The 44,210-nt window shown below is 34.0% G+C and carries 48 protein-coding genes, 2 tRNA genes and 1 riboswitch; of the genes, 15 read left to right on the forward strand and 35 right to left on the reverse strand.

The features are described from left to right. A partial coding sequence (locus tag ACKOWY_RS00995) for a glycosyltransferase family 2 protein (RefSeq protein WP_408939575.1) occupies positions 1-826 on the reverse strand: 826 nt, incomplete at its 3' end. A 5-nt stretch (positions 827-831) separates the two neighbouring features. Next, positions 832-1,278 carry a type I restriction enzyme HsdR N-terminal domain-containing protein gene (locus ACKOWY_RS01000; protein WP_408939576.1) on the reverse strand — a complete coding sequence of 149 codons (447 nt, stop codon included), beginning with the start codon at positions 1,276-1,278 and terminating at the stop codon, positions 832-834. A gap of 35 nt (positions 1,279-1,313) precedes the next feature. Between ACKOWY_RS01000 and holA the strand changes: the two genes are divergently transcribed. Genes holA through ettA form a run of 3 tightly spaced genes read left to right on the forward strand, consistent with a single transcriptional unit; the run spans position 1,314 to position 4,267 of the window. Next, positions 1,314-2,318, forward strand: a complete 1,005-nt coding sequence (gene holA, locus ACKOWY_RS01005) for a DNA polymerase III subunit delta (RefSeq protein ID WP_408939577.1) — start codon at positions 1,314-1,316, stop codon at positions 2,316-2,318. Between the two features lie 59 nt (positions 2,319-2,377). Continuing rightward, positions 2,378-2,560 carry a CAL67264 family membrane protein gene (locus tag ACKOWY_RS01010; protein ID WP_408939578.1) on the forward strand — a complete coding sequence of 61 codons (183 nt, stop codon included), beginning with the start codon at positions 2,378-2,380 and terminating at the stop codon, positions 2,558-2,560. 18 nt (positions 2,561-2,578) lie between these two features. After that, the gene (gene ettA / locus ACKOWY_RS01015; RefSeq protein WP_408939579.1) at positions 2,579-4,267 is read left to right on the forward strand and encodes an energy-dependent translational throttle protein EttA; all 1,689 of its coding nucleotides are present in this window, start codon (positions 2,579-2,581) and stop codon (positions 4,265-4,267) included. A gap of 22 nt (positions 4,268-4,289) precedes the next feature. Here the strand turns inward: ettA and ACKOWY_RS01020 are convergent, their stop codons facing one another. From ACKOWY_RS01020 to rmuC, 9 genes are all read right to left on the reverse strand, one after another. After that, entirely contained in the window at positions 4,290-5,537 is a 1,248-nt protein-coding gene (locus tag ACKOWY_RS01020; protein WP_408939580.1) for a DEAD/DEAH box helicase, read from the reverse strand. A gap of 90 nt (positions 5,538-5,627) precedes the next feature. After that, complete coding sequence (locus tag ACKOWY_RS01025) at positions 5,628-6,230, reverse strand: peptidylprolyl isomerase (protein ID WP_408939581.1); 603 nt, start codon at positions 6,228-6,230, stop codon at positions 5,628-5,630. 157 nt (positions 6,231-6,387) lie between these two features. Further along, entirely contained in the window at positions 6,388-6,711 is a 324-nt protein-coding gene (locus ACKOWY_RS01030) for a type II toxin-antitoxin system PemK/MazF family toxin (RefSeq protein ID WP_408939582.1), read from the reverse strand. After that, positions 6,702-6,947, reverse strand: a complete 246-nt coding sequence (locus ACKOWY_RS01035) for an AbrB/MazE/SpoVT family DNA-binding domain-containing protein (protein ID WP_408939583.1) — start codon at positions 6,945-6,947, stop codon at positions 6,702-6,704. The genes ACKOWY_RS01030 and ACKOWY_RS01035 overlap by 10 nt, the downstream gene beginning before the upstream one ends. A 173-nt stretch (positions 6,948-7,120) precedes the next feature. Then, a complete protein-coding gene (locus tag ACKOWY_RS01040; RefSeq protein ID WP_408939584.1) occupies positions 7,121-7,909 on the reverse strand; it encodes a hypothetical protein in 789 nt (262 codons plus the stop codon). 130 nt (positions 7,910-8,039) lie between these two features. Continuing rightward, positions 8,040-9,029 (reverse strand): cation diffusion facilitator family transporter, encoded by a 990-nt coding sequence (locus ACKOWY_RS01045; protein WP_408939585.1) that lies wholly within the window; start codon positions 9,027-9,029, stop codon positions 8,040-8,042. 85 nt (positions 9,030-9,114) lie between these two features. Further along, on the reverse strand, positions 9,115-11,145 hold the full coding sequence (locus ACKOWY_RS01050) for an FG-GAP-like repeat-containing protein (protein ID WP_408939586.1): 2,031 nt from the start codon (positions 11,143-11,145) through the stop codon (positions 9,115-9,117). 23 nt (positions 11,146-11,168) lie between these two features. Further along, on the reverse strand, positions 11,169-12,272 hold the full coding sequence (locus tag ACKOWY_RS01055; RefSeq protein ID WP_408939587.1) for a hypothetical protein: 1,104 nt from the start codon (positions 12,270-12,272) through the stop codon (positions 11,169-11,171). A 120-nt stretch (positions 12,273-12,392) separates the two neighbouring features. Next, a complete protein-coding gene (gene rmuC, locus ACKOWY_RS01060; RefSeq protein ID WP_408939588.1) occupies positions 12,393-13,748 on the reverse strand; it encodes a DNA recombination protein RmuC in 1,356 nt (451 codons plus the stop codon). A gap of 86 nt (positions 13,749-13,834) precedes the next feature. Between rmuC and ACKOWY_RS01065 the strand changes: the two genes are divergently transcribed. Genes ACKOWY_RS01065 through ACKOWY_RS01075 form a run of 3 tightly spaced genes read left to right on the forward strand, consistent with a single transcriptional unit; the run spans position 13,835 to position 16,236 of the window. Beyond that, on the forward strand, positions 13,835-14,407 hold the full coding sequence (locus ACKOWY_RS01065; RefSeq protein ID WP_408939589.1) for a pseudouridine synthase: 573 nt from the start codon (positions 13,835-13,837) through the stop codon (positions 14,405-14,407). A 28-nt stretch (positions 14,408-14,435) separates the two neighbouring features. Further along, the gene (locus ACKOWY_RS01070; protein WP_408939590.1) at positions 14,436-14,885 is read left to right on the forward strand and encodes a tRNA (cytidine(34)-2'-O)-methyltransferase; all 450 of its coding nucleotides are present in this window, start codon (positions 14,436-14,438) and stop codon (positions 14,883-14,885) included. Between the two features lies 1 nt (position 14,886). Beyond that, positions 14,887-16,236 (forward strand): glycosyl hydrolase 53 family protein, encoded by a 1,350-nt coding sequence (locus tag ACKOWY_RS01075; RefSeq protein WP_408939591.1) that lies wholly within the window; start codon positions 14,887-14,889, stop codon positions 16,234-16,236. A gap of 5 nt (positions 16,237-16,241) precedes the next feature. Here ACKOWY_RS01075 and ACKOWY_RS01080 read toward each other — a convergent pair whose 3' ends face one another. The 4 genes from ACKOWY_RS01080 to ACKOWY_RS01095 are packed head-to-tail and all read right to left on the reverse strand — an operon-like array spanning position 16,242 to position 20,099. Further along, complete coding sequence (locus ACKOWY_RS01080; RefSeq protein WP_408939592.1) at positions 16,242-17,027, reverse strand: ABC transporter ATP-binding protein; 786 nt, start codon at positions 17,025-17,027, stop codon at positions 16,242-16,244. 10 nt (positions 17,028-17,037) lie between these two features. After that, a complete protein-coding gene (locus tag ACKOWY_RS01085) occupies positions 17,038-18,063 on the reverse strand; it encodes an iron chelate uptake ABC transporter family permease subunit (protein ID WP_408939593.1) in 1,026 nt (341 codons plus the stop codon). Positions 18,064-18,093: 30 nt separating this feature from the next. Beyond that, positions 18,094-19,230 (reverse strand): ABC transporter substrate-binding protein, encoded by a 1,137-nt coding sequence (locus tag ACKOWY_RS01090; protein WP_408939594.1) that lies wholly within the window; start codon positions 19,228-19,230, stop codon positions 18,094-18,096. Between the two features lie 41 nt (positions 19,231-19,271). Next, complete coding sequence (locus ACKOWY_RS01095) at positions 19,272-20,099, reverse strand: T9SS type A sorting domain-containing protein (protein WP_408939595.1); 828 nt, start codon at positions 20,097-20,099, stop codon at positions 19,272-19,274. 75 nt (positions 20,100-20,174) lie between these two features. Beyond that, positions 20,175-20,406, forward strand: a riboswitch (cobalamin riboswitch). 78 nt (positions 20,407-20,484) lie between these two features. Between ACKOWY_RS01095 and ACKOWY_RS01100 the strand changes: the two genes are divergently transcribed. Continuing rightward, the gene (locus ACKOWY_RS01100) at positions 20,485-22,425 is read left to right on the forward strand and encodes a TonB-dependent receptor plug domain-containing protein (RefSeq protein WP_408939596.1); all 1,941 of its coding nucleotides are present in this window, start codon (positions 20,485-20,487) and stop codon (positions 22,423-22,425) included. 84 nt (positions 22,426-22,509) lie between these two features. After that, positions 22,510-23,028 carry a DUF4252 domain-containing protein gene (locus ACKOWY_RS01105; RefSeq protein ID WP_408939597.1) on the forward strand — a complete coding sequence of 173 codons (519 nt, stop codon included), beginning with the start codon at positions 22,510-22,512 and terminating at the stop codon, positions 23,026-23,028. A gap of 44 nt (positions 23,029-23,072) precedes the next feature. On the opposite strand, the gene ACKOWY_RS01110 is transcribed toward ACKOWY_RS01105, so the two are convergent. Genes ACKOWY_RS01110 through ACKOWY_RS01125 form a run of 4 tightly spaced genes read right to left on the reverse strand, consistent with a single transcriptional unit; the run spans position 23,073 to position 26,756 of the window. After that, on the reverse strand, positions 23,073-23,516 hold the full coding sequence (locus ACKOWY_RS01110) for a sterol desaturase family protein (protein ID WP_408939598.1): 444 nt from the start codon (positions 23,514-23,516) through the stop codon (positions 23,073-23,075). Between the two features lie 11 nt (positions 23,517-23,527). Next, positions 23,528-24,367, reverse strand: a complete 840-nt coding sequence (locus ACKOWY_RS01115) for a phytoene/squalene synthase family protein (protein ID WP_408939599.1) — start codon at positions 24,365-24,367, stop codon at positions 23,528-23,530. A gap of 13 nt (positions 24,368-24,380) precedes the next feature. Next, positions 24,381-25,841, reverse strand: coding sequence for a phytoene desaturase family protein (locus ACKOWY_RS01120; protein WP_408939600.1), 1,461 nt, complete (start codon positions 25,839-25,841; stop codon positions 24,381-24,383). A gap of 18 nt (positions 25,842-25,859) precedes the next feature. Beyond that, the gene (locus ACKOWY_RS01125) at positions 25,860-26,756 is read right to left on the reverse strand and encodes a MerR family transcriptional regulator (RefSeq protein WP_408939601.1); all 897 of its coding nucleotides are present in this window, start codon (positions 26,754-26,756) and stop codon (positions 25,860-25,862) included. A 310-nt stretch (positions 26,757-27,066) separates the two neighbouring features. Here ACKOWY_RS01125 and ACKOWY_RS01130 point away from each other — a divergent pair, with 310 nt between their 5' ends. The 3 genes from ACKOWY_RS01130 to ACKOWY_RS01140 all read left to right on the forward strand — a co-directional run bounded on the left by ACKOWY_RS01130 (position 27,067) and on the right by ACKOWY_RS01140 (position 29,735). Beyond that, complete coding sequence (locus ACKOWY_RS01130; RefSeq protein WP_408939602.1) at positions 27,067-28,215, forward strand: hypothetical protein; 1,149 nt, start codon at positions 27,067-27,069, stop codon at positions 28,213-28,215. 185 nt (positions 28,216-28,400) lie between these two features. Next, complete coding sequence (lepB, locus tag ACKOWY_RS01135) at positions 28,401-29,081, forward strand: signal peptidase I (RefSeq protein WP_408939603.1); 681 nt, start codon at positions 28,401-28,403, stop codon at positions 29,079-29,081. A 198-nt stretch (positions 29,082-29,279) separates the two neighbouring features. Further along, entirely contained in the window at positions 29,280-29,735 is a 456-nt protein-coding gene (locus ACKOWY_RS01140) for a hypothetical protein (RefSeq protein WP_408939604.1), read from the forward strand. 208 nt (positions 29,736-29,943) lie between these two features. Here ACKOWY_RS01140 and ACKOWY_RS01145 read toward each other — a convergent pair. Together ACKOWY_RS01145 and ACKOWY_RS01150 are read right to left on the reverse strand one after the other, a co-directional pair. Further along, positions 29,944-30,026: transfer RNA gene (locus ACKOWY_RS01145), tRNA-Leu, on the reverse strand. Positions 30,027-30,066: 40 nt separating this feature from the next. Beyond that, a tRNA-Lys gene (locus tag ACKOWY_RS01150) sits at positions 30,067-30,139 on the reverse strand. A gap of 128 nt (positions 30,140-30,267) precedes the next feature. On the opposite strand from ACKOWY_RS01150, the gene ACKOWY_RS01155 reads away from it, so the two are divergent. Further along, on the forward strand, positions 30,268-30,789 hold the full coding sequence (locus tag ACKOWY_RS01155) for a shikimate kinase (protein ID WP_408939605.1): 522 nt from the start codon (positions 30,268-30,270) through the stop codon (positions 30,787-30,789). On the opposite strand, the gene ACKOWY_RS01160 is transcribed toward ACKOWY_RS01155, so the two are convergent. Both ACKOWY_RS01160 and ACKOWY_RS01165 read right to left on the reverse strand, forming a co-directional pair. Next, positions 30,781-31,278, reverse strand: a complete 498-nt coding sequence (locus ACKOWY_RS01160) for a phosphoribosyltransferase family protein (RefSeq protein ID WP_408939606.1) — start codon at positions 31,276-31,278, stop codon at positions 30,781-30,783. The two genes, ACKOWY_RS01155 and ACKOWY_RS01160, sit on opposite strands and share 9 nt — an antisense overlap. A gap of 69 nt (positions 31,279-31,347) precedes the next feature. Then, positions 31,348-31,725, reverse strand: coding sequence for an RNA-binding S4 domain-containing protein (locus ACKOWY_RS01165; RefSeq protein WP_408939607.1), 378 nt, complete (start codon positions 31,723-31,725; stop codon positions 31,348-31,350). Between the two features lie 79 nt (positions 31,726-31,804). On the opposite strand from ACKOWY_RS01165, the gene ACKOWY_RS01170 reads away from it, so the two are divergent. Beyond that, complete coding sequence (locus tag ACKOWY_RS01170) at positions 31,805-32,782, forward strand: FKBP-type peptidyl-prolyl cis-trans isomerase (RefSeq protein WP_408939608.1); 978 nt, start codon at positions 31,805-31,807, stop codon at positions 32,780-32,782. Positions 32,783-32,819: 37 nt separating this feature from the next. Here the strand turns inward: ACKOWY_RS01170 and ACKOWY_RS01175 are convergent, their stop codons facing one another. The 6 genes from ACKOWY_RS01175 to ACKOWY_RS01200 all read right to left on the reverse strand — a co-directional run bounded on the left by ACKOWY_RS01175 (position 32,820) and on the right by ACKOWY_RS01200 (position 37,433). Further along, positions 32,820-33,536, reverse strand: coding sequence for a DUF4369 domain-containing protein (locus ACKOWY_RS01175; RefSeq protein WP_408939609.1), 717 nt, complete (start codon positions 33,534-33,536; stop codon positions 32,820-32,822). An 81-nt stretch (positions 33,537-33,617) separates the two neighbouring features. Further along, positions 33,618-35,465 carry a peptidase M61 gene (locus ACKOWY_RS01180; RefSeq protein ID WP_408939610.1) on the reverse strand — a complete coding sequence of 616 codons (1,848 nt, stop codon included), beginning with the start codon at positions 35,463-35,465 and terminating at the stop codon, positions 33,618-33,620. 48 nt (positions 35,466-35,513) lie between these two features. Continuing rightward, entirely contained in the window at positions 35,514-36,443 is a 930-nt protein-coding gene (locus ACKOWY_RS01185) for an alpha/beta hydrolase (protein WP_408939611.1), read from the reverse strand. Between the two features lie 69 nt (positions 36,444-36,512). Beyond that, complete coding sequence (locus tag ACKOWY_RS01190) at positions 36,513-36,794, reverse strand: TIGR03643 family protein (protein ID WP_408939612.1); 282 nt, start codon at positions 36,792-36,794, stop codon at positions 36,513-36,515. Between the two features lie 54 nt (positions 36,795-36,848). Continuing rightward, positions 36,849-37,124 carry a TIGR03643 family protein gene (locus ACKOWY_RS01195; protein ID WP_396146555.1) on the reverse strand — a complete coding sequence of 92 codons (276 nt, stop codon included), beginning with the start codon at positions 37,122-37,124 and terminating at the stop codon, positions 36,849-36,851. Between the two features lie 147 nt (positions 37,125-37,271). Continuing rightward, on the reverse strand, positions 37,272-37,433 hold the full coding sequence (locus ACKOWY_RS01200; protein WP_408939613.1) for a hypothetical protein: 162 nt from the start codon (positions 37,431-37,433) through the stop codon (positions 37,272-37,274). Between the two features lie 200 nt (positions 37,434-37,633). Between ACKOWY_RS01200 and ACKOWY_RS01205 the strand changes: the two genes are divergently transcribed. Further along, positions 37,634-38,059, forward strand: a complete 426-nt coding sequence (locus ACKOWY_RS01205) for a hypothetical protein (protein WP_408939614.1) — start codon at positions 37,634-37,636, stop codon at positions 38,057-38,059. Between the two features lie 27 nt (positions 38,060-38,086). On the opposite strand, the gene ACKOWY_RS01210 is transcribed toward ACKOWY_RS01205, so the two are convergent. Genes ACKOWY_RS01210 through ACKOWY_RS01235 form a run of 6 tightly spaced genes read right to left on the reverse strand, consistent with a single transcriptional unit; the run spans position 38,087 to position 43,193 of the window. Beyond that, positions 38,087-39,184 (reverse strand): peptidylprolyl isomerase, encoded by a 1,098-nt coding sequence (locus tag ACKOWY_RS01210; protein WP_408939615.1) that lies wholly within the window; start codon positions 39,182-39,184, stop codon positions 38,087-38,089. 38 nt (positions 39,185-39,222) lie between these two features. Continuing rightward, a complete protein-coding gene (locus tag ACKOWY_RS01215; protein WP_408939616.1) occupies positions 39,223-40,338 on the reverse strand; it encodes a peptidylprolyl isomerase in 1,116 nt (371 codons plus the stop codon). Beyond that, the gene (gene gldI / locus ACKOWY_RS01220) at positions 40,338-40,901 is read right to left on the reverse strand and encodes a gliding motility-associated peptidyl-prolyl isomerase GldI (protein ID WP_408939617.1); all 564 of its coding nucleotides are present in this window, start codon (positions 40,899-40,901) and stop codon (positions 40,338-40,340) included. Before gldI ends, ACKOWY_RS01215 begins: the two co-directional genes overlap by 1 nt. A gap of 1 nt (position 40,902) precedes the next feature. Beyond that, positions 40,903-41,907 carry a DHH family phosphoesterase gene (locus ACKOWY_RS01225; protein ID WP_408939618.1) on the reverse strand — a complete coding sequence of 335 codons (1,005 nt, stop codon included), beginning with the start codon at positions 41,905-41,907 and terminating at the stop codon, positions 40,903-40,905. Between the two features lie 37 nt (positions 41,908-41,944). Next, the gene (gene crcB, locus ACKOWY_RS01230; RefSeq protein ID WP_408939619.1) at positions 41,945-42,316 is read right to left on the reverse strand and encodes a fluoride efflux transporter CrcB; all 372 of its coding nucleotides are present in this window, start codon (positions 42,314-42,316) and stop codon (positions 41,945-41,947) included. 55 nt (positions 42,317-42,371) lie between these two features. Further along, entirely contained in the window at positions 42,372-43,193 is an 822-nt protein-coding gene (locus ACKOWY_RS01235; protein ID WP_408939620.1) for an endonuclease/exonuclease/phosphatase family protein, read from the reverse strand. Positions 43,194-43,279: 86 nt separating this feature from the next. Here ACKOWY_RS01235 and guaA point away from each other — a divergent pair. Beyond that, on the forward strand, positions 43,280-44,210 hold a 931-nt coding region (gene guaA, locus ACKOWY_RS01240; RefSeq protein ID WP_408939621.1), incomplete at its 3' end, for a glutamine-hydrolyzing GMP synthase.

The raw sequence follows: 44,210 nt of genomic DNA on the forward strand, positions 1-44,210 counted from the left end.
CTTTCAAAATAAATTGAATTCCCGCCAATCCATCCATGACCAACCGAATAAAAATAATTGGAAATAATTGGTGTTTTGGTAAATTTTTCAAGAGCATCAACAAGGAATTTCTAAAATTCAAAAAGGTTTTTTTAGGATTCCCCTGATTTAAAGTTGCCCCTCCTACATGATAAACGACCGATTTGCTCGTGTATTTTGCAGTAAAACCCAAATTATTAGCACGCCAACACAAATCGATTTCTTCTTGGTGTGCAAAGAAATCGGGATCAAAGCCATTTAGTGTTCTGTAAATTTCTTTTCGGATGAAAAAACACGCGCCACTTGCCCAGAAAATTTCGGTTTCATCGTCGTATTGGTGGTGGTCTTTTTCAATCGACTCAAAGATTCTTCCGCGGCAATACGGATAGCCAAAACTATCAATATAACCTCCGGCAGCACCGGCGTATTCAAAGTATTCCTTGTTTTTAAAATCTAAAATTTTGGGTTGGATGATACCAGTAGTTGGTTCGTTTTCAAAAATAGAAAGAATCGGGCTCAGCCAATTTTCGGTAACTTCAATATCCGAATTTACAAGAGCGTAATACGGTTCTTCTACATTTTGTAAAGCCACATTATATCCCATTGCAAACCCAAAATTCCCTTCGTTTTGAATGATTTGAACCGATGGAAATTGTTCTTTAATCACTGCAATCGAATTGTCGGTGGAAGCATTGTCGGCAACATAAATGTTTGCTTCACCTGAATAAGCAACCACCGAAGGCAAAAATTGCTCCAGCAATTTAGCTCCGTTCCAATTTAAAATAACAACTGCAATTTTTTTATCCATTGAATCTATTCTCCAAAATTTGGTAATTCTTCGAGAAAAACATATTTCTCGTTTTCAAAATCTATTTTGCAAAAGTAATGATTTAGTCCGTTGCTTACCATTAAGTATTTGGCATTTAAAACTAAATTATAACGGGCAATCTGATCAAATGTTTGCTGCGATATTTTTACTTCGGGTGCTTTGCACTCAATCAGCAAAAACAATTCACCGTTGGGTTGGTATACCACAATATCGTAGCGTTTATTTAATTCGTTGACTTTAATTAATTTCTCAACATTAATATATGATTTTGGGTAGTTTTTATCTTGAAGCAAATACTGAACTACATGTTGACGCACCCACTCTTCGGGTGTGAGTAGAATAAATTTTTTACGAATTTCATCGAAGATGGCAATTTTATTTTCACTATTTTTGAAGCGAAACGAATACGATGGAAATTGTAGTTTTTGCATAAAGCAAAAGTAAGAATTTTAGAGAACAGATAAAAATGGATGAAGTTTTAAAAATTATTAACGACCTAAAAGCTGGAACTATCAAGCCCATATATTTTTTAATGGGTGAAGAGCCGTATTACATTGATAAATTAACCGAATATATTGAAAATAACATTTTAAGTGAAGACGAAAAAGGGTTTAATCAAACGGTAATTTACGGTCGGGATGCTACAATTGAAGATATCGTTTCCAATGCAAAGCGCTATCCCATGATGGCCGAGCGCCAGGTGGTGGTGGTTCGTGAAGCCCAAGAGTTGTCTCGAACGATTGATAAATTGGAAAGCTATGCCGAAAACCCACAGCCAACCACCGTTTTAGTCGTGGCTTACAAATACAAAACCCTCGATAAAAGAAAGAAATTAGTCAAGCTAATTGCTAAAAACGGCGTTTTGTTTGAAAGTAAAAAATTATATGAAAATCAGGTGGGTACCTGGATTCAAAGGTTATTGCAAGGCAGAGGGTATTCAATAGAACCCAAAGCCAATGCCATGCTGGTGGAGTTTCTAGGAAATGATTTGAGTCGAATTAGCAATGAATTGGATAAACTTCAAATTATTTTACCGAAAGGCCATACCATCACACCCAAAGACATCGAATACAACATTGGCTTTAGTAAGGATTTTAATGTATTTGAATTGCAAAATGCGATTGGTTCGAAAGACCAATTGAAAGCGTATAAGATTGCGCAGTATTTTGCCGATAATCCCAAAGACAATCCTTTGGTGGTGACGGTTAGTTTGGTATTTGGTTTTTTTGTAAAATTATTAAAATACCACGGATTGAAAGATAAAGATCCCAGAGCGGCTGCTCCTGTGCTTGGAGTCAATCCGTTTTTTATGAAAGATTACGAAGTGGCAATAAAAAATTATCCCATGAAAAAAGTGAGTAGTATTGTGGCTTCGCTTCGTGAGATTGATGTGAAAAGCAAAGGTGTTGGCGCTAATTCTTTATCCAATCATGACTTACTAAAAGAAATGCTGGTTAAAATTTTTAATTAATAGTTGACAGCAAAATTTTAAATTAACGATATTTGTGCACCTTAAATTTATCTTAAACTATGGGAATGAATAAAAACACCGTATTGGGTTGGGCAACTTTCATTATGATTATAATGGGCTTAATTTTAATCGGACTTGGAGTAAATAAATATGCCGATGTGGCAGGATGGGGCTTTGGTGCCGTTGGTGTTGGTTTTTTAGCCAATGCATGGGTATTTAACGCGCTTAAAGGAAGAGTATAATAATAAAAAATCTATAAAATGTCAGATGATAAAAAGGTGATTTTCTCAATGCAAAAATTGAGCAAATCGTACCAAGGAAGTGATAAGCAAGTATTAAAAAACATCTATTTGAGTTTCTTTTATGGAGCCAAAATAGGTATCTTGGGATTGAATGGTTCTGGAAAGTCTTCGTTGTTAAAGATTATTGCAGGAGTGGATAAAAATTACCAAGGTGATGTGGTTTTTCAACCTGGCTATTCGGTTGGGTATTTGGAACAAGAACCGCAATTGGACGAGACCAAAACCGTAATTGAAGTTGTTCGTGAAGGAGTTGCAGAAACGGTTGCAATCTTAGACGAATTCAATAAAATCAACGACATGTTTGGCTTGCCAGAAGTGTATGAAGATGCAGATAAAATGCAAAAACTGATGGACCGTCAAGCGGATTTGCAAGATAAGATTGATGCAACGGGCGCATGGGAATTAGATACCAAACTAGAAATTGCCATGGATGCGCTACGAACTCCAGATGGAGATATGCCAATTAATGTATTGTCTGGTGGGGAGAAGCGAAGAGTAGCCTTATGTAGATTGTTGTTGCAACAACCGGATGTATTGTTACTTGATGAGCCTACCAACCACTTGGATGCGGAAAGCGTACTTTGGTTAGAGCAACATTTATCGCAATATGCAGGAACTGTAATTGCAGTAACCCACGATAGGTATTTCTTGGATAATGTAGCGGGTTGGATTTTAGAATTGGATCGAGGGGAAGGTATTCCTTGGAAAGGAAATTATTCGTCTTGGTTGGATCAAAAATCAAAACGAATGGAGCAGGAAGAAAAAGTTGCTTCCAAAAGAAGAAAAACATTAGAACGCGAGTTGGATTGGGTGCGTCAAGGAGCGAAAGGAAGACAAACCAAACAAAAAGCGCGTTTACAGAATTACGATAAACTTTTAAATGAAGACCAAAAAGAATTAGACGAAAAATTAGAAATCTACATTCCGAATGGACCTCGATTGGGAACCAATGTAATTGAAGCTAAAGGTGTTGCTAAAGCATTTGGCGATAAATTACTGTATGATGATTTGAATTTCACGCTTCCGCAAGCGGGAATCGTTGGAATTATCGGTCCGAATGGTGCCGGAAAATCAACAATCTTCCGAATGATTATGAAAGAGCAGGAGCCAGACGGCGGGGAGTTCAGCATTGGAGAAACGGTGAAAATAGCCTATGTAGATCAATCGCATTCAAACATCGATCCGAATAAATCAATTTGGGAGAACTTTTGCGATGGTCAAGAATTAATCATGATGGGTGGCCGTCAGGTGAATTCGAGAGCGTATTTATCTCGTTTTAATTTTGGCGGAAGCGAACAAAACAAAAAAGTAGCCGCTTTATCGGGTGGGGAACGAAACCGACTTCATTTGGCCATGACCTTAAAAGAAGAAGGAAATGTTCTTTTACTGGATGAGCCTACCAACGATTTAGATATCAATACCCTTAGAGCTTTAGAGGAAGGTTTAGAAAATTTTGCGGGTTGTGCCGTTGTGATTTCGCACGACAGATGGTTCTTGGACCGAATTTGTACGCACATTCTTGCTTTTGAAGGCGATTCTCAAGTGTATTATTTTGAGGGTGGTTTTTCTGAATACGAAGAAAATAAACGCAAGCGTCTTGGGGATGTTAACCCAACGCGTATTAAGTACAAGAAACTTATTCGATAAGTATATAAATAAAAAACGCTGGTTAATACCAGCGTTTTTTATTCTTCTTAGATCCTTCCGATTTTCTCGAATTGGATGCTGCTTTATTCTTGTTTCTTAAATCGGGTTTGGCATCTGGGTTTGGAGGAACATCGGTGAAAGGATACGGATGATCTTTAACCTCTTTCACATTTATTTTGATTAATTTTTCGATGTCTTTCCAGTAGGTTAATTCGTCTTTTCCGCAGAAAGAAATCGCCAATCCGCTGTTTCCTGCTCTACCGGTTCTTCCAATTCGGTGTACATAGGTTTCAGAAATATTCGGAATATCAAAATTAATTACAAAAGGCAAACTCTCAATATCAATACCACGCGCTGCAATATCGGTGGCAACCAAAACTGAAATCTCTTTATTTTTAAACGCATCCAAAACGCGTTGTCTTGCATTTTGCGACTTGTCTCCGTGAATTGCTTCGGCGGTTACATTGTTCTTTTTAAGGGCTTTTACCACATTATCTGCACCGTGTTTCGTTCTGGTAAAAACCAACACATTATCAATTTTATCATTACGAATGATGTGGTACAAAAGTTTGCGTTTGTCTTCTTTTCCTACAAAATACACTTTTTGATTCACCGTTTCGGCTGTGGAAGAAACCGGAGTCACCGAAACATATTTGGGTTTAGTCAAAAAGGAATCGGCCAATTCTCGAATCGCCATGGGCATGGTTGCCGAAAACAATAGCGTTTGACGGTTATCTGGGGTAAGTTTTACAATTTTTTTGACATCGTTAATGAAACCCATGTCCAGCATTTGATCGGCTTCGTCTAAAACCAAGAAATGCAAATGATCCAAATCAATAAAGCCTTGTTTATGAAGGTCTAGTAACCTGCCGGGAGTGGCAATTAAAATGTCTATTCCTTTTTTTAATTGGTCTACTTGCGGCACCTGACTCACCCCGCCAAAAATTACCATCGAACGGATGTTGGTGTATTTCCCGTAGGTGTTGAAACTCTCGTCTATTTGAATGGCAAGTTCGCGAGTGGGTGTAACCACGAGCGTGCGTATGTTTTTTTTCTTAGCGGAAGAACCTACTAAGCGGTGTAAATAGTTGATAATTGGGATTGCAAAAGCGGCTGTTTTACCGGTACCGGTTTGTGCACAGCCCACTAAATCGGTTCCTTCTAAAATAATTGGAATGGCTTGTTGCTGAATGGGAGTGGGGTTGGTGTACCCTTCTTCCGTTAAGGCCTGCTGTATGTTTTTTAATAAATTTAAATCGCTAAATGTCATAATTGGTTCCTTGAACTGTTTCAAGAGACTGCAAAGATAGGTTATATTTTTTAAGCACAAACCAAGCCTTGTAATTGCGAGGAATGGGTGTTAGAGGCTGCTTTTGACTTTCAGCATTGTGATTTTAGTTACTTCTTTGTCTTCGTGCGTTTTTAGGGTTACATAATACCATTTGTTTTCTGGTACGTCAACAGTAAAGATTTCTCCTTTTTTATGAATTTTTATTGCGTTTACAAATTCTGGAACCATTATGTCTTCTGTAAACCAATTCAAATCTGCTTTTACATTCCCATCCATTGTGTATTTTTTCGCCAAATCCGGAAATTTAGTTCCTTTTTTATATTGACTTATTATTTGTGGGCGAAGTTTGTTTATTTCATTCAAGGTAAGTTTGCTACCATCTAAGTATATATTACTAACACGAAGTGCTTTCCCTTTACTAACAGAGATAACTTTAAAAGTATTTCCATTTTCGCTGATAACATTTCCTGCTTTGAGTGTTATAAAATAGGCAGGCACCAAAGTGTCAACTTCTGGTGAAATAGTGAAGACTTCTGGAATTAATTCAGGATTGTCTTCAACAAACTTTTCGGCTTCCTCAATTGTTGTTATTTTGTCAAGTTTATCTTTGATGTTTTGAGAATAAAAGTTTTGAAAAAATAAAATCAAAAAAAGGAGGGTGATTTTTCTCATAAATGTATTTTAAAGTTGCTCATAACGTCCCGCCGCTTCACGCAGTTGCGAACTTCGGAACTTTTTTTGTTATAGATAAAAATTCTTGCGAAGCGAGAATGAGATTTCACTAAAAAATTTGCAATCTAGCAAAACCACGATTAGCGATAGTACTTTATTAATCAACAAATGTTTCTTTAATTACATCTTTAGTCAATTTAATTTCTGTTTTATTTAGTTTACCCAAAACTTTTAAAATTCTATTTTTATCAAAAGTTCTAATTTGATCAATCGCAATCATTCCTTTTTTACTGCTATGATTTACAGGAATTCTTGTCGGATATGCTTTTAAATTTGATGTCATTGGAGCAATAACTATTGTATTTAAGTATTTATTCATCTCATTTGGTGAAACGATTATGCATGGTCTAGTTTTTTTAATTTCACTTCCTAATGTTGGATCAAGATTTACTAAAATTATCGAATATTGTATTAATTCCATTCTTCAAAATTTTCATCATTAAATACGTCATTCATAAGCATTTTATCATCACCTTCTTTATTCATTTTTTCAAATGAAGATTCCCAATTTTTTCTTGGAGATTCAATAGGTTTAAGAATAATTTGTCCCATTTCAAGTATAATTTCTACTTTGTCTTTAATGTTATATTTTTCCAGGATTGTTTTGCTTAAACGCAAACCTTTTGAGTTTCCAATTTTGATTATTGCAGTTTCCATAATTCTATAAATTTGAATGTTATTACAAAGTAAATACAATAATAATTAATATAAAAGTCTTTTAATCGTTTTTTTTTGTAGTAACGCTAACTTTCTGGCGCTTTTCGAGGTTACGAGCTTTCTATATTAGATATAATAAATATATCAGTTTATATATTTGTTTCAAAAAGGTTTTATAGGTTTTGTATATAATTTTTCCACATATCTAATAATTCAGATTCACTTATTTTTAATGCTAAAAGTATTTCTGATTTTTTATTAAATAGTAAAAGTTCTTTTAGTTTTTTTCTACCGTATTTGTAATCAATATACATTACAACAGAACCAGAAAGGCCATATCTTAATTTACCAGTCCAAAAGTTGTCTAAATTTTCTGGAATTTTGTTTTCGGAAATCGCTTTTTTAATTCTTGAAATTTCAGATGAATCACATTGACCTGAAGCATAAGTAGCTAAACCCTCGACAAACCAATCTATGCCTTCAACATTACTAAAGTCAGGACTAATATTTAGCTGGCCATGATATACATGAATTAATTCGTGGGTAATCAGGTTTTGCGTTTTTTGTGATTCCGAATAAATATGTTCACATGACTCTTTATCCCAAAGTATTGGAGAAATCATATCTAATTTTGTAGCAACTCCACTTGCTACCATCCAACATTCAGATTTATAATCTGGCATTTTCCAATCTTTTTGCCATGTACTATCTAAAGAATGACGATTTGGATGGATAACAATATCAAATTTATTTTTATATGATGAAGTAAAAAACAAATTTGTTGATTTTACTCCATTCTTAATTAATTTTTCATATTCCTTTATATTCTTTTTATCTGTATTCTTGTATAAAATATTAAATCCTTGATGTTTTTCAACAATCCAATTATTATCAATCGTTTTCCAACTAATAATAATTAGAAATAAGAAAAGAAATATGAGAAGTATTTTTTTTGATTTCATAATGTAATTTATTTTTGCATTGAAATGTACAGAACATTTTCATGTCTATAAGAATAAATATGTGTGCTGTTAATTTAACTAGATTAGATGAAGCCTAATTATTTTGCTGTTATATTTAGTATTATTTTGTCTAATTCTCAATTTGATGTTTGTTGTTTAACGAGATGTTTTCAATGGTCCATTCAATGGTGTTCACCAACTCGTGTTTGCGCATGGGGCATTCTTTTTTGCTACAAATTTTACAAGAAAAGTCCAAACAACCATCGGTATGAACCATCAGCTCCACGCTATCGCCAAAGTTGTTTTTTACAATTTTTTCCAATTCGTCTACTTCTTTATGTCCTTCGTGAATATTAAAATACCAAGGAATGGTTAGGTGGCAGTCCAGGTGTAAGGTGCCGCCGTATTTTATAAAACGCAAATTGTGCAGGTCAATCCAATTTTCACGTCGTTTTTCTTGGCAATAGCGCACCATTTTTTCAAGCAGTTCATCATCGGCTTCATCCATAATTCCTGCAATAGAAGAGCGTAAAATTTTGTATCCCGAAACGATAATAATGAGAGCAAAAATAAAAGCTACCGCGCTGTCTATCCATTTTAAATGGGTAAAATAAATAAGTACCAGCCCCACAACAATTCCAACAGTAGCATAGGTATCCGATTGCATGTGTTTTCCGGTTGCCACTAAGGCCAACGAATTGTTTTTCTTTCCGTTTTTAATAGAAAAATAACCCACTACATAATTAAGCACTCCGGTTAAACCCACTAAGTAAATCCCGTAATCAAGTTGTTTTAATTCGTGCGGATGTTTTAAGTTGTTGATTGCTTCATAAATAATTACAAATCCCGAAACGACCATTAAAGTGCCCTCAACGGTAGCCGAAAGAAATTCAACTTTTCCGTGTCCGTAGGGGTGGTTTTTGTCTTTGGGTTTAGCCGAAAGATACAAGCTGTACAATCCAATAAATCCGCTAATGACATTGATGGTATACTCTAAAGTATCCGTAAGGATAGCAACCGAGTTGGTGTAGAACCAAGCGGTTAATTTGATTAAAAATAAAATAACGATGACAAACGTTAGTTTCTTTTGAATTTGAAAGTTCTCTTTAGACTTGTACATTTAAGTAAATATTTACTTCAAAAATAAGAATTTCCAATTGAAAAGGATATAAAAAAAGCCCGAATATTTCGGGCTTTTTTTGAGTTTATTCTTTTGTGAATTTTTTACAGTAATCTTTATTGTTAGTGTCTCGTAATAGAACAATATAAGTGCCTTTACTTAAGGTTTCTGTAGGAATTACGTTGGCAATTAGGTTGCTTTCAAAAATTAGTTTACCATTCAAATCAAATATTTTAGCTAATTTGATGTTGATGGAATCACTCGATTTTATGTTCAATACATCTTTTGCTGGAATCGGGAATAATTTGATTTCAGAAGAACTGAAATCTTCTAGTGCCAAGGTCGAACCTTCTACTACTAAAGTCGCATTGTTTATTGTTGGGTTGTTGATTGTGTCTACAATTCCCGAAGGCCATTTTACAATAATCTGAGTGATTGCAGTTTCTGTGCCAATACCAAAATGCGCATTTAAAGTGCTTTGGTGGCTAAAACCGTTTCCGCTTTTTATTTCTCTAATTTGTTTTCCAAATGCGCCATAAATTTCAATTCGAGCACCAATACCATTTCGGTTACTTTGAATTCCTTGTAAATTAATTTTAATCCAATTGTTGGCATTGGGCACATTGTAATACACTTGATTGTTAAATTGAACATCTAAAAAACCGTCATTATTTAAATCGCCAATACCGCCTTCGCTAAACGATAAATCGTAACCGGTGAAAGTTAAATTTCCATTGTTTATATAAAGTTCTTTGCTGTTTTGCCATAAGAAATCCATCCAGCCATCGTTATTAAAATCGGCTGCTTGAAGTTCCCAAGACCCCACTTGAGGATCAATACCCGAAGCACTATATACATCTGTGAAAGTACCGTCTCCGTTATTTCTATATAATTTATTGGTATCAGATATGTTAGATAATAAAATATCCATATCGCCGTCATTATCATAATCTTCTATAGCAGTTGACCATGATTGTGATCCGTCATTTATTCCTGCAGCCGCTCCTGTTTCGGTGAAAGTACCGTTACCGTTGTTTTTGTAAAATAAATTTATTCGTTGAGGGTCACCAACGGCCGCACCACCTCGGCATTTAGCAAGATACATATCAATATCTCCATCATTATCTAAATCAGACCATTGTGATTGGTAATTTCCACCCACTGCCAAAGTTGGCATTAATGAAATATCAAAGTTAAGGTTTCCAAGTCCATCATTTCTATAAGCATGACTTTGAGCAACATCATGGCACGCCCATAAATCTAGGTGACCATCGTTATTGATGTCTACAAAATTTGTTCTTTGTGTAAAAATATTTTGAGGATAGGCGATTTCAGTATAACCCGATCCTGTAGTATTGGCTTTGATAACGGCAACTCTACTTCCGCTTCCAAAAACCAAATCATTGAATCCGTTTTTATCAAAATCACCTGCAGCAATACTCCAGCTTGGAGTTGCAGTTAAATTAGGCAGCGGATATGTTGTAGATGTAAATCCACCCCCGGTTGTGTTTTGAGTTAATACTGTCATTTGATTCGTTTGAACCGTTGCAATATCATCTAAATAATCTCCGTTTAAATCGGCAACACTACAAATTGAAGCGCTAGAAGAAATTGTATACGGAGTGAAAGAAATTGGAGCAATAGCAACAGGAGCCTCTGTTAATTGGAAATCAAATCCTAAAGGCGTAGTTGTGCTCCATCGATTATCCCAAGCTATGTAATAAGTAGTTCCGGCTATTGCAATAAAAGAAACAACGGATAAATAAGAATTTGTATTGCTACCATTATTGCATACTATAATACCCGAGTCATCATCTGAAGCCAAGCAAGTTAAACCCGTACATGTTCCAGAATAAACATTCACGTAGGTGTCTTTACATATGTTTATTGCAAGATCTGCGCTTATTGTGACGGTGTGATTTTGTGTTGGTGTGTAGGAATACCAATTGGCTGTATTTGCAACTGTTGAAGAACAAGGAGTACTGCTATTTATACCGTTTATTTCTGAAATAGTATGAGTCCCAGCGGTTATTGCTTGCGCAGTTTCACAACTGCCTTGGGCCTTTGTTATTTGAATTCCGATATAGAAAACGAATAATAGAATGATTTTTTTCATCAGGTTTGTTTTTTAATTATTTTTTAGTGACAATTTGCGGGAAGCGAATTAATCCAATCTTTCATCAATTGAACTCCTTCTTGATGCACAAGGGTACGGCCAATTATCGGCATCATTTCTGAAGCTTCAGTTGAACTTATTCTGTAAATTAATTCTGAGTGATTTGCATCTCCACCATTAATTACAAATGGATTATTAGGAACGGTAAATAAAGGAGTAAGGCAAACCCCAAAAGTGCTTAAATTGGTGTTGCTGAAATTAAATCGTTGTGGAGTATAATCACAATGTCCGCCAACTCTATGACAATGAGCACAATTAATATCAATGTAAGAACGGGCTCTTAACTCAAGTGACTTACTGGTATCTTTCCAATCAACAGTAGAGTGAATGGATGCTAATGCAGGCACATCATTGCCTAATATACCTAGATTTTTCCATTTTGTGATTTGGTTTTCAGCTCCAGAGGTATAGTTGAATGTAGTGTTTAAGTTTTGAGGTTTAGGTCCAATTGGAATTGTGATTTCCCCCGTTTGATTTGGATTTATTTTATGACAAGTAACGCATTCCGTTTGGGAGGGTACCGCATAATTTACATTTTTAGTGGTACCATCATCATCGATCCATGTAATCGGAATGTGTAATCCGTTATTTGTTGATTCTAATAACGCGTCAGTTTGGTCTTCTTTCCAAACATAGGTATACGCTTGCCAGCCAGTTGATTTTCTAATTAATAATCTCGTTTCAACTCTTTTAGTTGTGTTACTTGGCTGAACATGATCGTAATAAAATGTTTTTATTATGGCAGTTCCAACAGGAAATTCAAACACATTTTCGTCTCCATTATAAGTGGCATGGGTGTTTGAAGGAAGCCAAATAAATCTTTTTTTATGGGCATAATCAGAAAATAAAGAGCTTGCAGGCTCGTAAGGGATTACTCCAGAAGTAGGGTTTTGCGCTTTTATCTCACCTTCAAAAAAATGATAATCAGATAACTTCGGATAAGGAATTGTCGCTAGGTTAACCGAAACTTGGGGTAAATCTATATATTCTACTTGATCCGATTTTGAACAAGAAATCAAAATGATAACTACTAGAGTCGTTATCAATAAAGCGTATTTTTTCTTCATGTAAATTCATTATATTTAATAAATGTAATAAAAAATAGTTAATCAATTTAAAAAAAAAAGTAAACAAAATGCAACTGCATTTAATTCAGATCGTGATGGAAGTAGATTAGAATGCGAATATTATTCTTCTTTTTCGGCTCTTGAAATTATGTTATCGGGAAGTGATTTTTTGGCTTTAGCCCCCATCTTTTTCAGATTCTCAACGCGCGTTATTAAATTCCCCGATCCGTCAATTAATTTATTCATCGCATCCGAATACCCCGATTTGGCATCGTCTAATTTTTTTCCAACGGTAATTAAATCAGTCCATAAACCATGGAATTTATCATACAAAGCTCCCGCCTGACGCGCAATTTCGAGCGCATTTTCTTGTTGCTTTTGGTTGGTCCACATGCTGTCAATGGTTCGTAAAGTAGCCAAAAGCGTAGACGGAGTTACGATTACGATATTTTTCTCGAAAGCTTTGTTGTATAAATTGGTGTCTTCATTTAAGGCAATGGCAAAAGCCGATTCAATAGGAATGAATAACAAAACAAAATCAGGGCTTTCTATTTCGTATAAATCGTGGTAGTTTTTGTTGCTCAATTGTTCCACATGGCGGTTGATGGAAAGGACATGTTCTTTTAAATGTTGCGCTTTCAAATCGTCGTCTTCTTCATTAATGTAACGCTCGTAGGCCGTTAATGTTACTTTGGAATCGACAATCATTTTTTTACCATCCGGTAAGTTAATTACTACATCGGGAAACACTCGATTGCCTTCTTCATTAACAAAGCTGGCTTGCACAAAATATTCGCGGTCTTTCTCCAACCCCGATTTTTCAAGTACGCGTTCTAAGATGAGTTCGCCCCAATTTCCTTGCATTTTGCTATCGCCTTTTAGGGCTTTGGTTAAATTGAGCGTTTCTTTACTCATTTGTTCGTTCATTGCGGTCAAGCCTACAATCTGTTGGCGTAAAGCGGCATGATAATCGATGCTTTCTTTGTGGGTGTCTTCGACTTTTTTCTCAAAAAGCTGAATTTTTTCTTGCAACGGATTCAATAGATTGACTAAATTCTCTTTATTTTGTTCAGTGAATTTGGAAGTTTTTTCTTCTAAAATTTTATTAGCTAAATTTTCAAATTCTTTGGTGAATTTTTCTTGAAGCTGTTCTACTTCCTGTTTTTGTTCTTTGTTGCGTTCCCAAAGATTTTCAAAATCGGTTTCTTTTTTGGTTAACTGAATCGCCAATGCTTCTTTATCGGCACGAATCTTTTCTTTGTCTTCGTTAGTGATTTCTAATTGTTTTTCAAACTGCGTGCGTTCCAATTGAAATTGTTCTTTCAATTGATTGATTTGAGCCAGCAAACCATTTATTTTTTCTTCTAATGCTGCTTTTTCAGATTTGGTGTTGGTATTAAAAAGGAATTTACCTAAAACCAATCCGAGGGCTAATGAAAAAATAAATACTACTAAAAAAGAAATAATTGGAGTCATTTTTTAAATCATATAAGTAGGTAAATATACTAAAAATAGTACTAATTGATTGCAAGATTAATACTATTTTTGTCAAAATTGTTTTCATGTCAAATCACCAACATTTCTTAATTCATAAACCCTACGGATATCTTTCGCAGTTTATTTATGAGTTAAAACGAAAGAAAAAATTGCTTGGTGAATTGTATGATTTTCCACCTGGGACAATGGCTATTGGTCGTTTGGATGAAGATTCGGAAGGGTTGTTATTGCTTACCACCGATGGTATGATGAGTGAAGTGGTTCGGAGTAAAAAAGTGGAAAAAGAATATTATGTTCAAGTGGATGGCATCATCAATCAAGAAGCAATTGAAGCGCTGAAAGAGGGAGTGTTGATTGGTTTTAATGGTAAAAAATACCAAACCAGAAAATGCCAAGCCGCAATTTTAAATTCGATTCCTGAATTTGGTGAACGCGGAAAAAAAATACGTGACGAACGCCATGGTCCAACTTCGTGGCTGACCATTACGCTCACCGAAGGAAAATTTCGTCAGGTTCGAAAAATGACTTCAGCAGTCGGATTTCCTACGTTGCGGTTGGTTCGTGTTCGGGTTGGAGCTATTCATTTAAATAATTTACAAGCCGGAGAAGTCCTAGAAATAAAAAATCTAACAGTATAAAAATCTAAGTTGTCTAAAAATCTAACATATGTTGAATATTGTTTTAGTGGAACCCGAAATCCCCAATAACACCGGAAATATAGGTCGGTTGTGCGTGGGTACTGAGAGTAGATTGCATTTAATTCATCCTTTTGGGTTTGTTATTAATGACAAGAATTTAAAACGATCGGGTTTGGATTATTGGGTGCATTTGGATGTCACCGAATACCAAAATGTAGCCGAATGGATGCATCAAATAAAAGATAAATCGCGTGTGTTTTTAATGAGTTCGCATGCAGAAAAATCGATTTACGAGGCACAATTTCAAGACGGTGATTGGTTGGTTTTTGGAAAAGAAAGCGTAGGTTTGAGTCAAGAGGTTTTGGCGCTTTTTGAGAACCATTTAACAATACCGATGTCTGGTTTGATTCGGAGTTATAATATTGCCAATTCGGTGGCTTTTGTAGTGGGAGAGGCTAAAAGACAAATTGATTTATAAGATGAAAAAGGTAGTTGTGTTATTCTTGATTTTTTCTGCTGGGTTGCAAGCGCAATGCTTTACTATTGGAGCAGATTTATCCTATACAAATTCGGTACTGTCTAATGGTGGCGTGTACCGAGATTCTAATAATAACATCGTAAATCCGTATGCTTTTTTTGCTCAAAAAGGAGCAAATATGATTCGGATGCGTTTGTTTCATACGCCTCAAAATGTGACTAGTTCTTGTGGGAATGCTATTTCTGCAAATGATATTAATGATGTGATTTCCGGATTTACAAGCGCTAAAGCTAACGGAATGAAATTAAATTTAGCAATTCATTATGGTGATTATTTTAACGATCCCAATACCCAAAAAAGGCCTCAGGCGTGGAATGGGTTGAGTGGTGTTGCTCTTCAAAATGCCATTTATAACTATACTTTTTCGGTGTTGCAAACGTTAAAAAATAATAACGTAACCCCAGATGTTGTTGCAATTGGAAATGAAACTACATGGGGCTTTATAGACGATACCAGTGCTACTAACGGTTGGACTTGGCCCGAAGATGCTAATAAATTTAATAGTGCTCTAACGGCAGTAACCGATTTCAACGCTTCAAATAATACGACAATTAAAAAAGCGCTTCATTTTACAGACAGCACTGCTTCTTGGTTAGCCGGACTTTTTACAAGTCAGGGAATTACAAATTATGATATTATTGGAGTTTCTTTTTATCCGTACTATTCTAATTTTACTACTTTAACGCAATTAGGAAATTTGGTAAGTTCGTTGAGAACTAGCTATAATAAAGACATTATGCTCTTTGAAACGGGCTTGCCTTGGACTACTGGAAATTCAGATAGCTATACTAATTTTATCAATACAAATGGAAATTTTAGTTATCCAATAACTCCAACTGGACAAAAACAGTTTTTTAATGACATCGTGACCACAGTTTACAATGCCGGTGGTAAAGGAGTGCTATATTGGGAGCCTGGATGGATATCTTCTACTTTTTGTGATAAATGGGGGCAGGGTTCTTCTTATGAGAATTTGAGCTTTTTTAATTTTTCAACTGGCAATTCCGCTTTGCCAATATTTGATGTTTTTAATTTTTGCAGCGGACTTTCAATTGATGATCAAAACAAAAATGAGGGCGTAATTTATCCAAATCCAGCGAAAGACATTATTTACTTTAAAAATTTAAATGATAATACACAAGTTATTGTATATGATGTTTTTGAAAGAATTATTTTAAACAAAAAAACAACTGAAAACGCGTTGGATGTATCGGAGTTAAATTCGGGTATTTATTATTTTGAATTTTATGTAAACGAAAGCAAAGTTGTAAAAAAGATAGTTATTAATTAAGCCAACTACCGAATCATAAACCGACCTTTTTCACTGTCAAACTTTATGTTTTCGTCCTTAAATAAGCTATCGAAAATTCCTTTAGAAATTAAATTACATGGTTGGTCTTGAACGACATTTTTAGCTGTCATCACAATCATTTCATCTGATAATTGAATCGCCAAATCAATATCGTGCGTTGAAAATAGGATGCATTTATTCGATTCGGAAGCAAGTTTTTTCAATAATTTAAACAAAGCTACTTTGTGAAATAAGTCCAAATGTGTGGAAGGTTCATCTAAAATGATGATTGAAGTATCTTGCGCTAAAGCTCTGGCTACTAATACATTTTGAAATTGACCATCACTAATTTCGTAATATTTTTTTTGAGCCAAATGCGCTATTTTAGTTAAGGTAATTGCTTGGTTTATTTGCTCCAAATCGGTATCCGTTAATTTACCAATCCAGTTGGTATAAGGCTGTCTTCCAAGTGCAATTAATTCAAAAACAGTTAGATTACTTGGGGGTAGTTTTTCGGTTAACACCAAACTTAAATTCTGCGCTAAATCAATTTGATTGTATTCTTTTAAGTCTTTTGAATTCAATAAAACAGCACCTTCTAATGGTTTTTTAAGCCCTGAAAGCGTTCTTAAAAGAGTGGATTTTCCAATTCCGTTTTCGCCAATTAATGAGATTAATTTTCCTGATTCTAAATTCAAATTGATGTCTGAGGCAATAACATTTACCTTCGTTTTGGATTTGTATCCAATCGAGAGATTGCTAGTGGAGAGTAGGTATTTAGTATCGCTCATAATTTCAATTTTATACCAATCTGTTTTTTCGAACCAGTAACCAAATTACCACGGGAGCACCAACAATAGAGGTGATTGCATTTATTGGAAGGGTAAAATCAAACCCCGGCATTTGAGAAACCAAATCACAAAAAAGCATGATGATGGCACCGATAAATAAAGTGCACCAAAACAAAATACGGTGGTTGCTTGTTTGAAAAAGCAATTTTGATAAATGCGGTACTGCCAATCCTACAAAAGCGATAGGCCCTGCAAATGCAGTAATGCTTCCAGCTAATATGCTAGTTGCTAGTATGATGATGCGTCTTGATTTTTTAAGGTCCAATCCCAAGCTTTTTGCATAATTTTCACCTAAGAGCAATGCGTCTAAAGCCTTTAATGAGAACAAGCTCAATAACAAGCCTAATGCTACTGCAAACCCTAACAAGATGATGTTTTGCCATGATAAATTCCCAATGCTTCCCATGCTCCAAAAAGTGAATTTCTGTAATTTTTCAGCAGAACTAAAATACGACAAAACCGAAACAATGGCTCCTGCAAAACTGCTAAACATCAATCCGGCAATTAAAATGGTCATGGTGTCTCGTAAATATTTGGAAATTAATAAGACTAAAAGTAATACCGAAAAACTTCCTAAACAGGAGGCTAAAATAATTCCGTAAGAAGAAATTAAAAAAGTTGACAACATTCCAGGCAAAATTCCCGCGCCTAAAATCACAAAAGCAACACCCAAACTAGAGCCTGAACTCAAGCCTAGAACATAAGGTCCGGCAAGCGGATTTCTGAATAAAGTTTGCATTAATAAAGCACTGACTGACAATCCGATACCAACAAGTATCGCAGTAATTGCTTTAGGTAATCTAAAATTGATAATGATGTACTCCCAAGTGTCTTTACTGGCAGTGGATCCAAACAAGCTTTTGATCACTTCTTTAAACGGAATAGCTACTTGTCCCAAAGCAATATTCAAGACTAAAGCCAATAGCAATAGCAGCGTTAAAAGTGAGAAAAATAATGTATTTCGGGTAGTAACCATTTTGTACAAATGAAGTACAAAGATTGTGTTTTATTTTAACTTTTCAAAAAAGAAAGGATGGTAGGTTGGTAATAATTCGGGATGTAGAATTTTAACCACGTCTTTCAGCACGATGTCGGGTCTGTTGGGCGCTAATTCATAATACAAAATACCGCCTGTTTTTCCTTTTTTGGCACTAAAAGAAAAAACATTTTTATTTTGAAAAGCTTTAAACTGGGCATAATGCGGATTGGAAGCTAGCATTTCTTTAAGCGAACCAAATTGCCCCGAAGTAATCCATAAATCCGCATTTTTACCTTTTTCCAATACGGTTTCAAATGATAAGGAAAGACTACCAGTACCCGAAGTTTCTGCCCATAGATAGTTGCCTTGAGCTTCTTTTAATAATTGACAACCCCAACTGCTCCCTTGTGGTAAATACCACTTGTCTTCATACATGTCTCCGGCTAAAATAGTAGGGTGGTGACTGGCTTTTTTTGCAATTTCTAAGGTATTTAAATAGTCTTTTTCAATTTTAGAAAATAATTGATTGGCTCTATCTTGTTTACCATATAAAGCGCCAAAGAATTTAATCCATTCGGCCTTTCCAAGGGGTGTTTGCTCGTTCCAGTCGCCATTTAATAAAACTTTTAGGCCATTTTTTTGTAGGTTATCCAAAGTAGGATTGTTGTTGTCTAATCCGTATCCGATGATTACATTAGGTTGAAGATCAATTAAAACTTCGGTATTTAAATCTTGATTGGAACCCAGTTCTTTTACTTTTTTAGCCTCAATTAATGCGCGAACTTTCTCTGAAGAAATGTAGTTCAAATTCGGAAAACCAACCAAAGTTTGTGCTACACCAAGCATTTCAAGTGACGGAATATGTGTGGTGGAAGTTACAACAATACTTTTTATTGGAACAGAAATAGTAGGGTAGTGTTTCAAACTATCCGGAATACTTCCGTATTTTTCTTGTAAAATGTAAGTGTAGGTTTTATCGGCTTTAGGCCAAGGATTGGTAACGGTAATAACCGAATAACCTGGGTGATTGATGAGTGCAAATCCTTTGGCGTAGTGAATTTCGTTTTCCGGAATACTTTTTTGTTGCTCGATCGTTTCCTTTTTGCATTGTGTAAAAGGAAGTAAGAACAGCGCCAATAAAATGGATTTGATAAATCGAGACATGGAATTATTTTTTGCAAAAGTAAAAACAATGTTTCAATTTATTATTCTTTAATTAATTTGAAATTACCTGTTTGCCCATTTTCAAAATTAAGATTGAGAAAGTAAATACCCGAATTCAATTGTGAAGCTAATTTGTCTATTTCATTTTTGGAATTAGTGGCAATTAGTTGTTTGCCAGAAATATCAATTAGGGAGTAGTTAGAAATAATATCCTCAGATTGGATATTAAAATTAGTTAAAAATGGATTTGGATAAATTAATGTTTTTGATTTTTGAAATTGGTTGTTTTTTAACCAATATGAAGCGTAAATAAATTCAGTTAGATTAATGACCGATGAATAACTATCTAAAGCTGATTTTAAAGCTATATTATCACAATTGCAAACAATATAATAGTAGTTGTTTGCGTTAAGTGCGTTGAAATAATTTACATTAAAATTTTGAAATATTTGATTTAGACCACTGTCATTTGTTACTATTACTCCATTGTTAACTCCAATCGGATTTCCAATAATTGCTGATTGTAACTTGGTATATAAAGCATCATTGTATGCGCTTCCATAACTTGTAATTCTTGCTTTTTCTACAACAGAAGAATAATTTAATAAATCAGTGTATAGTTGATTTGTGTTGCAGTTTTGACATTCAGCTTCGTAATATTTATCTATGAATAAGGGATGATTATAACGCTTTTCATATCTTATGACATTATGGGTTTGAAAAATTTGATTTAACCCTTGATCATTAGATTCATTAATAATTTGAAATGCTTCAGTGCCAATATTTGGATTTACTAATTTAATTTCAACCACTTGATTTTGAGAAAAGCAACTGCAGCTGACAAATAAAAAAATCAATAATCTTTTCATAATTAAAAAGTTAAATTCATACAAATATATAATATTTTTTCTGAAATATAAATTTTCTGAATAGTTATTTACACTACATTTGCACTGTATTTCGGTTGTGACTTTGATCTTTTTCAGGGGAGCATTAAAAGGGAAGGAAGTAATTGACGATGGAAGCCTTTTTCAAAAATCAAAAATCTTACGCTGTACCCGCAACTGTATGCTAAAAAGCTTGTTGTTATCTACGATGTCACTTTTCGTCACGGCGAATGGGAAGGCCAACAACAAGACGCGAGCCAGGAGACCTGCCACTTACATTGAGTATCAAACTTTCGGGAAAAAAGGTTTGGGTATGGGTAATTCTGTGCTTTTCTCCCATTATTAGTAAATTAGTACTAACTAAAAAATGAACAAAATTTTCATTCGCATCAGTGCACTATTCGCATTGGCGACCACTTGTGGCTATGCCCAAGTAACCGATTCCGTTAAGGTAAAACAACTGGATGAAGTTGTATTTTCCGACACTAAATTTCCTCTGAGCAAAGAAAAATCAGGAAAGGTAATTGCAAAAATTTCAGCTGCTGAACTCCAAAAAAAATCGGGTGAAACCCTGGCTTCAATTCTGAATTCGGTTACCGGAGTTGAAATAAATGGAGCCCAATCGGCCAACGGAAAGAACCTTGGCTACTACATTCGAGGAGGAAAAAACCAACAAGTTTTAATTGTTATTGATGGCAATCCGGTTACAGATGCCTCCGGTATTAGCTTTGAGTATGATTTACGTTTGCTTCCGGTTGATCAAATTGAAAGCATCGAAATCATGAAAGGCGCTGCAAGTACGCTTTATGGATCAGGTGCGGCTACGGCTGTGATCAATATTACTTTAAAAAAATCGAGCAAGAAAGGTATTGAAGCCAATTATTATTCCAGTATTGGTTCTAATAACACGGCAAGCAATGTTAAATACAACGGACAAGATTTTAACCAAGGTTTTTCGGTAAATGGAACCGTTAAAAAAGTTAGTTATTTTGCTTCTCTGAACAGCACTGAAACCAATGGAATGTCGCAAATTGCTGAACCCAATTCCGATTCAAATTATGATAAAGACCGATTTTCAAGAATCAATTATTTGTCAAAAATTGGAATCAAAGCCTCTGATAAATTGACTTTAAATTTCTTCGGAACGTTTGATAAAGTTTATAATGATTATGATTTTCAGTTTGATAATACCGGTTTGAACGATACCAATTTAAATAAATCCAAAACCGAACAACTTCGGTTTGGGTTTTCACCCAAATTTAATTATGCAAAAGGAGAGTTTAACTTGAATTCTAGTTTTAGCAAAATTCAACGCAATTACCAAGAGTTCAATAGCTGGACCAACGACATGGATTTTTCATATTATGATTCGAGAAGCGCTTCGGTAGATGCCTTTAATAGATATAAATTCAGTTCGAAATTGCTTTTGATTACGGGAGTTAGTTATCAGTTTTTCGATATGAACAGCAGCACCCCATATGAATTTGTCGATCGAAAAGCCACCCATTTTACTATTTTGGATGCCTATTTTAGTTCGGTGTTTAATTCAGAAACGGGTTTGAATCTTAATTTGGGCGGTCGCTTTAATCAGCACAGTGAATATGGAAATAATGTAATTTTTAATTTCAATCCGTCTTATAATTTCAAAACCAATTTTCCATTTAAGATATTGTCATCCGTTTCTTCTGCATATGTTACACCCAGTTTGTACCAATTGTACTCACAATATGGGACAAAAACTTTGCGACCAGAAGATAACCTAACACTAGAATCGGGATTGGAGCTATCACTCATACAAAACAAATTAACTTTCAATGCAGTTGGTTTTTATAGAGCGCAAAATAATTCCATTGGTTTTGATGCTACGTATCATTATGCAAATATTGAGGGGTTGTACAAGGCAAAAGGGGTAGAGGCGACTGTGCGTTATGATTTGAATTCTAAAATAAATTGCAATGCCAATTATACGTTCACACAAGTTGATGAAGCTTTAAATCGATTAATCCCGAAACATAAAATAAATGCTTCAGTGGATTTTTCGGCAACCAAAAGATTATTTATTAATGCCAATTATCAATATGTAGCTGCTAGAAACGATGCTTTTTATGACGGAAGTACTTATGAAATTGTAGCGACAAAATTGGCTTCCTACCAATTATTGAACGCTTTAGTAAAATATAAATTGGTTAAAAGTAGATTGATTGTTTTTGGTGCTGTGACCAATATTTTTAATGTTGATTTTGTAGAAAATATCGGTTATGCTACTCGAGGTAGAAATTTCAAATTGGGCTTGAATCTCAAACTTTAACCTTTTTTTATTAAATCCTTTTTTTAGTTTCTGTACTTTTGAATGATTCAAGTAGTTACTTTTTTAATTTAATCAGTAGAAATCATGATGATACATAGAATAATAGTTTTCGTATTAGTATTTTTTTCGAATACTTTTTTTGCGCAATCGGTATTTGATAAATACGAAAATCAAGAAGATGTAAGCACCATTTTGGTGAATAAAAAGATGTTTTCTTTGTTGAGTAATGTCAATACAAATGACAAAGAAACACAGCAATACATCAACCTGATTAAAAAATTAGATGATTTAAAGGTTTTTGTTACTTCAAATAATAAAAAAAGCAGCGACATGAAAGCGGATGCGGATAATTATTCTAAAACTGCCGGTTTGAATGAGTTGATGCGATTAAATGAAGGCGGAAAAATTGTAAAAATATATGTAAAACCAGGCGCATCTGAAAGTGAAGTGAAGGAGTTGCTGCTGTTTATGGACGGCGCGGGAAAAGAAGAAAGTGTGTTGATGTCAATTACCGGTGCAATCGACTTAAATGAAATATCCGTTTTAACAGATAAAATGAAATTACCCGGTGGAGCAGAATTAAAAAAGCTCGGCAAAAAATAAAATAGTATTCTAAAAAAAATCCCGATGTTTTCATCGGGATTTTTTTATTTTTTGAAGTATTTAAAAGGAACAACCAGCATTCCAAAACATTCTCCATCTTCTTTTCCAATGTGTTTGTGGTGCATTTTATGTGCTCTTCGCACCGCACGTGAATACCTATTATCTGCGTTTCTAAAAAGTTTAAAGCGTTGGTGAATGAAAATATCATGTACCATAAAATAAGCCAATCCGTAAGCAAAAATTCCAAGTCCTACGGCAATACCAAGTTCGAAAATTCCTTTTTGCCAAAGTAAAAAACAACCAATACTAACAACCGCATAAAAAATAAAAAACGCATCGTTTCTTTCAAACCAGGAATCGTGGTCTTTCTTGTGGTGATCGGCATGAAGTACCCATAAAAAGCCGTGCATGATATATTTATGGCTAAACCAAGCCATGAATTCCATAATACAAAAGGTTGCGATAAAAACTACTATTTGAAGTGTCATGAGAGGGGTAATTAAATGGCGTTTAATTTATAATTGAAATAACATTTTGCAAATAATTGCATTTTTTGGTAATCAGAAACGCGAATACGCGTGTTTTTAATTTCCGCAGATGGTGTTTTCTTTAATTTAGAAAGCAACTTTTTGTAATAGATGTAAGCAGTGTAAACACCAAACTTCGCTTCTATTGGAAGGTTTATTATTCCTTGGTAACTCGCCTCAAAGTCGGCTTCAATTTCTGCGATGATTTGATTTTTTGACGCTTCGTCTAATTTTCTCAAATCGGTATTTGGAAAATAAGTTCGACTCAAATCTTCATAATCGGCTTTAAGATCGCGTAAAAAATTCACTTTTTGGAATGCAGATCCCAATCGCATTGCCGGTTCTTTTAAATCTTGATATTTTTTGTCGTCACCACCAACAAATACTTTCAAACACATTAATCCCACTACATCTGCAGAGCCATAAATGTATTCTTTATATTCAGCATCGGTATGGTATTTGGTTTTTACCAAATCCATTTTCATGCTTTTCATGAAAGCCGAAATTAAATCTTCCGGAATTTGAAATTTGTGAACGGTATGTTGGAACGAATTCAATATTGGATTCAAACTGATTTTGTTTTCCAATGCGGCAGCCAAATCTTTTTCGAATAAATCAAATAATTCTTCTTTGTTGTAATCGTGGAACGAATCTACAATTTCATCGGCAAATCTCACAAAGCCATAGATGTTATAAATATCTTGCCGTATTGTTGGAGCAAGCATTTTTACTGCAGATGAAAAAGAAGTGCTGTACGCACGAGTTACATTTTTACTGCATTCAAATGATACGGTATCAAATAAAGATTTCATAGTTTTCTATAATTTAGGGCTGTTTTTTAATTAAATCGGCGACCAATTTACCTGAAATTAAGGCCGGAGGAACACCAGGTCCTGGCACGGTTAATTGCCCAGTAAAATAGAGGCTTTCTACCTTTTTACTTTTTAATTTTGGTCTTAAAAATGCTGTTTGCAACAGCGTATTGGCCATTCCGTAGGCATTTCCTTTGTATGAATTATAGTCCTTAATAAAATCGTTTACACAAAAAGATTCTTTAAAGATAATATTTTTTTTGATTTCTTGCTGCGTTAATTTTTCTAATCGTCTGATAATGATGTCGAAATATTTTTCTCTTAGCTCTGGAGTATCATCCAAACCAGGTGCCAACGGAATTAAAAATATCGCAGCTTCTTTTCCGGCTGGAGCCGAATTCGTGTCGGTTTTTGACGGAAAACTGGCATAAAATAACGGCTCGTCTGGCCATCTTGGCGTATCATAAATATCTTTAGCATGCACATCAAAATCTACATCAAAAAACAAAGAATGGTGTTCTACATTGGCAACTTTTTTGTCTAAACCAACATAAAATAGGAGTGAGGACGGTGCAAATGTTTTCTTTTCCCAGTATTTTTCCGAATAAGCGCGGTGTTTTGCATCCAATAAAGTTTCAGAATGGTGGTAATCGGCACCCGAAAGCACGATGTCGGCAGGAATAAATTCGCCATTAACTACAATTCCAACGGCTTTACCATTTTCGACTTCTATTTTTTCAATATTCGAATTGGTTTGAATGCTTACGCCAAGTTCTTTCGCTAAATGTTCCATAGCAAGAATCACCGAGTACATTCCGTTTTTAGGATGAAAAGTTCCCATACCAAAATCGGCGAAGTTCATGAAACTATAAAACGATGGCGTATCGGAAGGTTTAGCTCCTAAAAACAACACCGGAAATTCCAATATTTGAATTAATTTTTTGTTTTTAAAACGTCTGCGAATGTCTTTGGAAATGTTTCCAAAAAACTGGTTCACTTTGAGTGCAGTTTCTACCGTTACCAATTCTAATGGAGAAACCCCAGGACGATAAACCAAATCTTTAATGGCAATATCGTAGTTGCTTTGTGCTTCTTTCATGAAGGCTTGCAACTTGGCTCCGCTTCCTTTTTCAATAGATTCAAAAGTGTCGATTATTTCGGGAAGGTTATCGGCAATGGTCACAAAATCCAATTCGCCAAAATACACTTGGTAAGCTGGTGAAAGCTTAATCAGCTCATAATAATCGGAAGGCTTTTTTCCAAAATCAGCAAAAAAACGTTCAAAAACATCGGGCATCCAGTACCAAGTCGGGCCAATATCAAATGTGAATCCGTCTTTTTTAAGCTGTCTCGCTCTGCCGCCTATGGTGTCGTTTTTCTCATAAATAGTAACCGTATTTCCTTGTTGTGCCAAATAGCAGCATGCTGCCAAAGCAGAAAATCCCGAACCTATTATTTTGATGTCTTTATTCATTTTTTTTTGGATATGGAATTATATTTCCTGTACGAACTCAGTGATATTTTCAAATACGCGTATTTTTTCATCACGTAATTTTTCGTCTATATATTGGGAATTTCTTCCAATAAACCAAACTTTAGAGTCGTCATCTAAAATTTGTTCTTTCAAATCTTTAACGTAAGTGCCTAGAATTTCTTTGTGCGGTTCTACCGTGCTGTAGCATACATAAACAATGTTGTTGAAATACTTTTTAATGTCTTTCAAACTGTCTAGCGGCACACTCTCTCCAAGGTAAATGGTTTTGTATCCACTAAAAATCAATTCATAATTAAGGTACATTAAACCAAGTTCGTGCACTTCATCCGAAGGAAGGTACAGTACAAAAATTTTATCGTTTTTGGTTGGTTCGTTACTCTGAATGTTTTCGGTGTTCACCCACAATTTCAGTTTAATCAAATAACTTATAAAGTGCTCGTGTGCAGGACTAATGGTTTCGGCTTGCCATAAAAACCCGATTTCCTCCATAAGCGGAATAAACACCTCAAAGAATATTTCTCTAAAAGATTTATCGGAAAGTAAATTGTTATAAGTATCTAAAAATAGTTTCTGATCAAAGTTCATCATGGCCATTTTAAACGAACTAATGGCGTGATTTTTGACACTTTTTGTAGAAATTATTTCGTTTACTAATACCGGAATTTTTTCGGGTGGTAATTTAGATATCTTAGAGATTTTATACCCATAATCGTGCAAAAGAGTGATGTTGAGTATTTTTTGTAATCCTTTAAGATCGTAATAGCGTATGTTGGTTTCGGTTCGTAATGGCTCTAAAATATTGTATCTTTTCTCCCAAATACGAATGGTATGGGCTTTTATTCCAGTTAAATTTTCTAGATCTTTAATACTAAAAGTATTTTTTACGTTATTCATGGCTTTTATTTTGTTTAACAAAAGTAATGAAAATAGTAAACAAAATGAAAAAATAATGTATAATTAAATAATAAAAGCCCAAAACAGTGTTTTGGGCTTTTATTTATTTTGATCTCTTTGGGATTGACTTCGTCTTTCTTTACAAAGCTCTGCTCTATTGGTAACTTGTAATAATTTTTATTACATTTGAATAATAATACCTGGTTTATAGCGCCAATCTACCCAAATTTGGGGTGATAAGCGAATGTTTATAGCGCCTATATACTAGTTAGTGACTATTTTGTCAGAACTCAATAGGAATAAGGAAAAAATGAAGAAAATATTATTTTTTACAATAGGAATATTACTTTTAACAATAAAAAGTTTTGGGCAAAATAAGTCTGAAAATATAGTTTATATAGTAGATAAAATTACTGTTCGTGAAGACCCAGAAAAAGGTAACGAAATAACCGAAAGTGATATTGCAGATATGAATGTAATAAAAAACAAGGACAGTTTAAAAACTCTTGGTTTTGAGAAATTTGATGGAGCAATTTTCATTTATACAAAAGAATACAGAAAAAGACCAGAAGAAATAAAACAAATTCCATCTTCTAAACAGATGGAAAGAAAAAATGGCGTTTGGTATTATAATAATGAAATTTATAATGGAAAATTTATTGATTATTATTATAGTGGAAGAATTCAAGGAGAAGGAATATTGAAAAATGGAAAGCTTGAAGGTTTGCGCAAAATGTATTATCAAAACGGAAAATTATCTCTTGAAAGATTTTATACAAATTCCATTTCTGATGGACTTGAAAAAGAATATTATGAAGATGGAACTTTGAAACAAAAAGGCGTTTTAATAAATGGCAAAGAAGATGGAGTTTGGGAAAATTATTTTCCTAATGGAAATATAAAGCAGAGAACAAATTATAAAAACGGCGTAGTTAATGGAGAAAGTACAATTTTCTATTCAACAGGAAAGGTTTTATCAGTTGAGACTGGAGAAAACGGAAAAATTACTCCTGACAAAAGGCTTGAAAAAATTACTCAATTAATGAAAAAAAGTAATGAAAGTAATCAAAATGATGATAGAAAATCAGCAATTAAATATTGTAACAAAGTAATCGAATTGGATAGCGAATATGCGGAAGCATATTTTTCAAGAGGAACTTTGAAATTAAACGAAATGCAATTTGATGAAGCAATTGCCGATTTTGATAAAGCATTAATAATAGAACCATATATGACTTTTGCAATTGCGAACAGAGCGTTTGCCAGAATTAGAAAATATGAGTTTGGTGGTGATAGAAAATTACTTGAAAATAGTGAAGTAACTGTTATAGCTTCAAAAAAGAAAGCAGAAATTTCAGCATCTGAAAAAGAAAAGATTTGTTCAGATTTACAAAAGGCAATCAATTTAGGCGACAATAACGAAATGGTTTTAGAAGCAGAAAAGCAATATTGTAAATAGAAAAAACAGCCACTAACAGCAGTTACAAGAAATTGCTAGGCATGGGATTTATCAGAAATGGTAATTGTTGAAACAAACTTTTGTCTATATTTGTAATTGTCAGTGAATGAAATACGCAACTTCTTGTAGCTGCGAAACGTTCTGTGACATTGACCAAAATAACCTGAAAATAATAAAGTCAAAAAATGAATAAATTTTTAAAATCGATATTTATTAATGTTGGAATAATAATTATTTCTCAAACTATAAACTCTCAAAACAATGGTTTGAAAGTATTTACAAATTCTACAATCGCAAATGAACCTAACTTAAAATTAGGTTCAAGAATATTTTTATCAAATGTAGTTACTCCAAAAATAGGCAACTTTATTAGCTATAATTATGTAGATAATTCTTCAAAAAGAGAAACTAGAATTCATAGAATTTGCGGAATGGAAAATGATACTTTAGAAATTGTACATGGTATAGTATTCCTAAATAAAATCAATATTGATAGCGGGATCGATCATATTCATGCTTATAAAATATCCGAAAAACTATACAAAGAAATAAAATTAGCAGAAAATATTTCAGATGATTTTTTTGCTTTCAAGATTGATGAAAATAATGTCATATGCTATATTTCAGATTTAGTTGCTGTGAAGTATAAAGTCACTTCGGCAAGACAAATTGAAGAAAAAGGACAAGCAAATGAATACATTAAATCTATCTATAAAAGTGATTGGAATAAAGATAACTTTGGCCCTTTAATAATTCCAAAAGGGAAATTATTTCTAATCGGAGATAATAGAGATAATTCGGAAGATTCAAGATTTATTGGTTTAATTGATAAATCAGATGTGTTGGCAGTTTTGATTGGGAATTAAAAACGTCACACAACACACGCTACAAGCAATTATTTCATCCGTTCGCTGCGCTCGGGTGCGAATTTTGTGGTAAATTCACGTTTACATTTCGCAAGAATTTTTATCTTTAACAGAAAATAAAAAGTTCCGAACTTCGCAACTTCTTGTAGTTGCGGAACGTTAGCCGTCAGTTTGGCGGAACGCAGAAAAAAACGAAAAGTGAACAGAAAATTAATAATAAATTTAGTGTTGCCTTTAACAATAATAATCTTCTTACTTTTTTCGAAGTGGTGGATTGTAGATGTTGTTGATGGCACTGACGGAATAATGTATGGATTCCCATTTATATATAAAGCGCCAGCATTTTACACTTCTATGGCTGAAGAATATTTTATCCTAGAGTTAATTGCCGACTTAATAATTTATTTTGGAGTAATCTTTGGAATAGTTTACTTGATAAATAAATTTTTAATTGCATTTACAATTAGAAAATTAATCTCTGTTACTTTGTTTATTGTTGCATCTTTACTAATTAGTTTGGAATTGTTATTTGCTTTTATGCCAGAAAATAAGTTTTCATCAATAAGAGATTATGATATTGAAATAAAGCAAACAGGATTTGAATTTCCTTTTAATAACTCTGACAGAAAAGAGTTCGACAATTATCATAAATAAAAAACCGAACGGCTAACAGCGGTTTCTCGCAATTACTTCGTCCGTTCGCTACGCTCGGGTGTGAGTTTTTAGTAAGTTCACTTTTTTATATGGTAGTACGAAGTTATTGACTTCGTTTTTCTTCACAAAGCTCCGCTTTGAAAAAAGAAATGCAAATAAAATAAGTTCAAGCTCGCTCGATTATTTTAGTTGCATTTTGTTGTATTCGTGACCACGGTGGGATTTGAACCCACACGCCCTTGCGAGCACCACCCCCTCAAGATGGCGAGTCTACCGTTTCTCCACGTGGCCTTAAATAAAAAAAAGTCAAGCAAATGCTCGACTTTTTTTGTGACCCGACTGGGGCTCGAACCCAGGACCCCATCATTAAAAGTGATGTGCTCTACCGACTGAGCTATCGAGTCTTTTTTATTTTCCTTGAACGCGGGTGCAAATATATGACGATAATATTTATTTTTCAAAGCAATTTTGTTTTAAATTTGCCTTTTTTTATTATTATCTCTTAATGCCTTAGTATATAAGGTTTTATTCTATGAAAAAAGTTGTTTTGATTGGTTATATGGGCAGCGGAAAGTCGGTTATTGCGAGTCAATTAGCCCATAAATTGAACAGGACTTTCGTAGAATTGGACGCTTGTATTGAAAAAAAATGCAATCTTTCGGTGGCAGCGATTTTTGAAAAGCACGGCGAATTGTATTTTCGAAAACTAGAAAGAACACTTTTTTTAGAGCTGCTTCAAGATACCTCAAATGATTTTATAATTAGTACGGGTGGCGGAACTCCATGTTATTACAACAACCATGAGTTGCTGCAAGGAGAAGGTGTGGTTTCGATTTATTTAAAGGCTTCTATTGCTACCTTAACGAATCGGCTAGAGAAAGACCAAGCCAAACGTCCATTGTTGGCAAATATCAGCTCGAAAGACCTTTCAGAATTTATAGCCAAGCACCTTTTTGATAGAAATTATTATTACAATCAAGCAACCTACACGGTTAGTGTAGATCATAAAAGTGTAGAAGAAATTACGAATGAAATCGCCAATTTATTAGTTTAATACCGCGTAACTATCATTTTCATCAAAAACAACGGTTACATGTTCGAGTGACGAAGTTGACAAAGAAATGCCTTTAAAATCAACTTTAATTGGATATTTTTTATGATTTCGATCGACTAAAACGGCAGTTTTAAATTTCTTAATCGGCACTTCTAGAAAATGTTTAACCCCATACATTAAGGTAGAGCCCGAATTTAAAACATCATCAACCAGCACGATTCCTTTATTTTGGTATACTTCTTTAGCAATGGAAGTGCTAATTTCTGAATTGGGGTTTTGTTTGTTCATTTTCACCTCACACAGAATTACTTCAAGCGGAGCGATAGTTTGTAAAACTCGAGCAATTTTTTCAGCAAAAACATACCCATTAGAAGCAATTCCGGCAATAACAATGCTTTCCTCTTCTACGAAAGTTTCATAAATTTGAAAAGCGATACGCTTAATTTTGTGATCAATTTCAGTATGAGTTAATATTTTATTTGCTGTCATAAAAATAATTTTTGGTAAAGATAAAAAAGAGATTGTTTGTTGGGAATTGTTTTATGAAATATTACTTATTTATTCGATATCGGTATTGAATTCTAATTCATCCAAATCCCTTCGGTCTTTTTTGGTAGGTCTTCCAGTTCCGGTTTTTCTGTAATGTTCTTTTGATAATTTCAGTAATTCCAAATGGGCAAAGGCTTCGGCAGGGGTTTCATCTTTTCGATAAATAGCAACAAGTTTGGCGCCCACTCGATTATCTGGAATATCCAATACGGTAATTATGTGAACAATTTGGTCTTTTCTAAAGGTGATTTTATCTGTTGGAAAAACCTCTCGAGATGCTTTTGCTACTTGACCATTCACAGTAATGTGGTTCTTCTTGCAAGCTTCGGTAACCATATTTCGGGTTTTATAGTACCGCACACACCATAAATATTTATCTACTCTCATAAATTTATCTAAAATCAACGTTAAATCCTTTACAAAAATAAATCAATATTGTATCTTGCGCACTTAAATTTGATGAATAATGAATAATATTTTTAAAATACTTTCGGTTTTTGCAATTTGTGTAGGAATAGCAGCTTGTTCAAGTAGTTCGAGTACAGAGCCTGAGGTTCTGAGAGATTATGCTACCCAATATGCAACAGATCTTGCTTCTATCGATACTTACATTGATACGCATTATTTGACTTTTGATTCTGAATACAATGTTACCTTTGATACATTGTTGCCATCAAGTGGCCACTCTTCAATTCGTACCGATAGCGCTTTTCAATTAAAAGACACTACGGTAACCGAAGATGGTATTAATTACAAAATTTATTTCATCAAATTTAGAGAGGGAACAAAAGACCGTCCTACGCAAGTAGATTCTGTACACGTTTCTTACAAGGGAATAAAATTATTAAAAAGTACCACATTTGATCAAGCGGTTACACCTACTTGGTTCCGACTTCAGGAAGTAATTACTGGATGGTCTCATATTTTACCTAACTTCCATACAGGAACTTATACGCCAGGTACAGGAGGGAATCCAACTACTTTTGATAATTATGGTGCGGGTGTAATGTTTTTACCTTCAGGTCTTGCGTATTACAATTTTTCTGCAGGAACAATCCCAACGTATTCGCCAATTATCTTTTCATTTAAATTGCATGAATTACGATACAGAGATCAAGATGGAGATGGAGTATTATCTAAGGATGAGCGAAAGTTAGATCCTACGATTAGTCCGCTTATTCGATGGAAAGAAAATCCGGCTGATAATTTATATAAAAAGGACAACACGGGAGCGGTAGTAACTGATGTACCATTTTTAGATACGGATGGTGATGGTTATGCCAATATGTATGATATTGATGATGATGGAGATCACGTGATGACTCGTATAGAAATCAAAAATCCTTCGGGGGGATTGTACTTATATAATATGATTCCAGATTGTAGTGGTACTGCTACCAATCCGAATCGTGTTAGAAAACATATTGACCCAGCTTGTCATTAAAAAAAAATCCCGTTCAATTTGAACGGGATTTTTTTTATTATTTAGCTTCTAATTTTTTTCTTTCTATAATTAGTTTGTCCAGCTTCTTACCGTATAATGATTTTGCCACTTTGGGTGTCATTGATTTTTGAATGGTATCTAAGAATTTCAAATTGATGTCGTAAATTTCGGCAACAGCCAAATAAGGCGCTACCTCATAATCGGAATGATTTACAGCGAAATTGGTTGTGTAAAGGTATTTTCTTTTTAAAATAGCATCTTGTTCCTCCTGAATTTTAGCTAATTCAGCGGTGTTGTTGTTTTTGTAAGCAGTGAATCTTTTTTGAATTAATTCTAAATTTTGGTCTACATAGCGCGACACAACTTTTTTGTATTCATCATAAAGCTCCTGATTTTTTGAACCCGAAATTTTTGCATCGGCAGTGAAAAAATCCAATGAGGTATCAATATTGATAGTACCAGGCTCAACAAAGAAAGGCAAATTAGTATCTACCGAATTGGTAACTCCTCGGTCTATAAATAGATAGAGCATTTCTGGTGAATCAATTTTTAAATCACTTGTAAAATGCGAATCACCATCAATTTTTATAGTGTCAATTGCTACAAGTGAGGTGTCAACAATTCTTTGAATGTATAAAGTTCCTTTTTTGAATCCTTTAATATTTCCTGTAATGTGAAGGTTTTTATCTGTTTTTTTCTCCGAACAAGAGAAAAGAAAAGCAATAGATAATAAGGCGCTAATTGTTTTTTGCATGGTTTTTTATTTTCGGCAAAATAATAAAAAAATCCTCGATTTATAACATAAACCGAGGATTTAAATATGAAATAGTTTAGATTATTTTTTTAACCAAGCATCTTTAAGTGCTGCCTTTGAAGCATCTACATTAAAATACCCTTCAGATTCTTCAAATGATAAAATTACTTTTCCAGAAAGCGTCATTTCTTTTCCGTCTCTTTTAATTTTCATGGTTATTGCATCACCGTCTTTCCATGATTGCGCTGCGGTCATTAAATCAGAGATTTGATCTAAATTGTAATTTGTACCATTAATTGAAGTAATAATATCGTCACCAATTAATCCCAATTGAGTCAAGAAAGGACTCAAATCTGAATTTGATTTTACTTTGATTTCTTTGTTGCTCGTTCCGGTAATTCCAGCCGATTTTTTATAAATAAATGGATTGATTGCTTTTTTAATTTTAGATTTAGCTACTCCCATTTTTGCAAAGAAGGAATCATAGTTTATTGGTGTTGGTCCAGCAACATAGGTATTTAAAAATTCACCCACTTCTGGATAAGTAAATTCGGTTATTTTGGCAAACAAATCTTTGTCGTTAAAAGGTCTTTTTGGACCGTATTCATTGGTTAATTTTTGCATTAAATCCAATATCCCTCTTTCGCCATTGCTTTTTTCGCGAATAATAATATCCACACACATTCCGATTAATGCACCTTTTTCATATACATTTAAGTATTGGTCTTTGTAGGGTTCAACCAATACATTTTCACTCATTAAGGTGAATGGCATGGTATCATTTAAGCGTTTTGAATTATTGATTTTTCCAATCATTCTTTTGTAAAATGCCTCCTCTGTGATAAGTCCTTGATTTACTTGAAATAAGTTGGCAAAATATTCGGTTACTCCTTCATACATCCATAAATGTTGCGACATTTTTGGAGCATTAAAATCAAAATAATGTATTTCATTTGAATGTACACCTAGCGGAGTTACAATATGAAAAAATTCATGCGAAACCACATCGATTAGTTCTTTTCCAAGTGCAGAGTTTGGCATTAATTCAGGGAAAACTACCGAAGTCGAACTATTATGTTCCAAAGCACCAAATCCTTTAGCATCTTTAATATTCATGTCTGATAAATATAAAAGAACGGTATATCTTTTATTGGTGTTAATCGGACCTAAAAATTTCTTTTGAGCGCGCATGCATTTTTCTAAAGCAGGTGATAATTCTTTAGCAGAATGTTTGCCATTAGGGGAATATACGCTAAATAAAATATCCATTCCATCTACATTAAATGTTGTATAATCGGGAGCAGAATACATAATTGGGTTGTCCACTAAGTCATTATATCGCGCTACTGAAAACACATCCGATGTGGCGCTATTATCAGTATCCACTAGTGAAGTTGCTCCAAATAATGTTTCTGGGTGGGTAATAGTAACTTGGTAATTGATATCTTTCTTATTTTCAAAATAACCAACAAATCCATGGTTGTTAATTAAGAAATTCTTACCCTCAATGATGTTGGTTCCTGCAGGAGAAAACACTCCTTTTCCAAAACCTCCATTACCTTCAATATCAAAGGTATCGTTAACCCAATAGGTTACTTTGTTTAATTTGGATGCGTTTTTAATTTTCCATGAATTTTCATCCAATTTAGATACTTCAAGTGCATTTCCTTTGGAATCTAGAGCTGTGAAGTCATCTGTAAATTTTCCGTAATCATCAACAGAATAGGTTCCTGGGATGATTTTTGGTAGATTGTAAACGATTTCTTTTTCTGTAATTGCTGGAGCTAAAACAGTAACCTGAACTTTGTCGTCTTTAACATTGGTTAGGTCAATAGAGACAGCTACTTTCTGATTGTTTTTTGCTTGCGCCGAAGTTTGGTAACTAATAAACAAAGTTGCAATAGCTACTCCTAAAATAATTTTTTTCATAATTTCTAATTTGAATTATTCGTCTTGATATAATTGAATTTGTTACAATTAAATGGAATTAATAAATAGCGTTATACTAGAAATTAATTCAGGCATAACGGGTAGGTTGGGGTTGTTATATGATTTTAGATTGTCTTCATCTACTTTAATTTCTTTAAAAATATGATTCATATTTTCAATGATTTTTAATTCAGATTTTGGATAAGCAGCATGCAGTAATTCGGCATCACTTGGAGGAACCTGAATGTCTTTAGTTCCATTTATAACTAATATTGGAATAGAAAGTTTAGCAATTTCTACTTGCGGATTGTATTTAATCCATGAGATGATATAGGGTTGCACATTTTCTCTAAATAGAGAGCTTAACATAGGGTTTTTACTTTCAAAAGTTTTGCCTTGTTTTAAGGAAGCGAGCCCCTTTTGCGCCTCTTCTTTTATTGAAGGTGATTGTTTTGTTAATTGTTCAAGTAATACTTCGTCTATAGATCTACCTGCTCCAGCAATTGAAATATAACCATCGGCATTATTTAGAGCAGCAACCATCCCAATAAGAGAACCTTCACTATGACCGGCAATGATAATTTTAGAATATTTTTTTTGTGATCTAAAATAGGTTGCCACATCTTTGGCGTCTTTGATAAAATCTTCAAATGATAACGTTTTTTCATCTAAAGTTTTGGCAATCATTTGTGCGAAAATTCTTTTATCATAACTATATACGGCAATTCCGTTTTTTGCCAAACCCTCTGCTAAAAATTTCAAAGAATTGTTGATGCCGCCAACGGTACTGTTTCCACTTCGGTTAGTAGGGCCTGAACCTGCAATTAAAATAACTAGTTTAGTATTGGAAGCTTCCTTTTGAGGAGAAAAGAGGGTTCCTTTAATAAGGGAATTCACTTCTATTTCTTGTTTTGTAATGGTTTCTTGTGAAAAAGCAATGCTATTAATAAGTAACAGAAGCCAAAATAGTTTTTTCATAACATTTAAATTTAAAACAAAATTACGTTTTTGTTCCTACATTAAGTGTTAAAAAAAAGCGATAATTACTTATCGCTTCGAGATTTTATTATGGGTAATTTGTCTTTGTAGTTTGCATTTAAATCGATCAATTCCGTTTACGCGCAATTTTGCATGCTTAGTTGCTCTGCCTTGCACACGTTCGCGCCACATTCTGAAACTTGACGCTTTCATTTCGCGTCGCATAATTGCAATAGTTTCTTGTTCGGAGATTCCAAATTGAAAGGTTATGGCTTCAAATGGGGTTCGGTCTTCCCATGCCATTTCAATGATACGATCAATTTCAATTTCGGTGAATTGTTTTTCTTGCATGGTGCAAAATTCGATAGAAAACTAAAAAACTCTTGTTGAACAAGAGTTAAATTTTTAATCGAATTTGTTTTTCATGTAATATTTACCGTCCAAATCGTCAAAATCATCGTCAACCATTGGTTTTGGCTTTGGTTTGCTTGCGGTAACTTTCTTTTTCCAAAGTTCGAAGTTGTCTTTGGATAATCTTTTTCGCATTAATTCGGTTACTTCATTTTCGGTAATTCCAAATTCTGCTTTCAATACTTCAAAAGGTTTTCTTTCCTCTTGGGCCATGCTGATAACACGTTCTATTTGTTCGTTGTCTAGCTCTACTCTTTTACTTTTTTTCATTAGTCGAAAAGCACTGTTAGTGTTAATGGTATTATTTGTGATTCAATTATAATTCAATATTAAGAAAAAAAATAATTACTTTTTTATGTTCAATTAAATTTATAATAGTTAAAAATAAAAAAAATGGTTCAAAATTAAATTTGAAATCTAAGATTTTTGGAAATGCTTCGTTAAGTAATAGGAATTTACACACAAAATAAATGCATTTGTAATAATAATGGGCCAAGAAATTGCCAACATCACACCATAGATAATAAACAAAACCGCACCTATAGAATTGATGATTCTTAAAGTTATTATGTTTTTCATTAAAAAAGAGATCATTAATATTAGTGAGGCTAAATAGCCAATCAATTCGGTGGGTGTGAAATTCAAAATATATATTAATTAAGGTTATATACAAATATACTTATTTCTGTTATTAATTTTTAATTCTGTTATTGGAATTTACGTTGTCACATTAATTGATTCAAAAGAAAAAAAACCGAACTTTGTATAAATTTTATATTATGATAGTAAATCCTAAGAATGGAGTAGATCAACTTCTTTTTGGCATGAAGCAAAAAGAGGTTATTGCTTTGTATGGTTCCCCCGATAAGCAATTTGAAGATGATGATCACAACATTATTTATTTATATAACAAGCAACAAATTAGAATTAGCTTCTATGAAGATGAACAAATGAGGTTAGGATATATTATTACCTCACATCCGGAGGCAACTTTGTTGGGTAAGAAAATTCTGGGTAGGGAAGTAGCTGAGGTAAAAAATGAATTGCCATTTAAAACTTGGGAGCAAGAAGATTTTGATTCCACCGAAAACCATTTTAATGAAAGCAATTGGTTGGTTTTGCAATCGGAATATGGCAAAATCATTCGTATTGAAATTGGTGCTATCATAAATGATAATGACGAATTTGAATGGAAGTTTAAATAAAAAAAGCCCTCATTTGAGGGCTTTTTTTTAGTTGTTTATTTTGATTAATTCCACTTCAAAAATCAAATCGGCTTTTGGAGGAATTACCCCGCCTGCACCGCGATCACCATAAGCTAAGTTATAAGGAATAAAAAATTTATATTTCGCTCCTTCTTTCATTAATTGAACTCCTTCTGTCCAGCCTGGAATAACTTGGTTTAAACCAAAATCAATTGGTTGACCACGTTGAACACTACTGTCAAATACTTTTCCGTCAAGGAAAGAACCTGTATAATGAACTTTTACATTACTAGTCGCTACAGGCATTGCACCTGTACCTTCTTGTAAAACTATATATTTTAATCCGCTAGCTGTAGTAGTGGCATTGGCAAAATCTTTAGCTACTTTTTCATAAGCAATCGCTCTTGCTGCAGCATCTTTTTCTGCTTGAATTCGTTCTTCTTCTGCTTTACCAGCAAAATAATCTGAAAATACTTTAGAAGCATTAAATTTATTTGCATCCGCTCCTTTTCTAGTGATGGTTACTTTAGTCATAACATCGTCTTGTGCAATTGCGTTTACTACATCCTGACCAGTTACTACATATCCGAAAATAGTGTGTTTTCCTGTTAACCAAGGGGTGTCTTTATGGGTGATGAAAAATTGTGAACCATTGGTTTTCGGACCTGAATTGGCCATTGCTAAAATTCCAGCTTTATCAAATTTAGCATCTGTAAATTCATCTTTAAATGCGTAACCAGGACCACCTTGTCCGTTACCGTCTGGATCCCCACCCTGAATCATAAAGTCTTTAATAACTCGGTGAAATTTCAATCCGTCATAAAATTTTCTTCCTTTATATTTATCTGCAACTTGGGTGTTAGTACCCTCTGCAAGTGCTATAAAGTTAGCTACTGTTACTGGCGTTTTTTGGTATTCTAATTTGATTAAAATTTTCCCTTTTGCAGTTTCTATTTCTGCAAAAATTCCTTCTTTCGTGCTAATAGCTGGTGCAGCAGGTCCAGAAGTTGTAAGTTGTGGTTTAGCTACAACCGCAGTTGTTTTGGTGGTAGCTTTTTTTGTTTGAGCATTTGCAATGGTTAATCCTAATAGAAATAACAAAGCAATATTAAATTTAATTCTCATGGGTAATTATTTAAATTGATTTATATTAAGGTTGAAATTTATTTGATTAATTCTACTTCAAAAATTAAATTGGCATTCGGTGGAATTACATTTCCAGCGCCATTTTCGCCATAACCTAAGTTAGACGGAATGAAAAGTAGTGCTTTATCGCCAATATTTAGTTTGCTTAATCCTTCTTCAAATCCCGGAATCATGCCGCCTTTAGATCCATATTCATAGGGAAGTGGCATGTAACCGTTTTGAGCAGCTCTTTGTGGATCTAGTTTTCCAAAAGTTGCTGCTATCTCAGGATCGCTGGTGTCAAATAACATTCCGTTTTCTAAGTAACCTGAATATTTTACATTGACCATGCTCCCATTTGCCGGTTTTTTTCCTGATCCTTTTTGGAACACAGCAATTTCTAATCCAGTACTTGTTTTGGTAGCAGTAGCTTTATTTCTTGCAAAGAAAGTCAACTTTTCGGCCACTACTTTTTTATAGGTTGCCGCGTAAATTGCTTCTTGTTTTTTTTGATTTTCTAATTCAGTTTTGAAATAATCGCTGAAGATTTTTACGGCATCAAATTTTTTAGCAGCTTCTCCTTTACGGATAATTTTAACTGAGTTGATTGCATCATCTTGAATAATTGAATTTACAGTTTTCATTCCGTTTTCAATCACACGACCAAAAATCGTATGCTTTCCGTCAAGCCAAGGCGTATCTTTTATGGTGATAAAAAACTGACTTCCATTTGTTCCCGGACCTGAGTTTGCCATTGCAAGTAAACCGGCTTTGTCAAATTTCAAATCGGTAATTTCATCTTTAAATTTAAATCCAGCATCACCCGATCCATTTCCTAACGGATCCCCACCTTGAATCATAAAATCTTCTACATCACCATTGGTTTTAGAAATTACACGGTGAAATTTTAAACCATCATACAAGGGTTTGTCCTTATATTCTTCAGCAACAAATGGGTTATTTCCTTCTGCTAATGTTATGAAGTTAGCAACGGTTACAGGCGTTTTTTGGTATTCCAATTCAACTAAAATGGTTCCTTTTGCCGTTTCAATTTCAGCATAGATTCCGTCTTTTAAATTAGGGTGTTTGTTGTCCTTGCATCCTGAAAATAAAATGACTAGGAGTAGGGTTACGAAACTTGCAATTCTTTTCATTATTCTTCAGTTGTTTTATTTTCGTTTTTAATATCATTTAAAGTTACGGTACAAATAATAGGTTCATTAGTTCCAATTCTTCGATTGTCACCGTGATAGCCATAAGCCATGTGAGAAGGAAATAAGAAAGTTACTTTTTCCGATTTTTTCATTAATTTGATTCCGTGTCGCAATCCCATCAAAATATTTTGTTTGTCTACAACATAGTTTTGAGGTTTTAATTCCAATTGCGAATAAATTACATTGCCATCTAAATCTTTTATTTCATAATCAAAGCAAGCAATATCACCTTTCTTTGGATGGATGGTATCTTTATCGCTTTTGTTTTCATAATAGTACCAATAGCCTTTTTGGGAAGCGATGTATTTTACATCTGGATTGCTTTTAATGATGGAATCAATTTTATTCTCTTCACCTTTAATTAATTTAATATTTCGTTCTGCCGAAGCCTTTAAAAATTCTCCAGAAGAATGCGAAATAGGCATTCTTGCCTGTTGTTGTTTGCAACTAGCGAACAAGATTATGATTACAAATAGTACTAAATTACTTTTTAAATTTCTCATGCTAGATGGTTGTTTTTGATAAAATGGATTCAAATTTTTCAATGGTTTTTTCTAGAGAATCATACGATTTTCCTCCGGCAGCATTAATGTGACCACCACCATTAAAGTGATTTCGAGCAAATTGATTTACATCAAAATTTCCTTGCGATCTAAAAGATATTTTAACGATGTTTTCCTCTTTATGCTCTATAAAAATAGCTGCAAATACAATGCCTTTTATGGTTAAACCATAGTTTACAATACCTTCGGTATCGCCTTTAACGTAATTAAACTCGTCTAATTCTTTTTGCGAAAGCGAAATATAGGATGTTTTTAACTCCGGGATAACCTTCATGTTCTGTAACGCTCTTCCTAAAAGTTGTAGTCGATCATACGAATTGTTGTCAAATAGAAGATTCGGAATTTCAGAATTATCAATACCTAAATCAATAAACTCGGCGGCAATGCGATGGGTGGTACCCGTAGTTTTTGGAAATCGGAATCCCCCCGAATCGGTTAATATTCCGGTGTACAAACACGTAGCAATGGTTTTATCGATTAAAGCTTTTTGGTTTAAAAATCCGATGAAATTGTAAATCATTTCACAAGTTGAACCAAAAGCAGTATCCGAATAAGTATAGGTTGCGTAGGTATCGGGTAATTGGTGGTGGTCTATCATCACCATTGGAACAGTGAGTTTATTTAAAACGTGTTCCATTTCGCCGGTGCGGTGCAAGGCATTAAAATCTAAAGTAAAAACAAGCTCCTGCTCTTGAAGGAGTTTGGTCACTTTTTCTCGTTCGTTTTCATAAACCAAAACCTTTTCTGAAGCGGGCATCCAAGCTAAAAAATCCGGGAAATCATTGGGTGCAATTACAACAGGCTGGTGGTTTAATTTCAATAATAAATGATACAAACCAAGTGTAGAACCCATTGCATCGCCATCCGGACTTCGATGCGGAATAATGGCAATTTTTTTTGGCGTTGCCAATAATTCGGTAAGTGCTTGAATGTCTTTTTCGTTCATAGGATGCGAAATTACATTTTTTTGTGTTAAAAAAATGTTATTTGGAAACAAAAAGACCAAACCAAACCGCAAAGATCCCAAGGACTACACTCAGTGCAATATAGCTAAATGCCAGCAGGGATTGGTTGGATTGAAGTAGGGAATGATTTTCTAAACCAAATGTAGAAAATGTGGTGTAACCTCCGCAAAAACCAGTCACTAAAAACCACTTTAAATTTCCATTGGCTAAGTTGTTTTTTTCAAGTAAACCAATAAATATTCCAATGATAAAACACCCTAAAACATTGGTTAAAAAGGTGGCTAAAGGAAAAGATTGGTTCCAATATTTAGACACTAATACCGATGTTAAGTATCGTAAAACACTTCCAATAGCACCGCCAAGACCAATGTAAAAAATTGTTTTTATCATAAAGGTTTATTTGATTTCAAATGTACTATTTATTATTAATATTAATATTAGTGATTTATTTCAAAATAAAACTTCCCCAAATAGGTGCATGATCGGAGATTTTTCGAGCTTCTTTTAGCGTATTGAAACTTTCGTAAAAAGGAATTACTCCGGATTGAGTGATTTTCATTTTTTGTGGATTGAAAAACATAGTATCGTATTCGGAGGCCAAACAATCATTTTGAATGCACTTTTGGCGTAAGCTAGTTTTTTGATTTACTAAGCTTGAAGAATACCCCATTTTCTTTAAAGGCGCAAATACCGTATGCGATTGCGGACAATTAAAATCTCCCATAAAGATAAGATTCAGTTTTGGATATAAAGAAGGGTATGTTTTGAAATATTTAATTTCACTGGCCGGGTTTTTCTTCTTAGGAACAGCATGAAAAGTAGCAATGGTAAATTGTTTTCCTTGGTATTCAAATGTGCTAAAATAAGGCTCTCGGTCTATTTCTACTTTATAATTCAAATCCAACCAACAGCGTCCTATTTTTTTTACTTTGGAAGTTTTCCAAATAAAAGCATAGCGTTCTATACTGGAGTGGTTGTCACTAGTTGTAGGATCGCTAATGTTATAATCCCAATGAAATCCTTTATTTTGTAAAATAGCAGCTAATCGAGCAACTGCTTGTGCGCCACCATTTCCGGCAACTACTTCTTGAATCGCGATTACATCGTACTTGTTGATGGTGTTTGCAATAAATTCTAATTCACTGTTTGATTTAGATTTTCCAAAATTCATTAAGTTCCAACTGCAAATAGTTACCTGCGAAAAAAACAGTGAACTATTTAAAATGAAAATAAGAACAATAAAATATTTTTTTGCATTTGCCTTCATAAAACCAATAAATTGTGTTGCTAATTTAATGATAAATTTATTCGAAAATACATTTTTTAATTTAACTAAGATTAGTACTTTTGCGCATGCAACACAACGTACTTATTTTAGATTTCGGATCGCAATACACTCAATTAATTGCACGCCGCGTTCGCGAATTAAATATATTCTGCGAAATTTTCCCTTATAACAATTATCCTAAAGATTTATCTTCGTATAAAGCCATTATACTTGGTGGAAGTCCGTATTCGGTTCGTTCTGAAGATGCTTTACAAATCGATTTATCGCACATTCGAGGCAAATTTCCGTTGCTTGCCGTGTGTTATGGAGCGCAATATTTAGCCCATTTTTCGGGTGGTGAAGTTGCTGCTTCCAATATTAGAGAATACGGTAGAGCCAATTTGGAATACATTAAAGAAGGAGAAATTTTCTTTGATAATGTGAACCTAAATTCGCAGGTTTGGATGAGTCATAGCGACACCATCAAACACTTGCCAAGTAAAGGAGTGAAATTGGCCAGCACCCATGATGTGGAAAATGCTGCATATAGAATTGAAGGCGAGACTACCTATGCAATTCAGTTTCATCCCGAGGTATATCACTCAACAGATGGAAAACAAATTTTGGAAAACTTCTTAGTGAAGATTGCTGAAGTGCCTCAAAATTTTACTTCCAATGCTTTTGTGGAAGATTGTGTTAAAGATTTAAAAGAAAAAATTCAAGACGATAAAGTGGTACTTGGTCTTTCGGGTGGAGTTGATTCAACCGTAGCTGCTGTATTATTGAATAAAGCCATTGGAAAAAATTTATATTGCATTTTCGTTAACAACGGATTACTCCGCAAGAATGAATTTGAAAATGTATTGCATCAATACAAAGACATGGGGTTGAATGTTAAAGGAGTTGATGCTTCAGCAAGATTCATGAAGGCTTTGGATGGAGTTGAAGATCCCGAAACCAAAAGAAAAGCCATCGGAAACGCCTTTATCGAAGTCTTTGATGAAGAAGCACATTTAA

Source organism: Flavobacterium sp., assembly GCF_046073885.1.
GTDB lineage: Bacteria > Bacteroidota > Bacteroidia > Flavobacteriales > Flavobacteriaceae > Flavobacterium.

What these genes read in the sequence shown, in the direction of transcription:
- ACKOWY_RS01000 (WP_408939576.1), bottom strand. Translation starts at nt 1,278, where the DNA reads ATGCAAAAACTACAATTTCCATCGTATTCGTTTCGCTTCAAAAATAGT.
- holA (WP_408939577.1), top strand. Translation starts at nt 1,314, where the DNA reads ATGGATGAAGTTTTAAAAATTATTAACGACCTAAAAGCTGGAACTATC.
- ACKOWY_RS01010 (WP_408939578.1), top strand. Translation starts at nt 2,378, where the DNA reads ATGGGAATGAATAAAAACACCGTATTGGGTTGGGCAACTTTCATTATG.
- ettA (WP_408939579.1), top strand. Translation starts at nt 2,579, where the DNA reads ATGTCAGATGATAAAAAGGTGATTTTCTCAATGCAAAAATTGAGCAAA.
- ACKOWY_RS01020 (WP_408939580.1), bottom strand. Translation starts at nt 5,537, where the DNA reads ATGACATTTAGCGATTTAAATTTATTAAAAAACATACAGCAGGCCTTA.
- ACKOWY_RS01025 (WP_408939581.1), bottom strand. Translation starts at nt 6,230, where the DNA reads ATGAGAAAAATCACCCTCCTTTTTTTGATTTTATTTTTTCAAAACTTT.
- ACKOWY_RS01030 (WP_408939582.1), bottom strand. Translation starts at nt 6,711, where the DNA reads ATGGAATTAATACAATATTCGATAATTTTAGTAAATCTTGATCCAACA.
- ACKOWY_RS01035 (WP_408939583.1), bottom strand. Translation starts at nt 6,947, where the DNA reads ATGGAAACTGCAATAATCAAAATTGGAAACTCAAAAGGTTTGCGTTTA.
- ACKOWY_RS01040 (WP_408939584.1), bottom strand. Translation starts at nt 7,909, where the DNA reads ATGAAATCAAAAAAAATACTTCTCATATTTCTTTTCTTATTTCTAATT.
- ACKOWY_RS01045 (WP_408939585.1), bottom strand. Translation starts at nt 9,029, where the DNA reads ATGTACAAGTCTAAAGAGAACTTTCAAATTCAAAAGAAACTAACGTTT.
- ACKOWY_RS01050 (WP_408939586.1), bottom strand. Translation starts at nt 11,145, where the DNA reads ATGAAAAAAATCATTCTATTATTCGTTTTCTATATCGGAATTCAAATA.
- ACKOWY_RS01055 (WP_408939587.1), bottom strand. Translation starts at nt 12,272, where the DNA reads ATGAAGAAAAAATACGCTTTATTGATAACGACTCTAGTAGTTATCATT.
- rmuC (WP_408939588.1), bottom strand. Translation starts at nt 13,748, where the DNA reads ATGACTCCAATTATTTCTTTTTTAGTAGTATTTATTTTTTCATTAGCC.
- ACKOWY_RS01065 (WP_408939589.1), top strand. Translation starts at nt 13,835, where the DNA reads ATGTCAAATCACCAACATTTCTTAATTCATAAACCCTACGGATATCTT.
- ACKOWY_RS01070 (WP_408939590.1), top strand. Translation starts at nt 14,436, where the DNA reads ATGTTGAATATTGTTTTAGTGGAACCCGAAATCCCCAATAACACCGGA.
- ACKOWY_RS01075 (WP_408939591.1), top strand. Translation starts at nt 14,887, where the DNA reads ATGAAAAAGGTAGTTGTGTTATTCTTGATTTTTTCTGCTGGGTTGCAA.
- ACKOWY_RS01080 (WP_408939592.1), bottom strand. Translation starts at nt 17,027, where the DNA reads ATGAGCGATACTAAATACCTACTCTCCACTAGCAATCTCTCGATTGGA.
- ACKOWY_RS01085 (WP_408939593.1), bottom strand. Translation starts at nt 18,063, where the DNA reads ATGGTTACTACCCGAAATACATTATTTTTCTCACTTTTAACGCTGCTA.
- ACKOWY_RS01090 (WP_408939594.1), bottom strand. Translation starts at nt 19,230, where the DNA reads ATGTCTCGATTTATCAAATCCATTTTATTGGCGCTGTTCTTACTTCCT.
- ACKOWY_RS01095 (WP_408939595.1), bottom strand. Translation starts at nt 20,099, where the DNA reads ATGAAAAGATTATTGATTTTTTTATTTGTCAGCTGCAGTTGCTTTTCT.
- ACKOWY_RS01100 (WP_408939596.1), top strand. Translation starts at nt 20,485, where the DNA reads ATGAACAAAATTTTCATTCGCATCAGTGCACTATTCGCATTGGCGACC.
- ACKOWY_RS01105 (WP_408939597.1), top strand. Translation starts at nt 22,510, where the DNA reads ATGATGATACATAGAATAATAGTTTTCGTATTAGTATTTTTTTCGAAT.
- ACKOWY_RS01110 (WP_408939598.1), bottom strand. Translation starts at nt 23,516, where the DNA reads ATGACACTTCAAATAGTAGTTTTTATCGCAACCTTTTGTATTATGGAA.
- ACKOWY_RS01115 (WP_408939599.1), bottom strand. Translation starts at nt 24,367, where the DNA reads ATGAAATCTTTATTTGATACCGTATCATTTGAATGCAGTAAAAATGTA.
- ACKOWY_RS01120 (WP_408939600.1), bottom strand. Translation starts at nt 25,841, where the DNA reads ATGAATAAAGACATCAAAATAATAGGTTCGGGATTTTCTGCTTTGGCA.
- ACKOWY_RS01125 (WP_408939601.1), bottom strand. Translation starts at nt 26,756, where the DNA reads ATGAATAACGTAAAAAATACTTTTAGTATTAAAGATCTAGAAAATTTA.
- ACKOWY_RS01130 (WP_408939602.1), top strand. Translation starts at nt 27,067, where the DNA reads ATGAAGAAAATATTATTTTTTACAATAGGAATATTACTTTTAACAATA.
- lepB (WP_408939603.1), top strand. Translation starts at nt 28,401, where the DNA reads ATGAATAAATTTTTAAAATCGATATTTATTAATGTTGGAATAATAATT.
- ACKOWY_RS01155 (WP_408939605.1), top strand. Translation starts at nt 30,268, where the DNA reads ATGAAAAAAGTTGTTTTGATTGGTTATATGGGCAGCGGAAAGTCGGTT.
- ACKOWY_RS01160 (WP_408939606.1), bottom strand. Translation starts at nt 31,278, where the DNA reads ATGACAGCAAATAAAATATTAACTCATACTGAAATTGATCACAAAATT.
- ACKOWY_RS01165 (WP_408939607.1), bottom strand. Translation starts at nt 31,725, where the DNA reads ATGAGAGTAGATAAATATTTATGGTGTGTGCGGTACTATAAAACCCGA.
- ACKOWY_RS01170 (WP_408939608.1), top strand. Translation starts at nt 31,805, where the DNA reads ATGAATAATATTTTTAAAATACTTTCGGTTTTTGCAATTTGTGTAGGA.
- ACKOWY_RS01175 (WP_408939609.1), bottom strand. Translation starts at nt 33,536, where the DNA reads ATGCAAAAAACAATTAGCGCCTTATTATCTATTGCTTTTCTTTTCTCT.
- ACKOWY_RS01180 (WP_408939610.1), bottom strand. Translation starts at nt 35,465, where the DNA reads ATGAAAAAAATTATTTTAGGAGTAGCTATTGCAACTTTGTTTATTAGT.
- ACKOWY_RS01185 (WP_408939611.1), bottom strand. Translation starts at nt 36,443, where the DNA reads ATGAAAAAACTATTTTGGCTTCTGTTACTTATTAATAGCATTGCTTTT.
- ACKOWY_RS01190 (WP_408939612.1), bottom strand. Translation starts at nt 36,794, where the DNA reads ATGCAAGAAAAACAATTCACCGAAATTGAAATTGATCGTATCATTGAA.
- ACKOWY_RS01195 (WP_396146555.1), bottom strand. Translation starts at nt 37,124, where the DNA reads ATGAAAAAAAGTAAAAGAGTAGAGCTAGACAACGAACAAATAGAACGT.
- ACKOWY_RS01200 (WP_408939613.1), bottom strand. Translation starts at nt 37,433, where the DNA reads ATGAAAAACATAATAACTTTAAGAATCATCAATTCTATAGGTGCGGTT.
- ACKOWY_RS01205 (WP_408939614.1), top strand. Translation starts at nt 37,634, where the DNA reads ATGATAGTAAATCCTAAGAATGGAGTAGATCAACTTCTTTTTGGCATG.
- ACKOWY_RS01210 (WP_408939615.1), bottom strand. Translation starts at nt 39,184, where the DNA reads ATGAGAATTAAATTTAATATTGCTTTGTTATTTCTATTAGGATTAACC.
- ACKOWY_RS01215 (WP_408939616.1), bottom strand. Translation starts at nt 40,338, where the DNA reads ATGAAAAGAATTGCAAGTTTCGTAACCCTACTCCTAGTCATTTTATTT.
- gldI (WP_408939617.1), bottom strand. Translation starts at nt 40,901, where the DNA reads ATGAGAAATTTAAAAAGTAATTTAGTACTATTTGTAATCATAATCTTG.
- ACKOWY_RS01225 (WP_408939618.1), bottom strand. Translation starts at nt 41,907, where the DNA reads ATGAACGAAAAAGACATTCAAGCACTTACCGAATTATTGGCAACGCCA.
- crcB (WP_408939619.1), bottom strand. Translation starts at nt 42,316, where the DNA reads ATGATAAAAACAATTTTTTACATTGGTCTTGGCGGTGCTATTGGAAGT.
- ACKOWY_RS01235 (WP_408939620.1), bottom strand. Translation starts at nt 43,193, where the DNA reads ATGAAGGCAAATGCAAAAAAATATTTTATTGTTCTTATTTTCATTTTA.